This is a genomic window from Pseudoxanthomonas sp. Root630, assembly GCF_001427585.1.
GTDB lineage: Bacteria > Pseudomonadota > Gammaproteobacteria > Xanthomonadales > Xanthomonadaceae > Pseudoxanthomonas_A.
In genome coordinates this window covers 285,005-341,085 of the sequence record NZ_LMGY01000017.1, presented here as the reverse complement: position 1 = coordinate 341,085, position 56,081 = coordinate 285,005, and the positions used below count along the sequence as shown (strand labels likewise).

The 56,081-nt window shown below is 64.5% G+C and carries 51 protein-coding genes and 5 tRNA genes (2 of these 56 running past the window's edge); 11 read left to right on the top strand and 45 right to left on the bottom strand.

Annotation, left to right across the window (positions count from 1 at the left end; all coding sequences use genetic code 11):
- Positions 1 to 805: the start of an amidohydrolase family protein gene (locus ASD72_RS16300; RefSeq protein ID WP_235578037.1), read on the bottom strand. 1,229 nt of this gene lie to the left of the window's left edge; the window shows 805 of its 2,034 coding nt (coding positions 1-805); the start codon lies at positions 803 to 805; its stop codon lies off the left edge, out of view.
- A 143-nt stretch (positions 806 to 948) separates the two neighbouring features.
- On the opposite strand from ASD72_RS16300, the gene ASD72_RS16295 reads away from it, so the two are divergent.
- Positions 949 to 3,135 (top strand): M3 family metallopeptidase, encoded by a 2,187-nt coding sequence (locus ASD72_RS16295; protein WP_056880987.1) that lies wholly within the window; start codon positions 949 to 951, stop codon positions 3,133 to 3,135.
- 187 nt (positions 3,136 to 3,322) lie between these two features.
- Here the strand turns inward: ASD72_RS16295 and ASD72_RS16290 are convergent, their stop codons facing one another.
- A complete protein-coding gene (locus ASD72_RS16290) occupies positions 3,323 to 4,213 on the bottom strand; it encodes a DnaJ C-terminal domain-containing protein (RefSeq protein WP_056880986.1) in 891 nt (296 codons plus the stop codon).
- Between the two features lie 153 nt (positions 4,214 to 4,366).
- Here ASD72_RS16290 and ASD72_RS16285 point away from each other — a divergent pair, with 153 nt between their 5' ends.
- Positions 4,367 to 4,846, top strand: a complete 480-nt coding sequence (locus tag ASD72_RS16285) for a peroxiredoxin (protein ID WP_056880985.1) — start codon at positions 4,367 to 4,369, stop codon at positions 4,844 to 4,846.
- A 3-nt stretch (positions 4,847 to 4,849) separates the two neighbouring features.
- The gene (locus tag ASD72_RS16280) at positions 4,850 to 5,599 is read left to right on the top strand and encodes a hypothetical protein (protein WP_056880984.1); all 750 of its coding nucleotides are present in this window, start codon (positions 4,850 to 4,852) and stop codon (positions 5,597 to 5,599) included.
- Between the two features lie 4 nt (positions 5,600 to 5,603).
- On the opposite strand, the gene pbpC is transcribed toward ASD72_RS16280, so the two are convergent.
- The 5 genes from pbpC to ASD72_RS16255 all read right to left on the bottom strand — a co-directional run bounded on the left by pbpC (position 5,604) and on the right by ASD72_RS16255 (position 17,839).
- Positions 5,604 to 7,976, bottom strand: coding sequence for a penicillin-binding protein 1C (gene pbpC, locus ASD72_RS16275; RefSeq protein WP_056880983.1), 2,373 nt, complete (start codon positions 7,974 to 7,976; stop codon positions 5,604 to 5,606).
- 92 nt (positions 7,977 to 8,068) lie between these two features.
- On the bottom strand, positions 8,069 to 13,009 hold the full coding sequence (locus ASD72_RS16270; RefSeq protein ID WP_056880982.1) for an alpha-2-macroglobulin: 4,941 nt from the start codon (positions 13,007 to 13,009) through the stop codon (positions 8,069 to 8,071).
- Between the two features lie 93 nt (positions 13,010 to 13,102).
- Entirely contained in the window at positions 13,103 to 15,793 is a 2,691-nt protein-coding gene (gene gyrA, locus ASD72_RS16265) for a DNA gyrase subunit A (RefSeq protein WP_056880981.1), read from the bottom strand.
- Between the two features lie 290 nt (positions 15,794 to 16,083).
- Positions 16,084 to 16,158: transfer RNA gene (locus ASD72_RS16260), tRNA-Val, on the bottom strand.
- 58 nt (positions 16,159 to 16,216) lie between these two features.
- Positions 16,217 to 17,839, bottom strand: coding sequence for a glutamate synthase-related protein (locus ASD72_RS16255; protein WP_056880980.1), 1,623 nt, complete (start codon positions 17,837 to 17,839; stop codon positions 16,217 to 16,219).
- Between the two features lie 155 nt (positions 17,840 to 17,994).
- On the opposite strand from ASD72_RS16255, the gene ASD72_RS21080 reads away from it, so the two are divergent.
- Positions 17,995 to 18,141: a hypothetical protein gene (locus tag ASD72_RS21080; protein WP_155944702.1), complete on the top strand. Its 147-nt coding sequence runs from the start codon at positions 17,995 to 17,997 to the stop codon at positions 18,139 to 18,141.
- Positions 18,142 to 18,392: 251 nt separating this feature from the next.
- Positions 18,393 to 18,938 carry a hypothetical protein gene (locus ASD72_RS16250; protein ID WP_056880979.1) on the top strand — a complete coding sequence of 182 codons (546 nt, stop codon included), beginning with the start codon at positions 18,393 to 18,395 and terminating at the stop codon, positions 18,936 to 18,938.
- 32 nt (positions 18,939 to 18,970) lie between these two features.
- Here the strand turns inward: ASD72_RS16250 and ASD72_RS16245 are convergent, their stop codons facing one another.
- Positions 18,971 to 19,960 carry an inovirus-type Gp2 protein gene (locus ASD72_RS16245; protein ID WP_081420393.1) on the bottom strand — a complete coding sequence of 330 codons (990 nt, stop codon included), beginning with the start codon at positions 19,958 to 19,960 and terminating at the stop codon, positions 18,971 to 18,973.
- A gap of 877 nt (positions 19,961 to 20,837) precedes the next feature.
- On the opposite strand from ASD72_RS16245, the gene ASD72_RS21075 reads away from it, so the two are divergent.
- The gene (locus ASD72_RS21075; protein WP_155944701.1) at positions 20,838 to 21,353 is read left to right on the top strand and encodes a hypothetical protein; all 516 of its coding nucleotides are present in this window, start codon (positions 20,838 to 20,840) and stop codon (positions 21,351 to 21,353) included.
- A 20-nt stretch (positions 21,354 to 21,373) separates the two neighbouring features.
- Here the strand turns inward: ASD72_RS21075 and ASD72_RS21570 are convergent, their stop codons facing one another.
- Entirely contained in the window at positions 21,374 to 21,910 is a 537-nt protein-coding gene (locus ASD72_RS21570) for a hypothetical protein (protein WP_235578036.1), read from the bottom strand.
- Between the two features lie 55 nt (positions 21,911 to 21,965).
- Positions 21,966 to 22,811 (bottom strand): hypothetical protein, encoded by an 846-nt coding sequence (locus ASD72_RS16240; protein ID WP_056880977.1) that lies wholly within the window; start codon positions 22,809 to 22,811, stop codon positions 21,966 to 21,968.
- Positions 22,812 to 23,333: 522 nt separating this feature from the next.
- Here ASD72_RS16240 and ASD72_RS16230 point away from each other — a divergent pair.
- Positions 23,334 to 23,945, top strand: a complete 612-nt coding sequence (locus ASD72_RS16230; protein WP_056880975.1) for a DNA-3-methyladenine glycosylase — start codon at positions 23,334 to 23,336, stop codon at positions 23,943 to 23,945.
- A gap of 27 nt (positions 23,946 to 23,972) precedes the next feature.
- The gene (locus ASD72_RS16225) at positions 23,973 to 24,401 is read left to right on the top strand and encodes a hypothetical protein (RefSeq protein WP_056880974.1); all 429 of its coding nucleotides are present in this window, start codon (positions 23,973 to 23,975) and stop codon (positions 24,399 to 24,401) included.
- Positions 24,402 to 25,069: 668 nt separating this feature from the next.
- Here the strand turns inward: ASD72_RS16225 and ASD72_RS16220 are convergent.
- Positions 25,070 to 25,534, bottom strand: coding sequence for a hypothetical protein (locus ASD72_RS16220; RefSeq protein WP_056880973.1), 465 nt, complete (start codon positions 25,532 to 25,534; stop codon positions 25,070 to 25,072).
- 224 nt (positions 25,535 to 25,758) lie between these two features.
- On the opposite strand from ASD72_RS16220, the gene ASD72_RS16215 reads away from it, so the two are divergent.
- Complete coding sequence (locus ASD72_RS16215; RefSeq protein ID WP_235578035.1) at positions 25,759 to 26,709, top strand: SOS response-associated peptidase family protein; 951 nt, start codon at positions 25,759 to 25,761, stop codon at positions 26,707 to 26,709.
- 13 nt (positions 26,710 to 26,722) lie between these two features.
- Here the strand turns inward: ASD72_RS16215 and ASD72_RS21070 are convergent, their stop codons facing one another.
- Both ASD72_RS21070 and ASD72_RS16200 read right to left on the bottom strand, forming a co-directional pair.
- Complete coding sequence (locus ASD72_RS21070; RefSeq protein WP_155944700.1) at positions 26,723 to 27,394, bottom strand: hypothetical protein; 672 nt, start codon at positions 27,392 to 27,394, stop codon at positions 26,723 to 26,725.
- A 400-nt stretch (positions 27,395 to 27,794) separates the two neighbouring features.
- Entirely contained in the window at positions 27,795 to 28,445 is a 651-nt protein-coding gene (locus ASD72_RS16200; protein ID WP_056880969.1) for a hypothetical protein, read from the bottom strand.
- 970 nt (positions 28,446 to 29,415) lie between these two features.
- On the opposite strand from ASD72_RS16200, the gene ASD72_RS21060 reads away from it, so the two are divergent.
- Positions 29,416 to 29,916, top strand: coding sequence for a hypothetical protein (locus ASD72_RS21060; protein ID WP_155944699.1), 501 nt, complete (start codon positions 29,416 to 29,418; stop codon positions 29,914 to 29,916).
- 208 nt (positions 29,917 to 30,124) lie between these two features.
- A complete protein-coding gene (locus tag ASD72_RS16190; protein WP_056880967.1) occupies positions 30,125 to 31,555 on the top strand; it encodes an SEFIR domain-containing protein in 1,431 nt (476 codons plus the stop codon).
- Positions 31,556 to 31,565: 10 nt separating this feature from the next.
- Here the strand turns inward: ASD72_RS16190 and ASD72_RS16185 are convergent, their stop codons facing one another.
- The 32 genes from ASD72_RS16185 to lpxK all read right to left on the bottom strand — a co-directional run.
- On the bottom strand, positions 31,566 to 32,018 hold the full coding sequence (locus ASD72_RS16185) for a GNAT family N-acetyltransferase (protein ID WP_056880966.1): 453 nt from the start codon (positions 32,016 to 32,018) through the stop codon (positions 31,566 to 31,568).
- The gene (locus tag ASD72_RS16180) at positions 31,994 to 32,566 is read right to left on the bottom strand and encodes a DUF6445 family protein (RefSeq protein ID WP_056880965.1); all 573 of its coding nucleotides are present in this window, start codon (positions 32,564 to 32,566) and stop codon (positions 31,994 to 31,996) included. Before ASD72_RS16180 ends, ASD72_RS16185 begins: the two co-directional genes overlap by 25 nt.
- Before the next feature lie 189 nt (positions 32,567 to 32,755).
- On the bottom strand, positions 32,756 to 33,436 hold the full coding sequence (locus ASD72_RS21055; RefSeq protein ID WP_056880964.1) for a hypothetical protein: 681 nt from the start codon (positions 33,434 to 33,436) through the stop codon (positions 32,756 to 32,758).
- A gap of 165 nt (positions 33,437 to 33,601) precedes the next feature.
- Complete coding sequence (locus ASD72_RS16170; protein ID WP_056880963.1) at positions 33,602 to 36,145, bottom strand: hypothetical protein; 2,544 nt, start codon at positions 36,143 to 36,145, stop codon at positions 33,602 to 33,604.
- Positions 36,146 to 37,672 carry a hypothetical protein gene (locus ASD72_RS16165; RefSeq protein ID WP_056880962.1) on the bottom strand — a complete coding sequence of 509 codons (1,527 nt, stop codon included), beginning with the start codon at positions 37,670 to 37,672 and terminating at the stop codon, positions 36,146 to 36,148. It lies immediately after the preceding gene.
- Positions 37,672 to 38,448 carry a hypothetical protein gene (locus ASD72_RS16160; protein WP_155944698.1) on the bottom strand — a complete coding sequence of 259 codons (777 nt, stop codon included), beginning with the start codon at positions 38,446 to 38,448 and terminating at the stop codon, positions 37,672 to 37,674. The genes ASD72_RS16165 and ASD72_RS16160 overlap by 1 nt, the downstream gene beginning before the upstream one ends.
- Entirely contained in the window at positions 38,436 to 38,672 is a 237-nt protein-coding gene (locus ASD72_RS16155; protein WP_056880960.1) for a hypothetical protein, read from the bottom strand. The genes ASD72_RS16160 and ASD72_RS16155 overlap by 13 nt, the downstream gene beginning before the upstream one ends.
- Positions 38,673 to 38,719: 47 nt before the next feature.
- A complete protein-coding gene (locus ASD72_RS16150; RefSeq protein ID WP_056880959.1) occupies positions 38,720 to 39,538 on the bottom strand; it encodes a hypothetical protein in 819 nt (272 codons plus the stop codon).
- Between the two features lie 481 nt (positions 39,539 to 40,019).
- Positions 40,020 to 40,577 carry a hypothetical protein gene (locus ASD72_RS16145; protein ID WP_155944697.1) on the bottom strand — a complete coding sequence of 186 codons (558 nt, stop codon included), beginning with the start codon at positions 40,575 to 40,577 and terminating at the stop codon, positions 40,020 to 40,022.
- Positions 40,578 to 40,802: 225 nt separating this feature from the next.
- The gene (locus ASD72_RS16140; protein WP_056880957.1) at positions 40,803 to 41,192 is read right to left on the bottom strand and encodes a hypothetical protein; all 390 of its coding nucleotides are present in this window, start codon (positions 41,190 to 41,192) and stop codon (positions 40,803 to 40,805) included.
- Positions 41,193 to 41,294: 102 nt separating this feature from the next.
- Positions 41,295 to 41,690, bottom strand: coding sequence for a hypothetical protein (locus tag ASD72_RS21050; protein WP_155944696.1), 396 nt, complete (start codon positions 41,688 to 41,690; stop codon positions 41,295 to 41,297).
- Positions 41,691 to 41,906: 216 nt separating this feature from the next.
- Entirely contained in the window at positions 41,907 to 43,013 is a 1,107-nt protein-coding gene (locus tag ASD72_RS16130; protein WP_056880955.1) for a DNA-primase RepB domain-containing protein, read from the bottom strand.
- A 704-nt stretch (positions 43,014 to 43,717) separates the two neighbouring features.
- Positions 43,718 to 43,975 carry a hypothetical protein gene (locus tag ASD72_RS16125; RefSeq protein WP_056880954.1) on the bottom strand — a complete coding sequence of 86 codons (258 nt, stop codon included), beginning with the start codon at positions 43,973 to 43,975 and terminating at the stop codon, positions 43,718 to 43,720.
- Positions 43,972 to 44,199 carry a hypothetical protein gene (locus ASD72_RS20690; RefSeq protein WP_081420390.1) on the bottom strand — a complete coding sequence of 76 codons (228 nt, stop codon included), beginning with the start codon at positions 44,197 to 44,199 and terminating at the stop codon, positions 43,972 to 43,974. The genes ASD72_RS16125 and ASD72_RS20690 overlap by 4 nt, the downstream gene beginning before the upstream one ends.
- A gap of 347 nt (positions 44,200 to 44,546) precedes the next feature.
- Positions 44,547 to 45,425 (bottom strand): hypothetical protein, encoded by an 879-nt coding sequence (locus ASD72_RS16120; RefSeq protein WP_155944695.1) that lies wholly within the window; start codon positions 45,423 to 45,425, stop codon positions 44,547 to 44,549.
- A gap of 473 nt (positions 45,426 to 45,898) precedes the next feature.
- A complete protein-coding gene (locus ASD72_RS16110; RefSeq protein WP_056880951.1) occupies positions 45,899 to 46,249 on the bottom strand; it encodes a hypothetical protein in 351 nt (116 codons plus the stop codon).
- The gene (locus tag ASD72_RS21045; RefSeq protein WP_155944694.1) at positions 46,236 to 46,466 is read right to left on the bottom strand and encodes a helix-turn-helix domain-containing protein; all 231 of its coding nucleotides are present in this window, start codon (positions 46,464 to 46,466) and stop codon (positions 46,236 to 46,238) included. Before ASD72_RS21045 ends, ASD72_RS16110 begins: the two co-directional genes overlap by 14 nt.
- Positions 46,459 to 47,088 carry a hypothetical protein gene (locus tag ASD72_RS16105; RefSeq protein ID WP_056880950.1) on the bottom strand — a complete coding sequence of 210 codons (630 nt, stop codon included), beginning with the start codon at positions 47,086 to 47,088 and terminating at the stop codon, positions 46,459 to 46,461. The genes ASD72_RS21045 and ASD72_RS16105 overlap by 8 nt, the downstream gene beginning before the upstream one ends.
- On the bottom strand, positions 47,081 to 47,407 hold the full coding sequence (locus tag ASD72_RS16100; protein WP_056880949.1) for a hypothetical protein: 327 nt from the start codon (positions 47,405 to 47,407) through the stop codon (positions 47,081 to 47,083). Before ASD72_RS16100 ends, ASD72_RS16105 begins: the two co-directional genes overlap by 8 nt.
- Entirely contained in the window at positions 47,400 to 47,633 is a 234-nt protein-coding gene (locus ASD72_RS16095; RefSeq protein ID WP_056880948.1) for a hypothetical protein, read from the bottom strand. The genes ASD72_RS16100 and ASD72_RS16095 overlap by 8 nt, the downstream gene beginning before the upstream one ends.
- On the bottom strand, positions 47,626 to 47,883 hold the full coding sequence (locus ASD72_RS16090; protein ID WP_155944693.1) for a hypothetical protein: 258 nt from the start codon (positions 47,881 to 47,883) through the stop codon (positions 47,626 to 47,628). Before ASD72_RS16090 ends, ASD72_RS16095 begins: the two co-directional genes overlap by 8 nt.
- Positions 47,884 to 48,029: 146 nt before the next feature.
- A complete protein-coding gene (locus ASD72_RS16085; protein ID WP_056880946.1) occupies positions 48,030 to 49,256 on the bottom strand; it encodes an integrase arm-type DNA-binding domain-containing protein in 1,227 nt (408 codons plus the stop codon).
- 177 nt (positions 49,257 to 49,433) lie between these two features.
- A tRNA-Leu gene (locus ASD72_RS16080) sits at positions 49,434 to 49,520 on the bottom strand.
- Positions 49,521 to 49,634: 114 nt separating this feature from the next.
- Positions 49,635 to 49,710 (bottom strand) — tRNA-Gly (locus ASD72_RS16075).
- A 31-nt stretch (positions 49,711 to 49,741) separates the two neighbouring features.
- Positions 49,742 to 49,815, bottom strand: a tRNA-Cys gene (locus ASD72_RS16070).
- A gap of 173 nt (positions 49,816 to 49,988) precedes the next feature.
- A tRNA-Gly gene (locus ASD72_RS16065) sits at positions 49,989 to 50,064 on the bottom strand.
- Complete coding sequence (gene pgsA, locus ASD72_RS20680) at positions 50,055 to 50,702, bottom strand: CDP-diacylglycerol--glycerol-3-phosphate 3-phosphatidyltransferase (protein WP_081420388.1); 648 nt, start codon at positions 50,700 to 50,702, stop codon at positions 50,055 to 50,057. The genes ASD72_RS16065 and pgsA overlap by 10 nt, the downstream gene beginning before the upstream one ends.
- A gap of 5 nt (positions 50,703 to 50,707) precedes the next feature.
- The gene (uvrC, locus tag ASD72_RS16055; RefSeq protein ID WP_056880944.1) at positions 50,708 to 52,555 is read right to left on the bottom strand and encodes an excinuclease ABC subunit UvrC; all 1,848 of its coding nucleotides are present in this window, start codon (positions 52,553 to 52,555) and stop codon (positions 50,708 to 50,710) included.
- The gene (locus ASD72_RS16050; RefSeq protein ID WP_056881089.1) at positions 52,552 to 53,967 is read right to left on the bottom strand and encodes a hypothetical protein; all 1,416 of its coding nucleotides are present in this window, start codon (positions 53,965 to 53,967) and stop codon (positions 52,552 to 52,554) included. The genes uvrC and ASD72_RS16050 overlap by 4 nt, the downstream gene beginning before the upstream one ends.
- A 31-nt stretch (positions 53,968 to 53,998) precedes the next feature.
- Positions 53,999 to 54,463 carry a low molecular weight protein-tyrosine-phosphatase gene (locus tag ASD72_RS16045; RefSeq protein ID WP_056880943.1) on the bottom strand — a complete coding sequence of 155 codons (465 nt, stop codon included), beginning with the start codon at positions 54,461 to 54,463 and terminating at the stop codon, positions 53,999 to 54,001.
- A complete protein-coding gene (kdsB, locus tag ASD72_RS16040) occupies positions 54,460 to 55,221 on the bottom strand; it encodes a 3-deoxy-manno-octulosonate cytidylyltransferase (protein WP_056880942.1) in 762 nt (253 codons plus the stop codon). Before kdsB ends, ASD72_RS16045 begins: the two co-directional genes overlap by 4 nt.
- Positions 55,222 to 55,244: 23 nt before the next feature.
- Positions 55,245 to 56,081 carry the 3' portion of a tetraacyldisaccharide 4'-kinase gene (gene lpxK, locus ASD72_RS16035; RefSeq protein WP_056880941.1) on the bottom strand. 174 nt of this gene lie beyond the right edge of the window, so the window shows 837 of its 1,011 coding nt (coding positions 175-1,011); the start codon falls outside the window, past its right edge; the stop codon is at positions 55,245 to 55,247.

The following is a 56,081-nucleotide window of genomic DNA, read 5'->3' as shown; positions in this document are numbered from 1 at the left end:
CGACGTCCGCCGCGGCACCGAGGACGGCCTTCTCGCTGTCGAATATGCGCGCGTTGCGGATCAGCGTGGTGCCCGGCAGGGGATGCGCCAGGCGCTGCTGCATCGCGACCAGCGCTTCGCGTTCGGCGACCTTCTGACGCGCTTCCAGCGTGTTGGCGGTGCCCTGCCAACCGTCTTCGATCAGTTGCAGGAAACCGGGATAGATGTAGGCGAACATGCGCGGCTCGGCGTCCCGCGTCACCCACACGAACGACGGCGTGAACCCGATGCCGGTCAACGCCAGCAGATCGACGGTGCGCGATCGATCGCCGCTGCGGATGTCCAGCGACGCGATCTTGCGCTGCGTCAGCGTGCCACTCGGCACCAGCGGCAGCCTGCCGTCCGGTCGCTTTGCGAGGGCCGCCAGGGTGACGGACATGGTCGCGGGCGTGCCGCCCAGCGGCGCATAGAGGGCAGTCCCGGTGAAGGTGTGGGTGCCGGCATCCGAGGTGCTCTTCCATTGTCCGCGGTCGCCGTCGCGGATGAAGGTTTCATCGACCGGTGCGCCGAACGTCGATACCCCCTTCACCTGGTAGCGCTGGAACGTGCCGTCCGCCGCGAGGCGGTACTCCTCCTTCAGTTCCGGCCCGCGTCCGTTGTCCTTGAAGATGAAGTCCACCCGCGTGACGCCGTCGTCGCCGGTGGTGACCGTCTGTTCGCCCGCCTTCTTGCCGCCATCCACCAGCGCGACGTACTTCAGGGTCTCGGCGGCCATCGCCGAAGGCGCGAGCAGCAGCGCGCAGCAGAATGCAAGGACAGGCTTCACAGGACTCTCCGTCAAGGGGCGCTCGGCGCATTCTGCCGCAGATTGAAGGGCTTTCCGGGGGCACGCCCATGCCTTTCGTCATGGGTCCGGCCTGCACCCCTGGGTTACCCTTGGATATCTACCCTGTCAGGACGTCGTGCTTCATGACCACCCGCCTCGCTATCGCGCTCGCCGCGACCCTCGGACTCGCCATGCCCGCCTACAGCCAGGCCGCCACGCCGGCCACCCAGACCGCCCAGGCCGCCAATCCCTTCTTCGCGGAAAGCACGCTGCCGCTGCACTATCCGCAGTTCGACAAGATCAAGGACAGCGACTTCGCGCCCGCCTTCGACGCCGGCATGGCCGAGCAGCTGAAGGAAATGGACGCCATCGCCAACAACCCGGCCGCGCCCACGTTCGAAAACACCATCATCGCGATGGAGAAGAGCGGCCAGGTGCTGGACCGCGCCACCACCGTGTTCTTCAACCTGGTGGGCACCGACACCAATGACGCGCGCAACAAGCTGCGCGCCGACTACTCGGCCAAGTTCGCCGCCCACGGCGATGCCATCAGCCTGAATCCGAAGCTGTTCACCCGCATCAAGGCGCTGTTCGACAAGCGCAACGACCTGGGCCTGGACGCGGAAGGCGTGCGCCTGATCGAGCGCTACCACACCAGCTTCGTGCGCTCGGGCGCCAACCTCAACGACGCCGACAAGGCGACGCTGAAGACGATGAACGGCGAACTGGCCTCGCTGGCCACCACCTTCAGCGACAACGTGCTGAAGGACGTGAACGCCTCGGCCGTGGTCGTGGATGACGTGAAGCAGCTCGACGGCCTGACCGAAGCGCAGATCGCCACCGCCGCCGAAGTCGCCAAGAAGCGCGGCCTGGAAGGCAAGTACGTCCTGACCCTGCTGAACACCACCGGCCAACCGCCGGAATCGCAGCTGACCAACCGCGCCCTGCGCCAGCGCCTGCACGAGGCCTCGGTCGCGCGCGGCAGCCATGGCGGCGAGTTCGACACCACCGCGCTGGTCTCGCGCATCATGAAGCTGCGCGCCAACCGCGCGAAGCTGCTTGGCTACCCCAACCATGCCGCCTACGGCCTGGAAGACCAGACCGCGCGCACGCCGGAAGCCGTCAACGCGATGCTGGGCAAGCTGGCACCGGCCGCCGTGGCCAATGCCAAGCGCGAAGCCGCCGACCTGCAGGCGATGATCGACCAGGAACAGAAGGCCAAGGGCCAGCCGACCTTCGCGCTCGAGCCGTGGGACTGGGCGTTCTATTCCGAGAAGGTCCGCGCCGCGAAGTACAACTTCGACGAATCGCAGCTCAAGCCGTACTTCGAGATGAAGAACGTGCTGGAGAACGGCGTGTTCTTCGCCGCCAACCAGCTGTACGGCCTGACGTTCAAGGAACGCACCGACCTGCCGAAGTACCACGCCGACACCTGGACCTACGACGTGTTCAACGCCGACGGCTCGCAGCTGGCGATCTTCATCTTCGACCCGTATGCGCGCGACTCCAAGCGCGGCGGTGCGTGGATGAACTCGTACGTGTCGCAGTCCGGCCTGAGCGGCGACAAGCCGGTCGTCGCCAACCACCTCAACGTGCCCAAGCCGCCGGCCGGCGAGCCGACGTTGATGACGTGGGACGAAGTGACCACCACGTTCCACGAGTTCGGCCACGCGCTGCACGGCATGTTCTCCGACGTGAAGTACCCGTACTTCAGCGGCACCAGCGTGCCGCGGGACTTCGTGGAGTACCCGTCGCAGGTCAACGAGATGTGGGCCGACTGGCCGTCGATCCTGGCCAACTACGCCAAGCACTACAAGACCGGCGAGCCGCTGCCGCAGGCGCTGCTGGACAAGGTGATCGCCGCTTCCAGGTTCAACGAAGGCTTCAAGACCACCGAATACCTGGGCGCGGCCATGCTGGACCAGCGCTGGCACCAGATCACCGCCGACCAGGTGCCTGACGCGGCCGGCGTGATGAAGTTCGAAGCCAACGCGCTGACCACCGACGGCATCAACTACAAGCCCGTGCCGCCGCGCTACAAGACGCCCTACTTCAGCCACATCATGGGCGGCTACTCGGCCGGTTACTACGCCTACATCTGGTCGGAAGTGCTCGACGCCAACAGCGTGGAATGGTTCAAGAGCCATGGCGGACTGAAGCGCGAGAACGGCGACCACTTCCGCAAGACCCTGCTCTCGCAGGGCGGCAGCCAGGATGCGATGAAGCTGTTCCGCGACTTCGCCGGCCACGATCCGAAGATCGAGCCGCTGCTGGAGAAGCGCGGCCTGACGGCACCGGCCGCTGCGCCGGCCGCCAAGCAGGTCAAGTAAGCGACTTCCTCGTCGCCCGCCACGCCACCTTCGGGTGGCGTGGTTTTTTTTGGGTTACGCGGCAGTCCGGTTGTCCACATCGCGTGTGGATGAGTGCTGCACGAATCTGTGGATAACCGTCGTGCGGCCTTGCAGGCCGGGGCTGTCAAGCGGGGTGGCGATTATTTCGCCACGCCAACGCGTCGCATCACTCGTCGAAGGCCTGGGCCAGTGCGGCGTACGCCTTGCGTTGCTCGTCGGTCTCCGCGCGCGGCGCGGTGATCTCCAGTTCGACGATCTGGTCGCCCGGCGGGGTTCCCGGCAGACCGCGGCCGCGCAGGCGCAGCTTGCGGCCGGAATCCGAATCCGGCGGGATCTTCAACTCGACCGCGCCTCCCAGCGTCGGCACGCTGACCGAAGCGCCGAGCGCGGCCTGCCACGGCGTCAGCGACAGCACGTGGATGATGTTGCGGCCGTCCACCTCGAACTGCGGATGCGGCGCGTACTCCACCTCCAGCAGCAGGTTGCCGCCCTGGCTGCCCTGCCCGGCCAGCCGGATCACCTGCCCCGGCTTCACGCCGGTGGGCACCCTGACATCGAGCTGGCGCCCGTTGACGTTCACCCGCACGCTGCCGCCGTCGTGGACCGCCTGCAACGGCACCGCGAGCTTGGCGCGCGAATCGCGCGGCCCCTGCGGCCCGCGCGGCGCAGCCTGCTCCGCGCGCCCGCGACGACCGAACAGGCCTTCGAAGAAATCGCTGAATCCGGCACCGCCACCGCCGCCGCCCGCACCGCCGAAGATCTCTTCGAAATCGAAATCCTGCGCGCCCGGTCCACCGCGCCCGAAGTCCGGGGGCGGACGGAATTCTTCGCCGGGACGGTAGCCGCGCGCGCGCAACTGGTCGTAGGCGGCGCGCTTCTGCGGATCGCGCAGCGCCTCGTAGGCCTCGTTCACGGCCTTGAACTGGTCCTCGGCACCGGCTTCCTTGCTGACGTCCGGGTGGTACTTGCGGGCCAGCCGCCGGTAGGCGGTCTTGATCTCGGCGTCGCCGGCCGAAGGTTCCACGCCCAGTACCGCGTAATAGTCTTTGAACTGCATGCGAACTCCGCCGTTGCCGTAAGCGGCCCGCACCGGGGCGCCACGCCGCAATTCTAATCGCCCGCAGTGCCGGCCGCGCGGAGGCCGTGGAGTCACGGCGGCATGACGCCGGCGCGCTACACTGGCCCGCATATTCCCCTACAAGGCAGTCCGATGAGCATCCAGGTTGGCGAGCGCATTCCCGAAGTGACCCTCAAGCGCATCCGCGAGGGCGTGGAGACCGTGGACACCATCGCCCTGTTCGACGGCCGCAAGGCGGTGCTGTTCGCCGTGCCCGGCGCATTCACCCCGACCTGCTCCGAGAAGCACCTGCCCAGCTACGTGCAGCACTTCGACGAGTTCCGCAAGCGCGGCATCGAGGTGTTCTGCGTATCGGTGAACGATCCCTTCGTCATGCAGGCCTGGGGCAAGACCCAGCATGTGCCCGATGGCCTGCAGATGCTCGCCGACGGCAATGCCGACCTGGCGAAGGCCCTGGGCCTGGAGATGGACGCCAGCGCATACGGCATGGGCGTCCGCGCCAAGCGCTTTGCGCTGTACGCGGAGGACGGCGTGGTGAAGCACGTCTTCGTCGAAGCTCCCGGCGAGTACAAGGTATCCGGCGCCGAGCACATGCTGGAACAGCTCGGCTGACGCATGCGCCGTCGCGACCGGTCGCATGATGCCTTCAGGACGCTGGTCGCGGCACAGGTCAGCGTACCGCGGCTTCAGATGAGCCTGCTGGTGCTGCTGACCGCGGCCACCGGCTTCCTCGCGTCCGTGGCGTTGTCCGCGATCGGCATGGACGCGCTCTGGCTGCGTTACCCGTTGTGCGTGATGTTCGCCTATGGCGCGTTTCTCTGCCTGGTCTGGGCATGGCGCCGACATCGGGAATGGGATCTGAGCGACTTGCCGGCCGGCAGCGATGGTTCTTCACCCGCCTCCACGGGACGTAGCGATTGGCAAGGGCACGGCGGCGGTTCCGGCGGCGGCGGTGCGAGCGCATCGTTCGATGCACCGGCGACGCATGCATCGCTGGCATCCTTCGATCCAATGCCGGTTCCGGTGGAATTGCCGTCGCTGGACCACGCCCTCGATGCCGACGAGTCGCTGCCCGTCATCCTGGTGATGGTGGTGCTGGGGGGCGCGCTTTTCGCGGTGGGCTGGGTGATCTGGATCGCACCCGCCCTGCTGGCGGAGCTTGCCCTGGACGCGGTTCTGTCGGCGGGACTCTACCGGCGCCTGAAACGTCCCGCCCCCGGCGCCCATTGGCTTTCCACCACGCTGCGACACACGGGAAAGCCGTTCGTCGTGGCTACGCTCTCCCTGCTTGTCGCAGGCGCCGTGATGGGCCTGCTGGTGCCGGACGCCACCTCGTTGAGCGAGTTCCTCGCCCACTACCGCTGATTTCTCAGCGCAACACCTCGAACCGTACCCGCGTCCACGCGCCGCTTCCGGCCAGCGCGGTGAGCTGGTGTTCGCCGGCTTCGTCGAACTCCCGCTGGAATGGCTGATTCCCCTGCGTTTCGGCGATCCATCGGCCATCCAGCAACCACTGGATGCGCGATTCCGTTCCCAGCGCACGCAGCTGCAAACGAACACCGTGCGGACTGCCCGGCGCGCGGGCCAGCGTGGCGCGATCGTTGAGTCCTTCGATGCGCAGTTCCTCGCTGGCATCGCGGCCGTCGGGTTGGCAATCCGGCGACAGCGCCGGCAGGCGCGACGCCGCGCGCGTCTGCGCCGGCAGCCAGGGCGAGGCGAGCGCCGGCCAGCGCGCGACTTCGGCGCTGCGCACGTCGTGCGGTCGCAAACAGTCGGCGGACAGACGCAGCCCGCTACGCGCATCGATGTCGAAACGCTCGCGACCGACACTCCACAACCGCGCATCGCGCTCGGCGAACGTGGGCGGCACGTTGCCGCCCAGCGTCCACGCTTCGCGCCTGCGCTGGCACAGCGACGGCGCATCGGCTTCCGGCGGCAGGCCCAACGGCCAGCAGATGTCGATCGCGGCGACGTCGGCGGGACGGGGCCGGGGTTCTGCGTCGCCACGCGCGCGGGGCAGGCTGTCGATCACTTCGAACATCAGCGGCAACGCGGTGACCGCCCCGTATTGCCCGGGCAACGGCGTGCCATCGGGTCGCCCCACCCACACCCCGACGGTATAGCGGCGCGTGCCGCCCAGTGCCCAGGCATCGCGGAAGCCATAGCTGGTGCCGGTCTTCCACGCGACTCGGGGACGATTGCCGGTATCCAGCACGCCGATGCCATAGCCCGGTCGCGGGTGCGCTTCCAGGATTTCACGGATGATCCATGCCGCACCGGGCGACAGCAGCCGGCGATCCGAAGACGGATCCTGTGCCGTGTAGCGCACGCGGCCCGACAGCCCTTCGCGGTTCAGCGCCGCATGCGCGCCCACCAGGTCCTCCAGGCGCGCGCCGGTGCCGCCCAGGATCAGCGACAGGTTGGGCTTCGCGCCACGCGGATAGCGCAACGCAAGGCCGTTGTTCGCCAGCCGTGCCGAGAAGCGATCCGGACCCACGCGGTCCAGCAGATCCACCGCGGGCACGTTGAGCGACAACCTCAGCGCATCCGCGGCGCTGACCGGCCCGTTGAACGCGGCATCGAAGTTGCCGGGACGATAGCCGTGGAACGATTGCGGCGCGTCCACCAGCAAGCTTTCGGAATGGATCAGGCCGTCATCCAGGGCGAGCCCGTAGAGGAAAGGCTTCAACGTCGAGCCCGGCGAACGCCACGCCTGGACCATGTCGACGTGGCCCAGCCGCTCGCGGTCGCCGAACGCGACCGATCCCACGTAAGCGCGCGCTTCCATCGTCGCGTTGTCGACCACCAGCAGCGCGGCCGATGTGCGCGGCGGCAGCGTGGAAAAGTAGCCCTGCACGCGCTCTTCCAGCGTCCGTTGCAGGCCGGCGTCGAGCGTGGACACGATCCGTGCCGCGCGCGGCTGCTGCCGCCGCAGCCGCTCCGCGAGCAGTGCTGCCTGCAAGGGGGGCTGCAACGCTCGCGCGACGACCGGCTCTATCCGTGCGTCTTCCACCTCCGCGGGCGACCAAACGCCGAGATCGGCCATGCGTTGCAGCACTTTGTCGCGCGCCGCCTGCGCCGCTTCGGGATGGCGATCGGGCCGCAACCGGCTGGGCGACTGGGGCAGCACCGCCAGCAGTGAGGCTTCGGCATGCGACAGCCGTGAGGCCGGCTTGCCGAGATAGGCCCAACTGGCGGCCTCGACGCCCTCGATGGTGCCACCGAACGGTGCACGCTCCAGGTAGAGCGTGAGGATTTCGCGCTTGGACAGGTGCGCTTCCAGCTGCACCGCCCGCAGCATCTGCTTGGCCTTGCCCCACGGCGTTCGGGAATGGCGATCCAGCATGCGCGCCACCTGCATGGTCAGCGTCGAGCCGCCGGAGACCACCCGCCCATGGCGAACGAACTGCCCGGCCGCACGCACCAGTGCCCAGGGATTGACGCCGGGATGCCGCCAGAACCAGCGGTCTTCGTAGTTCAGCAGTGCCTGCAAGTAGAGCGGCGACACCGTCTCGGGTGTCGCGGGATAGCGCCAGACGCCGTCGCGGTCGGCGAACGCACGCAGTGGCGTGCCATCGCGCGCAACGACCAGCGTGCTGGTGTCGCGCGTCTTCGGCAGCGGCGGTGGAAACGCCAAGTCCAGGGCCAGCAAGGACAACAGCACCCCCACCGTCGTCCAACGCAGCCAGGAAAGCCAGCGCAGCTGCCGACCGCCGTCATTCCAGCGCACGCTGGAATCCATTTTGCTCCTGCCCAACACCTTCATGACTGAGGATTCGCAGGATCAGGATGGGTCCCGGCGTCCGCCGGGATGACGGCCATGGATCGAACGCGTTATGGCTGCACCACCGTGATCGTCGCCGGCGAAGCCTTGCCCACGCCGCGGATATCCGGACGGTACATGTCCTCCACCAGCGACGGCGGCACGGTATAGGTGCCGGGCGTGACCGCACGCACGAGGTAGAACAGCTTCGCGGTGTCGCCACGGTCCAGCTTCAGTGCCGCCACGTAGCGGTCGTCGCGGAACTCCTCATGCTTGACGTCGGCGGCGCTGCCCCGATCACTGATCGCGATGCCGTCCACCACCACCTCGGCCCACTGCTTGGCATCGCCCAGGTTGAAGTTCTCGATCTCCAGGCCGGCCGGCAACAGGTCGGTGAACAAGGCATCGGGCATCGCTACGTTGGCGGTGATGCCCACGCGGACGATCAACGCTTCGCCTTCCTTCAGCGTGCCGCCCTTCCACTCCTGCCCGTCGGTCGTGTAGTACCGGCGCTCGACACCGATCTGGCGGCTGTCCGGCGCCGGTGCGCTGCGCGGGATGCCGGCCACGTCCAGCGAGGCGTACAGCGGTGGCGAGCCTTCGGGCACGAAGCGCACGCCACGGGCGAGCGCGGCGTGATCGACGCTCCGGCCGAACAGGCGCACTGGCGCGACGGTCTCCGCCTCGCCGCCGATGCTCCACCGGCCGGAGACCAGCTTCGCCTGGTCCACCATCAACGCCTTGCCCAGTCGGGCCAATGCCACCTGCTCCTGCGTGCTCAGCCACAGCCAGCCGCTGTTGCGGCGCGTATCCAGTTCGCGCCCCAGCGAGATCGCGCGGCGATCGTACTCGGGCTTGGCCAGCTTGCGTTCGTGCACCAGCGCGATCATCAACGCATCGTCGCGCAGCGTCGTGCCGTAGTCGCCCAGGTAGTCCGGCCGGTCGCCGGTCTTGGCGAAGCCTTCGGCGATCGCCTTGGCACCGCGGTTGCGGTCGCCCTGCAGCGTCAATGCGATGCCCAGGTGCACCAGCGGCAGGCCGGTCAGGGTCTTGCCGCGTTCGTTGTCGTACAGCGCGCGCAGGGTGCCGAGCGGTGCGCGGTTCACCCGCGCCAGCACATACCCCGCATAGGCCTGGTTGGCGAATTTCAGATGGTCGCGACGGTCGTAGCCGTAGAACTGCGCGCCACCGGCCAGCAGGTCCTCGTTGAGGCGGGTCAGCGCCTTCTGCAGCACGGCGTCCGGCACGGCGAACCCGCCTTCGCGCGCATCCAGCAGGAACTCGGCGATGTAGGGCGTCAGGCCGGGATTGACGTAGTCGTCATTGCCCCACATCGAGAAGTGGCCGTTCGCCACCTGCATCGAAGCCAGGCGGCCGAACGCGCCTTCCATGCGTTCGCGGCGCTTCTTGGCATCGAGGCCGTCGATGCCCAGCAGCTTGGCCGTCGCGTCGTCCAGCTCCAGCGCCGCATAGCCCTTGCTGGTCGTCTGTTCCGCGCAGCCGTACGGGTACTCCAGCGCGCCCTTCAACGCGCTGGCGAACGGTATCGGCGGCAATGCGCTGACCGTCATGCGCGCCGTCACCGAACCCGGCATCAACCCGTCGGCGAAGCCCGCGCCCATCTCCACCGGCGCCAGGCTGTCCAGCACCTGCGTGCGCGAGCGCAGCACGGCCGGCCAGCCCGCGCGCACGGGAACGTCGTAGCGACGGTCGACCTTGAAGCCGTTGCCCTCCACGCGCACGCGGACCTGTGCGGTGGTGTAGCCCTCGCCCGCCGTGACCGGGAACGTCAGCGTGCGCTTGGCATCGATGGCGAGATCGGTGCTGCGGTTGCCTTCGCCGATGTTGAGCGGCCCTTCGCCGTTGACCAGCACCTTGAACGCACCCGTCTTGCCGGTGAAGTTCTGCACGTCCAGGGTCACCGTGCTCTTGTCGCCGGGTGCGAGCACGCGCGGCAAACTGGCTTCGGCCACGATCGGCGCACGCACCACGGTCTCGCGGTCGCGGTTGCCGTAGCGCGTGTCGGAATAGACCAGCGCCGATACGCGCAGCGTGCCGTTGAAGTCGGGCACCTTCAGCGCGACGCGGGCATTGCCCTTGCCATCGAGCTTCACCGGCCCGGAGAACAGATCCACCGTCTGCACGCGCGCCGTGGGACGCTTGGCCTGCGGCAACGCTGCCAGCGCCATGTCGCCACCGAAGCGGATCTTGGCGCTGCCGCCTTCGAAGCTCTCGATCACGCGGCCGTAGATGTCGTACGCGTCCACGCCGAGGCGACGCTGGGCGAAGAACTGCGCGTTGGCGTCCGGCACCGGGAAGCGGGTGATGTTGAGGATGCCCACGTCCACCGCGGACACGGTGACATGCGCGGTCTGGCCCGCCAGTTCCGGCACGCTGACGCTCGCCCGCAGGTCCTGCTCCGGCCGCATCTGCTTGGGCACGGAGAGGCCGACGGCGACGCGACGGTCGCGACGGTCCATCGGCACATGCGCCACGCCCACGGCGCGGGCCGGGGTGATCTTGCTGGGCGCGGAACCGCCGCGGAACACCAGCGCGGTCACGTAGACGTCATGGCGCTCCCACTCCTTGGTCACCGGGATCGAGAAACTGCTGCCCGGCTTGGCGTCGATCGCCTGCACGTACAGCATGCGATCGGCTTCCACCATCAGCAGGCCCTTGCCTGCATGCGGCGGCGTGATGGTCACCTTCAGCGTGTCGCCAGCCTTGTAGCCGGTCTTGTCCAGCGCCAGCTTGACCTTGTCGGGACGCGCATCCAGGCCACGGTTCTGGTCGTCCCAGCTCCAGCCCGCGCGGAACGGATAGCGCGTGGTCAGGCCGGTGGCCGGATCGAACACCTCCAGCCGGTACTCGCCCCACTCCACGGGGAAATCCACCTTCGATGCACCGCTGCCGACATCCAGCGTGCGCGTGTCCTTGTTCTCGAACCGGCTCGTGAAATCGTAGTCCCAGCCGCCGTCCTCGTCGTAGTTCCAGTGGTAGTCGCGCAGTTCGCGCACCAGCGTGGCCTTCAGGCCCTTCGCGGGCTGCGGCTTGCCGGCGGCATCCACGCGCACCAGTTCGAAGGCGGCATTGGCGTTGGCGTCCGCGCCGTCCTTGTCGTCGAACAACGGACGGATGCCGACCAGCGCACCCGCCGGCCACAACACGCGCTTGAGCGTGCGGTTCACCGTGCGGCCGCCGGTTTCGTACACGCTGCCCGACACGATCGCGGCGATGGTGCTGCGTGGCTTGGCTTCAGCGGGCAGCGCGATGTCTTCCTGCAGCACGCCGTTCTCGGGCAGCGTGGCGTCGATGACGTCCTTGGCTTCCTTCGGCAGCTCCAACGTGGGATCGCCGAAGAAGTAGCCCGGCAACTGCGCCAGCGGATGCTGTTCCACCGCGACCGCCAGCTTTGCAGTGAAGCGGTTGCCGCTGGCCGGCGCGCCGTACAGGTACGCCGCAGTGGCCTTGAGCTTCAGCGGCTCGCCCGGCTTCAGCACAGGCTGCACCGCATCCAGGTCGAGCTTCATCCGTTCGGGCAGGAACTCTTCGATGCGCAGCGTCATGCCCTGCACGGCGTCCTTGCTCGCCGGGTCCGTGCGGAACTCCACCTGCCAACGACCGGTCGGCGCTTCCACCGGGATCGTCTGCTCGAAACTGAAATAGCCTTGCGCACCGGGTTGCAGGCGGGTCTCGCGGAACACCTTCCCGTCCGGTTGCTTGAGGCGCAGGAACACGGGCTGCCCACCCTGTTTCGGTGCAGGCACGGGCTTGCCGTCGTTGTCGCGCAGCAGCGCGGAGATACGCACCGTCTCACCGGGGCGATACAGATCACGACCCGACCAGGCGAACACGTCGAACCAGGCCTGCTCGCGTCCGGCCACGGCGAACTCGGACAGGTCGAGCGCCGGCTGGTTGAACGGCAGCATGGACACATCCTTGCCGCGCGTGGCGACCAGCACGTGGGCGGCGTCCAGCGTGTACTTCAGCAGCGCATTGCCGTTGCCGTCGGTCTTGCCGGCCAGCACGGCTTCACCACGCGCATCCAGCACCTTCAGCTCGACGCCGCCGATGGCCGAACCATCCTGCAGCGAAGCGGTGTGCACGAACAGCGTGTCCTTGTAGGCGCGTGTGTGCAGGCCGATGTCGCTGACGGTGAAGAAGGCGGTCTCGAACTCGCCGGCGAACTTGCCGGTGCGCTTCATCACCGCGAAGTACAGGCCCGGATCCTGGAGCTCGCGGATGTCCTGGATCGGCAGGTAGGTCAACACGCGCTCATTGGGCTTGCCGCCGAGCACGAAGCGATTGAGGTAGACGGGTTCGGCCAGGTCGCCGATCGGCGTGCTGTCGCCGTAGTCGCTGTCCAGGTCCCAGCTGCCGCGACGGCCGCCGCGCTGGTACTCGGCGAAGAACTTCGGCAGCTGCTTCCCGCTGACGCGCAGGAATTCCACGTCCACTTCCGGCACGTTGATCGACACCACCGGCAGGCCGCGGCTCTCGCGCGCCGGCAGCACGCTGCCCTGCGAGGCGAAGCCCACGGCCGGGTCCAGTTCGCCCGTATGCACCTTGCGCGTGTCGTCCTTGCCCAGGCGGGTGCCATCGGCAGCGGACAGGCCGGCTTTCAGGGTGACGTCGTAGTCCTTCGCCGCCTCGACCGACGGGAATCGCAGGATGAGGCCCTTGTCGTCCAGCACCCAGCTGCCCTTCACCGCCGCGCCGTTGGCGTCCTTCACCACCAGCAGGTCGTCGAAAGCCTGTGAGCTCACCAGCGGACGGCTGAACTCCAGGGCGATGGCGAGGTCGCCGTCGTGCTGGTCGGGATAGGCGCCGACCAGTGCGAAGCCTTCGACCTTGGCCGCCTCGGCCTTGATCGGTTCGCCGCTGGCTTCGGGCAGCTGTCCGGTTTCATTGCGCTTGCAACCGGCGACGGCCGTGGCGGCCAGCAAGGCAATAAAAAACGCGCGCACCCAGCGGCTGCGCGCGTTGTTCGTGTTCCGACGTACCGATCCCATGTGACATTCCCTGCCGTGGTCGTATCGGCAGTATAGAACGCAGGGATGAAAGCGGCGGGGTCACGCTCCGCGCGCTTTCATGCGGATCGGCGGTCAGGCCTCCGGCGGTGCCTCGGTGGCCTCCGGCGATGCCGGAACCGTCCCCGCGACGCCCTCCCCGGCCTCCTCCTCGTCCAGCGAGGCATCCAGGCGTTCCACCGCCTGCAAGGTCTCGCCGTCGGACAGGCGGATCAGGGTGACGCCCTGGGTGTTGCGACCCACCTGCGAGATTTCCGCCGCACGGGTACGCACCAGCGTGCCGCCATCGGAGATCAGCAGGACCTCATGGTGGTCGGACAACTGGATGGCGCCCACCAGGCGGCCGTTGCGCTCGGTGGTCTTCAGCGCGATCACGCCGCGCGTGCCGCGACCCTTGCGCGGATAGTCGCCCACGGGGGTGCGCTTGCCATAGCCACGTTCGCTGGCGGTCAGGATGTCGCCTTCGCCATCGACCACGACCAGGCTGACGACTTCGGAGCCCGCTTCGGGGATCGACGGCACGCCGTCCGTATCGCCGGCCTCGCCCTCGTCCTGCTCGCTCTCGACGTCCGCATCCACACCCTCGGCCAGGCGCATGCCACGCACGCCGGTCGCGGTACGGCCCATGGCGCGCACCAGCGCTTCGGAGAAGCGCACCGCGCGACCGTTGGACGCGAACAGCATGACGTCGCGCTCACCGTCGGTCAGGGCCACGCCGACCAGCGCATCGCCCTCGTCCAGGTTGATCGCGATCTTGCCGCGGGCCAGCTTGAACGCGAACTCGGTGAGCGGGGTTTTCTTGACCGTGCCGTTCCGGGTGGCGAAGAAGACGAACTTGCCTTCCTCGTAATCGCGCACGGGCACCACGGCCTGCACCTTCTCGCCGGGTTCCAGCGGGATCCAGTTGATGATCGGGCGGCCACGCGCGTTGGAACCGGCTTCCGGCAGCTGGTACACGGGCAGCCAGAACACCTTGCCGCTGCTGGTGAAGGTCAGCAGCGTGTCGTGCGTGTTGACCAGCCACAGCTGGTCGATGAAATCCTCTTCCTTGGTCGCCGCCGCGCTGCGGCCACGGCCACCGCGCTTCTGCGCGCGGTAGGCGCTGGCGGGCTGGCGCTTGGCGTAGCCGGCGTGCGACAGCGTGACCACCATGTCTTCCGGCGCGATCAGGTCGAGGATGTCGAGATCCTCTTCGCTGTGGCGGATCTCGCTGCGACGCTCGTCGCCGAACTCGGTCTTGACGTTCAGCAGCTCGTCGCGGATCACCTGCAGCAGCACGTCCGGGTTCTCGAGGATGCGGATCAGGCCGGAGATGACCTCCAGCAGCTGCCGGTATTCCTCGGTCAGCTTTTCCTGCTCCAGGCCGGTCAGGCGGTGCAGGCGCATTTCCAGGATCTGCGTGGCCTGCGCCTCGCTGAGCTGGTAGCGGCCATCGACGAAACCGATGGCGGCGGGCAGGTCTTCCGGACGCGACGCCTCGGCGCCGGCGGCGGCGAGCAGCGAACCCACCAGGCCCGGCTCCCAGGTCTTGGCGAGCATGCGCTCGCGCGCTTCCTGCGGATTGGCCGACGTCTTGATCAGCTCGATCATCTCGTCGATGTTCGCGAGCGCGACCGTCAGGCCTTCCAGGATGTGGGCGCGGTTGCGCGCCTTGCGCAGTTCGAAGATGGTCCGGCGGGTCACCACTTCGCGGCGGTGGCGGACGAAGGCTTCCAGCATCTGCTTCAGGTTGAGCAGCTGCGGACGGCCGTCGACCAAGGCGACCATGTTGATGCCGAACACCGATTCCATCGGCGTCTGCAGGTACAGGTTGTTGAGGACGACCTCGGCCGATTCGCCGCGCTTGACCTCGATGTAGATGCGCATGCCGTCCTTGTCGGACTCATCGCGCAGCTCGCTGATGCCTTCGAGCCTCTTTTCCTTCACCAGCTCGGCGATCTTCTCGATCAACCGCGCCTTGTTCACCTGGTACGGGATCTCGGTGACGATGATCGACTCGCGGCCGTTGTCGTCGTTGACCTCGATGTCGGCCTTGGCGCGCATGCGCACGCGGCCGCGGCCGGTGCGGTAGCCGGCGATGATGCCGGCGGTGCCGTTGATGATGCCGCCGGTGGGGAAATCCGGACCGGGGATGTACTGCATCAAGCCATCGACATCGAGCTCGGGATTGTCGATCAGCGCGATCAGGCCGTTGACCACTTCCGACAGGTTGTGCGGCGGGATGTTGGTGGCCATGCCCACCGCGATGCCGGCCGAACCGTTGACCAGCAGGTTCGGGAAGCGCGTCGGCAGGACCGTCGGCTCCTGTTCCTTCTCGTCGTAGTTGGGCTGGAAGTCGACGGTTTCCTTGTCGATGTCCGCCAGCAGCTCGTGGGTGAGCTTGGCCATGCGGGCTTCGGTGTAACGCATGGCGGCGGCGGAGTCGCCGTCGACCGAACCGAAGTTGCCCTGGCCATCGACCAGCATGTAGCGCAGCGAGAACGGCTGCGCCATGCGCACCAGTGTGTCGTAGACCGACTGGTCGCCGTGCGGGTGGTACTTACCGATCACGTCACCGACGATACGGGCGGACTTCACGTGCGGCTTGTTGGCGTGGTTGCCCAGTTCGTTCATCGCGAACAGGACGCGCCGGTGGACAGGCTTGAGGCCGTCGCGGACATCCGGAAGCGCGCGCCCCACGATCACGCTCATCGCGTAATCGAGATAGCTGCGACGCATCTCGTCTTCGAGGTTGACGGGGATGATTTCCTTGGCGGTATCGGCCATTCGGGTTCCGTGTTTCTCTGATTGTCTCGGGCCTGAATCCGGGCCAAAGCAGGCCTAGCCGACGAGGGTCGGCGAGGCAGCGACAGGCGGGGATTCCGGCGGGTTCTGCAACCTGCGGAGTGTATCACAACGGGCGTGCCAGACCGACCTTTTCAGCCCCAGAAACAAGCACTTATGGCGCTACGGACAGCGCATTCCAACGAATCGCCAGCAGTCGGACCGCCCGCATGCCCCGATGGCCGGGGCCGGACACGAAAAAGCCCGGCCGGGGCCGGGCTTTTCGCTGGAACTGGTGGGCGGTACAAGTTTCGAACTTGTGACCCCTGCCGTGTGAAAGCAGTGCTCTACCGCTGAGCTAACCGCCCGAATTCGTCGGGGCGCGCATGATAAACGGGGACCGGGGAGCGGGTCAACGCACCGGCCTCAGCGGTCCTTGGTGTCGCACAGGGCGCTGACCCGCCGCGGCGGCGCGAACGCGTCGCTGCGGGCATCGGCCCAGAAGTCCCGGAACACCGCATGCGCCGGCACCCGGTCCAGCAGTTCGCCCGGTTCCAGGAACCGATACAGCGACGCCAGCGACCGCACTTCGATCGGCGACACCCGGCGCAGGATGTGCTCCGGCCCCAGTTGCTGTGGGTGGTCCAGGCCCGCCGCGCACAGCATGTCGCGCAGCGCCTTCAGTGTGTTGTCGTGGAACTGCTGCACGCGCACCGACTTGTCGCCCACGTCCAGGTGCTTCCAGCGCTTCGGATCCTGGGTGGCGACGCCGGTCGGACAACGGTCGTTGTGGCAGCTCTGCGATTGGATGCAGCCCAGCGCGAACATGAACCCGCGGGCGGCGTTGCACCAGTCGGCACCCATGGCCATCGTGCGGGCGATGTCGAAGGCGCTGATGATCTTGCCGGCGGCGCCGATCCGGATACGGTCGCGCAGATTCAGGCCGACCAGCGTGTTGTGGACCAGCAACAGGGCCTCGTGCATCGGCACGCCCACATGGTCGATGAACTCCGCAGGCGCCGCGCCTGTGCCACCTTCCGCACCGTCCACCACGATGAAATCAGGCAGCAGGCCGGTCTCCTGCATGGCCTTGGCAATGCCGAACCATTCCCAGGGGTGGCCAATGGCCAGCTTGAAACCCGTCGGCTTGCCCCCCGACAGCTCGCGCAGGCGGGCGACGAACTGCAGCAACTCGATCGGCGTGGAGAAAGCGGAATGCTTCGCCGGCGACACACAGTCGTGCCCCATCGGTACGCCGCGGGTCGCGGAGATTTCGGCGCTGACCTTGGCCGCCGGCAGTACGCCGCCATGGCCAGGCTTGGCGCCCTGCGACAGCTTGAGTTCGATCATCTTCACCTGCGCCGAACCGGCGTTCTCGATGAAGCGCTCCTCGCTGAAGCGGCCCTGCTCGTCGCGGCAACCGAAGTAACCCGAGCCGATCTCCCAGACCAGGTCGCCGCCTTTCTCGCGATGGTAAGGCGAGATCGAGCCCTCCCCGGTGTCGTGGTAGAAACCACCGCGGCGCGCACCCTCGTTCAGCGCGCGCACCGCGTTCGCCGACAACGCGCCGAAGCTCATGGCGGAGATGTTGAACACGCTGGCCGAATACGGCTGCGCCGAACCCGCGCCGATCACCACGCGGAAATCATGCGAATCGACGTGGGTCGGCGCCATCGAATGGTTGATCCATTCGTAGTCCACGCTGTACACGTCCTGCTGGCTGCCGAACGGCACCACGTCCATCACGCCCTTGGCGCGCTGGTACACCAGCGAACGTTGCTGTCGCGAGAACGGCACTTCGGCCGTATCGCCTTCGATGAAGTACTGGCGGATCTCGGGACCGACGGACTCAAGCCCGTAACGGAAGTGCGCGAGCACGGGATAGTTGCGGCGCAGGGTGCTGCGTGTCTGCAGCACGTCCCACGTACCCAGCAGCGCCAGCGCACCGAAGAGCGCAACGCCCCACCAGGCCACCGGCCAGGACAACGCCAGCACCAACATGCAGGCCGTCAGCAGCACGACGACGGCATAGGCGAGGTAACGCTGCATCGGCAGTCTCCCGTGGGCCAGTGGCGATTCTAAGCCATGCCCTGCGACTGCACGCCGCAGGGGCCGCATGGCGCCACGCGCGGGTTGATCCGGATCAATGCCGGCGCCCGGATGCAGTGAGAGCGTGGCGGCACCACAACCAAGGGGAGACCGACATGCATCCGATCCTTCGCGAAATCCTGCTCGAGCCGGTGGGCTGGCTGGCCATCGGCGGCAGCATCGTCATGGTGGGCATCGCCTTCGCAGTGGCGATGTTCGTGCGCAAGAAAGTGCGCGAGGAAGAGAAGCGCCGGGGACGCTGACCGCATCGGCGAACTGGTGCCGGAGCCTCAACCGAAAGTAGCTTATATCCCATTGATTCAACTGGCATATCGTTGATTTCATGGCGGTTTTGACTCACTTTCTGACACACTTTCCGCAATGTATCCCGCCCCAGCAAGGGGCGGTCTTTCTCCACTCCTTATATATGCCTCGGCGATGGCTTCCCGGGGGCGGTTGCCAGGTTGCCCCTCTGCTGGGCATCGTTGGGCACCCGACAAGCGAGGCTCAAACGATGGATGACAAGGACAAGGACGACCAGGTCCCAGACATCGAGGAACTCTTCGAGGTTGTGCCGATTCAACCGATCGACCTCGACACCATGTTCCAGCACGTAGAGTCCAGCGTGGACTTTAGCGAGGATGAAGCTGACGAGTCGCAAATCGTCCTCGGTGAGTCGAACCTTGTAGTTTTCAAGGACTACATTAAACGGGCTCACGAGTATCGCCTTGCCTACGACAATGAGGCCGCGTGGTACTTCCTCTTACGAGCCGAAGCGATGATTCGCTTTCAGTGCGGCGTTCGCGAGGGCATCTTCAGGGCTAGCCAGCGGAAAAAGGCATCTGAGGAAGAGCTTGCTGCGAAGAAGGCAGAGGAACAGAAGAAGTTAGATGCACTTGTTGCCCACATGGAAGGCATCAAAGGAAAGTGGCACAACCGCGATGATTTCGACTTCGAACTGAAGAAACATGCTCGGTCGATCGACTTCACGCTAGGCCAGAAGAGAGAGAAGGCTGTCTACGCCGACGCTCGGATTACAGCGCTGCTGTCCAAGATATAGCCCGGGGCTTTACGGGCCCCGGGCCGATCAACCTAGTAGACACCACCCACACCGAAGGTGCGGGCTTTCGGAGGAGCCTTCATTCGGATGAAGAGATCCTCTTTGGTTAGGTAGCGAAGAGACTCTTCCAGGTACAACCACTTTTCATCGTCATCACGGGCCAGGTTGCCAAGGCCACAGCGTTCGTACGCTTCCTTCTTCTGGTTGCAGCTAAAGTATCCACCGCGACCCGCTGTGATCACCTTTTTCCAATGCTCACCAATGGCCGCAGCGATGGTGATGTCCTTGCACACCTTCTGCCCGTCCATAAGAACGGCGATGTGGATGTGGAAGCCCTTCTCCAGGCCGTACTCCATCTTCCAGACGTACCCGGTCAGTACCTTCTTGAAAGGTCCGTAACGGAGGAAGGACAACAGCTGGGCTCGATGGCCAACCGCCTCCGCGTAGGTGACATCGAGCGCATGGAACGAGCCGTCAGTGTGCGTGGACACGTAACCAACATCCAGGCGAATCGACAGGCTCTTGGACTTTGCCGATCGATGATCGCGCAGCAACTTACGCACCTGACTCCAGTTCGCCCGTTCCGTGCGGCGCATGTTGTCTAGGCGGCGCTTGAAGCCCTTGCTACGAGCCCATGCACGAACCTTGTCGACCGCTTTGTTCAACTCCTCCACGGTCTCGGAGTCCGGCCAGCCTACCCAGCCATAGAAGCGAGCAAAGTAGCGCTTGTAGAGAACGTACAGTGGATGAAAGCGATGCTTCGGGAAATGACGTTCGATCTCCCGTATGTCGTACTTCATGCACCAGCGAAGCTCCTGCCCGACTTTCGTTTCGTACGACCAGCAGAATGCCCTGTTGCCGCGGCGATAGAACAGCTTTTTGCGCGATCTGATTACTCCTCCCATCGCATGTACGATGGCTTTTTGGCAGTCCGCATACGTCTTAGCGTGCGTCACGGCCAGCTTGTTGTGACCCACAAAGATTGCTTCTAGATGATCTTGAGTTGTTACACGATTCTTCATGCTTACATTCGCTATATAACAACGTTCATTCCTAGGATCGACTGAGCAGTTGTCCCTAGCATTTGCGGGAGATCCTTGGGATTGAAGCGTTGAATTGAGGGGGTCTGGTGGGGATGGCTAGCCCCAGAATTAACACCGCCCGTCTTCACCTCCTTCCACCAAGAAGGACATGAAGAAGTCCCAACGCTCTTCGTCATAGAAGTTGCGTCCGCCCACCCGTACCACCGGGGGCATCTCCGGCTTGTAGTACTTGGAATCGGGGCGACGGTGCTCGCAGAAGGTGGAGCGCGAGACACCGTAGCGTTGCCGCGCTTCGCGCTCGGGGATGAGGCTGATTGGTCGTGTTCGTGGCCGGTCCATAGGCGGCTCCAAGTGAGTGGGAGCGCGACGCTATGGATCGATGTGCAGCCTGTCCGACGACTAATGCTTGAGTAATTCCTTACGTAAGGCAGGCTCAATAGGATCAAAGGGTTACCGAGCCCCGGAGCCAAAAATCAGCACCCCCGGAACCAAAAAAGTTGGTTCCGGGGGGGGCTTATGCAGCCCTGCTGGGCCTCAATCTGCGCCGGCCTAGCCGGGGTCGAAGGGGTTGCGGCCGCCCTTGGAGACGAGAAGGCCGAGGAGGAAGGTCACTGCGAACGCGGCCAGGTGTTCGAGTACGGATTGCTTGGGGAGGTTCACAACAGCTCCTGTTCTAGGGGCCGGATTGCCCGGCCTGGAGTCGAGAGCGGGACTGCTCTCACTGTCGTGGTATGGGTTTGAAACTCGATTGGTTCGGTACTGGGCTGCCTGGAAGTAGACATCAGGACAGGAACAACTTGATTGACTGAGGGTCGGACCCCAAAACTGCGTGAACCTACCGTCTCAGGGACTCAGAATGTCCATCCCAGTTTCCGTTTTTTCCGTCGGTACGTTTAGTGCCATGCCTGCAGGCTCACTGTTTCAGCACCACGACCAGTGGTACTTGAAGAGCAAGGTTACGGCCGCAGACATGCCCCGCACGCAGACGGCTATTGCGGTGGCCCTTACGGGCCCGAAAGCAGGCCGATGGCTACGGGAGGAATCGATTCCTAAGTTTGAGTTCCTGACAATCGAGCCGGATCGATGGCAAACCGAGATTGAGCCGAGCAGCTTCAAGCGCGGTCACCAAGCACCCCTGCTAGCCTTGGGCTTCAACAAGTCTGCTGAACCAGCAGTGCGCTGCCGCAAGGAGAGCGATTGGGGATGGGCCGGCCTCAATGGCGAAAACCACGATTCAACGATGACTGATACTGACCAAGTGCCATGGGCAGTAGAATGGAGCGTCGTTGTCGTCGACAATCAAGGAGCCGCATGGCACCTCTTTTTCGTCACCGACTCCGTGTCCGAAGTCACTAGTAGGAGTGGTTTGTGACGCGCAATCGTAGCAGCGAACTAACGTCCAAGTGCCCGTCGCCCCTGCTCGAGGGGCGCATGACGCGGCTGAGCGACCGTACTGGTCCCGCGCTGGGCGAGGGGAGCATGTGGCGCTTTGGCTGTCACATTCAAGCCAGAGGACTTCGCGAAGCGCTGTAGGGGTTGTCCTACATCGGCAATCGATTCGAAGTCGTCAGGCACCGTGTCCACTTTAATCACACGAGTGCTGAGACCCGAGGCGCTGGGCTGCAAGAGCTTGTTGTAGTCGAGCGCACTCCCCTGGCGCCTAGCAGACGGCGGCGCAGCAGCCTTGCCGTAGCGACTGCGCCATCGTGCGCACTCGTATGCTCGTGGACTATTCCTGGCATTGATCCACCGCTCGATGAACCGCTTCGCCTGGGCGACGCTTGCGGCCTTCGAGTGGAACTCCTTCTGCCACCACTTCAGCTTCGTGGTGCCGTCAGCCTTGATGGCCGCTACGCACGCGTAGTTCTGATAGAGGTTGGCTCCGCCGTCTGCGTTGTCTGACCAGCGATAGGATTGGGGAAGCGCCATGGGAGGATGTTCGGCCCATTGTTTCCCACAAGCTGAGACAGCTCGAACCGTCCGCCTAGAGCTCCCGCACCCTCAGCTCGCCCGAGAGGATGGGCCGCGCCACAATGTAATAGTCGTCCCGGTCGAATTGCCCCGAGTCGCCCTTGATCCGCCTGGCCTCGCGCAAGGATCCGGCGCTCCCTAGGTAGTTCCAATGGTCAATTACGTGGAGCTGCCTGAGCTTCCCGTCTCGCTCCTCAATCGCCACCCTGCCCTTGTAGGGCCACTTGGCGACTTCGATCCCCCTGAGCGCCGTTAGCAGGCGTTCGTCGTGGTCCCGCCCAGGCTCCTTCCCGGCGCAAGCTCCGCGGCAACGGCCGATTGAATGGCGGAAGCAGGGGCGGCCGCCCGGCGTCCGTTCTAGGCCAATGCGCGCACAACAGAGCTCGTGTTCGTCCGCCAGAGCTCTAAGCTTGTCCATGGCGGCCATCTTGCTGCCGAAAAGGCCATAGAGGTTCGTCCGGAGACGAAAGTTGGGCTCGTTGGAGAACGCGTAACGCACCCCTCCCAGATCCAGCGCTATCGAGCAAATCCGATGAGTCCGCCGCAGCTTCTTGTTGTAGAGCGGCTGCAGCGTCTTGATCTGGTGGGCCTCCAGCAGCTGGGCGCCCAGGTCACCGGCTGTTCGGACATGGGTGATACGGCGGGTCTGGGACAGCATGCGCGCCTCGCCGGGCTCTCGTAGGTGGCTGAGCACCCGTGTCCGGAGATCGACGCTCTTGCCGACGTAGAGGGGGACGGACTGCTCTTCCCCGTGGAACTGGTACACGCCAGCGGCCCTGGGCAGCTCGGCCGCCAATTCCCGCAGATGGCTGGGGTACTCGTAGGGGAACTTCTCGCGTTCTTGGCGACGAAACAACATGACGTGCGTAGCGTGTGGGGCACCGGCCAGCTGCGATCGTCTGGCGAGAACGTCGCAGCAATTGCGACGGTAGCGAAGCCTAGCCGCTCAGTGCGTCCCTCGCTATTAGTATTTCGCTGAACGGCAAGCGATCGATAGTCCGACCTTGACGGCCCATCCACGGCCGCTGAGTAACGTGTGGCTATCCACCACCACGGATCGTGACTATGGCCGCCCCCATTGACCTCCCTCCTGCATACGTCTGGCACGCTGATGAGGACGGCCAGCACACGCTTCTGCTCAAAGACTGCCCCATCGTGACGGTGGGCCCCATGGGCGCTGGCTGGCTCATCCGGGTCGTGCTGAAGGGGCACGGGATCGAACCTCTGGAATACGCCGTGCGCTCGCTGGACCGCGGGAAGGGCTGGGCACAACGCTGGGTGAAGCAGCGGGAGCGTATGGTCGCGAGGGCCTGCGGGCGGCCCGTGGAGCCGTCCCGTCCCCTCTCGTCGACTTTGGGCGGAAGACGAAAGGCGGCCTGAGATGGGACCTCCTCTCCCCCGTTCGTTCTATGCTCGCGACCCGCGAATCGTCGCCCCCGAACTGCTCAATAAGTTGATCGTAGTGGCTGACGGCCGGGCGGGACGGATCGTCGAGGTCGAGGCCTACTGCGGCTCAGAGGATCCAGCTGCCCACACCTACCGCGGCAAGACGGTCCGCAATGCCACCATGTTCGGAGAGGCAGGCCACCTGTATGTCTATTTCAGCTACGGGATCCACTGGTGTGCCAACACCGTCTGTGGCGAAGTCGGCCAAGGCTTCGGCGTGCTCTTGCGCGCCATCGAGCCTGTCAAGCGCCTGGAGGCGATTCAAGAGGCCCGCGGGCTCCCAAGACGCGCGGTCGACCTAGGAAATGGGCCAGGCAAGCTGGCGCAAGCATTGGGTATCACAGGTGAGCTCAACGGCGCGGACCTCGTCACGGTTGATCGCGGGGTATGGGTGGCGGATGACGGGGTCCCACCGCCGGCCAAGCCTGCAACGACCCCCCGGGTCGGGATATCCAAAGGCCGGGATCACCCGTGGCGCTGGCATGTGCTGGGGAACCCGTTCGTTTCCCGCGCCCCGAGGCTCCCCCCGGCGAATCTCACGCCGTGACTACGAACTGAGGTGCACAGTCAGCCCATGCTAACCGTCGAGCAAATCCGCGAACGTTTGGATGAAGCCGAGGCCGCCATTCGGGATGGTCAGGTCGGCAGCAATCCGCACGACTTCATCGAGACCCTATGGGCCCAAGTCCAGGAGGAGGCTCCACCAGAGCTGAAGGTGGAGGTATACGACCGCCTCCTTGAGCTGAGCGGCTTGCTCGGCATTCGGGATACGACTCTCGCCCAGGAGCGTCTGGGCGGCCCGCTCTGGGACATGTTCCTGGCTGCGCTGGAAGACCTTCCAGACGCAACCCAGGACGAGGCCGCCTTCTGGCGAGCCGTGGACTCAGCGAAAGCACCGTTGTTCGACGGATGCACCGAGGAGTGCGGAGCGGAGATTGAGGAAGCCGTCCAAGCCGAACTGATTCGCAGCGGGCTCGCGACCCCAGGAGAGTTTTCGCCCTAGTCGGCGCTTCGCCATGAGCCACCGGGGCCAGGAGTGCCAAAATGCCATCTCCCTCTCTTCCGAGAGCCCGATTGAACTACTCCATCGCCTCGGGACATGTTCTGTGTCTGTGACGACTCAACCAACAGATCGCCTGGACGCGGTCGCGAAACTAAACGGCGCCGGATCGGCGCATATGTAGCGCGGCATCCTACATCCTCGAGCGGTGTTTCGGACAGGAAGACAGATCATTTGCCAGAACTCGAGTAAGTTCACGTGCCCGGTCGTGGGCCTGGCTCAAATGACAGCCTAGATCGTCACAAGCAGTGGCCACCTGCTGTGCAAGGTCAGGGCGCCGGTAGAAGACGATGTAATCAATCCCGCATTCGCCCAAGCGGCAGCGCGCGCATGCTGCGGCCAGCAGTTGCAATTCGTCCATCCTACCTCGAGCCTGATTTAAGCTTCGCAGAAGGCATTCGCTTCTATGAACAGTTAGGTAGCTGATCGGCTACCGAGGGTACAGCGCACCCTCAAAATCCACGTCGTCATTGAGCACTTTGATATCTTCCTAGCGCGCATGCTCGAGAATCAATACCTCCGGTTGGGAAGAGTAGGATTAGTTGTACTCCCTCCCAACATCACTATTGAGCCGACTCGAGATCAGGCTCTACGCGGACATGTTTCTCAGCCTACAACTCACCGAAATGAATATAGCTGCAGGGACCACGCATGACACCGGCTTTCGCGATCGGAACTTCGTCCCCGGCTCTACTCGTGACGTGCAGAAACTCGAGGCCTCCTGACGTGGTCCGGAGGAACGTAAAGACTTCCGCCGTCTTTCCCGGATAGACCACCAATACCGAGAACGCACTCTCCCCAACGTTAAGGGGGAGGATGGTCGCACCGTCTCCGCGCGCCGAAATGATGTCCTTTGTTGCATCCACAAATAGCACGTCGTATTCGCCATCGGAAAGCTTTACGAGCTTGACGATACCGCCAGAGATTCGATCGGCCGACCAGCCGCTGCCCTCCTTACCGACGAGGCCAGTTTCTGGGAAATATGCATAACCCTCGGGGTCCGAGCAGGATGCAATGTCTGCAGCAAATCCGCTGGTGTTCATAAGAAGGGTAATAGCAAGTAGTGCGAGGCGCATCGAAGACCCCCACGAGCAGCCAACTTTCCTAAACCGACGCCCCCCCCCCAGTCCAAATGCCGCGACTCAGCCACGACACTCCGCCCCACCATGGGTTGGCCCCTAACGCCGTCGATCTTAGGCTCGCCGGGGCGGGTCAACAAGCGCGCGGACAAAAAAATAGCCGGAGGTCTTGGTACGATCGGCCCATCCGGGACTAGAGACGGGCCATGTGCTACTCCGCGATGATCCAGGCCGACTACGACAAATACGTGCGGCTCTATGGCGCGACGATGAGTTTGGAGGATTTCGCCGAGAACGTCTGGGCAGCGCCAGACCGGGCGAAGAAGAGACGCCGCCCTAAGGCGGTGGACGACTGGTTCCGGGGACTGAGCGACCCGAAAGCACGGGAGATCTGGCGCGAGATACAGCGCCAGCGGGCGGAACGGGAAACTGAGCTCCAGCAGGAGCTATTCAAGCAGAAGAAGCGCCAGGCGGACGCAGCGCGGGCCCTGCAGACCAAGGTCACCAAGAAGGCGCAGGAGGATCTCCGGATCTCGAGCGAGAAGATCAGCAAGCTGAAGCTGGATCTAGACGACTTGCTGCGCGCGGAACCGTTGCCCAGGGATGCTCGGTTCTTCCCTGGGAACTACGCCCCTGTGATCGCCATGGAGGGCGGCCGGAAGTTGATCAAGCCTATGCGCTACCAGTGCCGGCTGCCAGGCTGGAACGAGTACATAGAGCGCAAGTACCCCGGGACCTACAACGCCCGGCGCGACAGCATCCCCAAGACCTGGGATGCCTTATTCGGCCACAAGCATGGGATCATCATTGTCAACGCCTTCTATGAGAACGTCGAGCGCCACCTGATGGAGCATCGGGAGCTTGCCGAGGGCGAATCCACGGAGAACGTCGTCCTGGAGTTCCGGCCCAAGCCTGAGCAGGACATGATCATCGCTTGCCTGTGGAACGAGTCCCCGGACGGCGATGGACATCTCCTATCGTTCGCAGCAATCACAGACGACCCGGCTCCAGAAGTGGCAGCGGCTGGCCATGATCGAACCATCATCCAGATCAAGCCCGAGAACGTGGACCGCTGGCTGACACCTGAGGGGCGCTCAATCGAAGAACTGCAGGCCATCTTGGACGATCGGCCGGAGGCGTACTACGAGCACCAAGTAGCAAGGGCGGCTTAGATAGGTCGAGTGGCTAGGAATCTGGAATGTCGTCGAAGATTTTAGGAATGTAGGCGTTCTCCCAACCCTCTTGGCCAAGCCCCTCCGCTAGACGCTCAATCTTCGCGATTTCCTCCCGCACTTGATCCAGATAGCGGACGTAAGCCTTATGCTCTGGAGAGAGATATTGCAGATCAGGTAGAAGTGGGTGTTCCAAGTAGTGTCGAGCGTGCCACTTGATATCCGCAACCAGATGCATTAACGCCCTAATTTTGTCCTTGTATCTGTCCAGGTCTGCGAGATCAAATGAGCCTTGAGACGCATGCTTCGCTCTGATCTCTTGGTTGTGGGCAGTCAATCTCCCAAGCGCCTGCTCGACTTGTTCCACGTACTGATACAGCATCTCTAGCGACTGTCGCTGATACTTGTTGATTGCGAGCAGCGCATCCTTGTAGTGGTGTCGATAGACTTCACCTTTCAGAGGTAACGGAACACCGTTGTCCAAACCACGATTCGTCGCAATCTGCAGCGATCTGGCGAGACTGAGCCAGATACGAACTGCGCCCTGATTGAGGCCTTCAACCTCTTCTGCAAGAGTGCGACGCAGGGTTCGCCGCTGGTAAAGGAGCTTTGCAATTGCCGTAATTTGGCCTAGCAACCAGCCTGCAATTACAGATACGAGGATAGTGACCCAGGACTTTTCCACATCATATTCCCGCCTACTTGATTGCATCCACTTTAGACCATTGCGCCCTTGGGCTTGACGTCTATCCGGAATGCCCTGGAAGTCGCAAACTCTGCGACAAGGATCCGCGATGATTGGTCCGTGGACACCGACTCGACTAACGCAGACCAACGCCTGTTGGAACTTATCGCCGCCCTGGTCAACGGGGACCGCTGGCTGTGTGCGGGGGCTGGGGCGGCCTACCTCGGCCAGATGCCCAAGAAGACGTTCCTGGCCTTCGCCTGCCAGCCGGGGTTCCCGGTGGCCCTGAGGGTGGGCAAGCGGCGGATGTGGCGGAAGTCCGAGCTGGACGAGTGGGCGGAGCGGCAAAGGGCCGCCCAGAGGCGCCAGAGAGCTTAGAGCGCCACGGCGGCCACCCCGCTTAAACGGGCCAGAACATCCCCTGCCCCTCTGGGGTGAAGTAGCGCGCTCCGGCAATCCAGCGCCGCCGCCATGGGTGGAAGTCCTCAGGGATCTGCTCTACCCCGTCGAAACAGGATGGCTGAACGGCGACCAGCCCTGCCGCGCGACCTAACCGGCGCCTGGCAGTGTCTCGTCCCACCCAGATCAGATCGGCCAAGTCTCCCAGGTCCCAGTCCACCCTGGACAACAGGATTACGTAAGCGGCCGCCTGTGAGTAGCTGGCCCGCACCATCTCCATCAGCTCAGACGCTTGATCTTCGATCAGCCCGCGGACCAATGGATCATCCGACTCGGGCCCGGATAGAACCTTGGATAGCGTGGCACCAACCGTCTCCTCGGCCGGCTCATCCCAACCACGATCCAGCTTCACTGCGAACCGAACAGTTTTGTCCGCGTACTTCACGAAGCGCACGTACATGCGCGCGAGAAGACGTTCTTGGTGATCTACGTTGGAGAAGTCGAACGGCTCCTCCATTTCACCACTGATCTCAACAGCAATGACCCAAGCCTCTTGGATCAGATCATCGATCTCGAACTCGCCCTGTGTCGCGTATGCAATTCTGCGCAGGTCACCCTTACGCGCGGCGACAAAACCATCGAAACGATGCATCCAGCGCTGTCCAATCGGAGTCGCGGCAGTATGCCTTCTACGCGTTACAGAATGCTGTATTCCTTGTTCGCTCAACGCAGCGCGCTACGAATATTCCTTTAGGAATGAAAGATCATCCGGTTCGGGATAGGAGACCGTAACGCACCGTCACGAACTGATCTCACCACGCGCGACGGATGACGTACACCATCCACTCCTCACGAAGGAGGTGCTTCTATGTCAGACGAATCAATCATCCCTTGGGAACTGCGCGCGATTGGCGCTGAAGATGTAGGACTGCTCCTCGGGCTTTCGCCCAGGACCGTTCTGGAGAAGGCGGCATGTCGCCCTGACTTCCCGATGCGCCTGACGATGCGACCGGCAACGTGGGTCGCCGGTGAGGTGCTGGCCTGGCGGGACGCCAATCGGGCGGGTTTGCCCAAGGGGAGGCGCCGTGGACCGCGCTCGCCGAAGTGATCCGACTGCCTCCTCTACACGCTCCAGCCGGCTGGAGGATCTGCTAGCGCTCGCCGTGGCCCTCCTCGCCGAGGAAAGGGGCGTATCGCTGGACGACGTGCGTCAGGAGCTTTGGCCCGCCTTGCCGGCAGCGGCTGACGAAATGGCGACTGCCCTACTCCCGATAAGGGCTGTGAAGGCGCGCGTCGGCCTGAGCACGGCGACGGTCTACCGCCTCATGCAGCGGGGCACGTTCCCGCGGCCGCGCAAGGTCGGCCAGAAATCGCTCTGGCGATCGGATGAGGTCGAGGCTTGGATCCTCAGCCGAGAGCGCAGAGGCGCCGACACTGGACGCCTGCTTTGACTTCTTTATGGCAGCGACTCGCACCTCGACCCGCCCTTCAAATCCGGCATCTACGCGGTGGCGAAGCGTATGTACATACACTTACCTGCGTCCGATGGCCGAACAGGTTCGAAGCGCCCGTTGGCGGAGTTGTGCGCCCCATTCCGGGACGCAGATCCCAGGAGATGTCACATGCGAAATGTTGCCCTTGGACTTGCCGCGATCTGCTTAGGAGCTGGATGCAGCTCCAAGATCGAAACTGTGAGGCTGCAGCCGGGTACGAACAAAGCGATCGACGGCACTAGCATTCCCGGAGTCATCTACTACGACCCAATGCTCGTCAAGGTTACGTATGAATTGACGCAGCTCACCGACAAAGACAAGGGATTTCTTGGTTCATCTGACGACAATTCCTGCAAGCGTGTCGTTCAGAAGCAAGAAGTAGTGACTCTCCCTGACTACGCGAATCCCAGGGCGATTCTCCACAAGCCATCGTGGTTCTCATCCTCCGAGTTTGGGGTCACGCTCAACAACGGTCTACTGACTTCCGTGACCTCAAAGTCGACACCCCAGACTGCGCCAATTCTTGAACAGCTTGTCGCCGTGCGAGAGGCCGGTGTTCTCAACAACGGCATCCCTCCGTGCAATTCCGGCCCAGTCATTAGCCGCACCGAGCGCTACTCTATTCCCTAGCTGAACTAGCGTCGCGACTGGCGTCCCTTTGCACCACGGACTAATCGTGTATCTAGCAAACAACTCGCAACCTAAGCTCCTGACGCAGAGACAGATGTTTAGAGGCCAATGGCACGCGGGCGAGATGCTGGCGGCACGCCTGCCTCTCCAAATCGAAGGGCCAGGGGAGTAACCTTTCCAAACTAAACGAAGCAACGCCGGACCTAGGATGACCAAGGACGACCATAAGACCCCCAAGCTATTCGTCTCCTATAGCTGGACCACTCCAGAGCACGAGGAGTGGGTTATCGAACTTGCCAGCCAACTGGTCGAGAACGGGGTGGATGTCGTACTCGATAAGTGGGACCTGCGAGAAGGCGACAACGCATACTCCTTTATGGAGCGCATGGTCACTGACCCATCCATCGACAAGGTGCTGATCATCTCGGATGAGGCTTACGCGGCGAAGGCAAACAATCGAGCGGGCGGCGTCGGCACCGAGACAACAATCATCTCGGCGGAGGTTTACGGCAGCCAGAAGCAATCAAGATTCGTGGTCGTTATCCCACCAGGCTCCTCCGATGGAGCTCACCATGTTCCAACCTACTACAAGGGCCGGATTCACATCGATCTGAGTAACCCGGACATCAGGGGTACTCAATTTGAACAGTTAGTTCGCTGGATCTTCGGCAAGCCGACTCATGTTCGCCCAGAGCTTGGTGCGCCCCCCGCCTATCTAACGGAACGCCCTGAGACATCTCTAGGGACGGGTGGCCGGCTAGCTAGCGCTTTAGAGTCCCTCAAAGGAGGCCGCACGAATGCCGCGGCCATGGTTGCTGACTATCTAGATACTTTTGTTTCTGGCCTGACGCGATTTCACGTTCCTCAGGACTCAACCGGCCAAGATGCCGTCCAAGAGATTCTTGATGGAATCGAAAGGTTGGAGCCCGCGCGGAATGAGTATCTTCGGATCGCCCAGACCGCTGCTCGGTCTTTGCCGCCCGACGCATTCGGTCCAGTGTTCAGAAGGTTCTTGGAGAAGCTTCTACCTCTGACGGATGCCCAAGGCAATCGCCCTTCCTGGATGGTCGATCACCTCCGATTCTTCATTTCAGAAGTCTTTCTGATCACGATCTCATCTCTCGTGGACGAAGAGCGGTTCTCAGCCGCGAAGAGTATCGTCAACAGCCGCTACTTCCTTCCTCACAAGTCAGATCGAGGCGAGTCAAGTGGCGGATTTCTGGAGTTCCGTGGCTATCTAGACTCGACGGATGCACTCAACCGAAAGCTGAATAAGGCTAGTGCTAGGGCGCTTCTTCTCAAAGATCGTGCCGAACGAGCGGGTCAGCGTGTCGAGTCAATCGCGCAAACCGAGCTGATCCTCTTTTTGAAGGCGGCATTCACAGAGCCCTATTACACCTGGTGGCCCGACTCAATGATCTACACCAATCGCTACCGCGCGCTGGAAGTATTCTCCCGGTGCGAATCCAAGGACTACTGTGAGAGCCTGCTCCCTATCATGGGGTGCAACACGGTTGAGGGCTTCAGATTGAAGATGGAGGAAGTGCTTCAGAACCCCGACCTTCAACTGCGATTCGGATTTGAGCGACCGGACTTGCGTGTCAGCTGCGGATTGAGTGCCTTAGCTTCGTTGCCATAGCCCTGACGGCCTAGGGGCCGAGAACCCTCGTAAAGCTAGATTCGGTGTGCCGGTAGCCGACACGCTCGTAGATCGATGCGGCCTGGGGGGGCGATGTAGACAGGTGCACCATCTGGATCGCCTTGCAACCCTTCGCGCGGCAGGCTGGCTCAATGGCGGCCAGAAGCGCCTTTCCTGCGCCCTGCCCCTGCTCGTCCGGGTCGACCCACCATACGACCTCGTAGGCCGCGGTCACGTCGCCGTTGAACATGAAGGGGGCCACGAACAGACCGACCATACCGATCAGCTTATCGCCGTCGTCGGCCACCAGCATCAGGTGGTTCTCCGTCAGGTTCGATGCTAGGTCGTGCACGGTGTCGGGGTTGAAGTCTGCCCAGCCGGAGTACGTGGTGGTCGCGTAGAACTTCCGGCTCATCTCCACGATGGCCGGGACATCACTCAGGGTTGCGTTTCTGACCTGCATTTCCCGTCCTTGGGAGTAAAGAAGGCGACCGCGATCAGGCGGCCATCGTTGGCATCCACGCCAAAAGCGGCGAAGGGCCACCGGGAGTGAAACAGGGCTGACTCGTAGATCACGGCGCGGCCCATCTTCATCTCGGCAAGCGCCACTTGATCCCACCGTTCCGCTTCGTCCCAGTCGTGGCGAACGATTTCGAACAGGCCGGTATCGCCGGGATCGATGCGGCCCGCCCCGGTCGCTTTGTGCCGCCAGAACGCCGTGCCCCCCTCGCCTTCGCTCAGGTACAGCACTAGAGCGTGAGTTCCCCAGCCCAAGTCTGAGTGAATCGCCGCGTTCGGCAGCTCACCGCCGAAGTTGAGCCGGTAGCCCATACCCAGCATCTCGACCGGCCCCATGACCTGCTCGATGCGCTCCAGCAGGCCCGGAACCTCAGTCAGGCACACGCGGCGGTAGACCTCACCGTCGTAGCCTGGCCAGTCCACGAACTCGGATGCCAAGGCGTGCGCGCGAATCGCCGCAGCGTCAGGCAAAAAGTTGTCGATGATCTGCATCCGCCCTCCATGGCGTTGCTTGAATATCAAATACGGCATCTAACCCACTGATGGAGCTCGCCTGCACACATGCTGGCGGCATACCAGCGGGATGCCGGCGGTATGACTGCCTAACCGACCTCCGTTTCAATCTCCCTGAGGAGCCGACCAAGCTCGCGCAGGAATGGTCGCGTACCACCCTTCCAGGCGTTACGCGACGCCACTGCCTTTCCCTCGTCCGTTCGCGGTCCCGTGGACTGCTCCCACGGTTTCCATCGCCGGATCGCTTCTGCCTGCTTTGCCCGGCGCTCGGGCGTCCAATCGCGCGACGTTGCCACTCTTATCCTCCAAAAGTTCGACCGGCGTAATCTTGGTTTCTTCGCGCGTACTTGTCGGCATGGGCTCGCCTGCAGGCACGCCGTTGTTTACCTGCTGGTGACCATTGGCGATGTTCGCCTGTTTCACAAACGCTACTGCGCGAGGGTTCTTGATCTCAGCGAGGCTTTCGAGGGTCGTCCTGCACTGCGCCTGGGCCTTCAGGGCAAGCCTGAGGTACGTTTCCACGGTGTCCGGGTAGTGGCCGATGTTCACTGCGGCACGTCGGGCACACTCGACGTATATGGCGTTCAGTGAGGTGGCCTGGGCCGTCAGTAGCTCCTCTGCCTGGCCGATGCTCCCCGATTTGGTCCGATCAATCGACGCCTGTAGTTGCCCGCAAAGGGCGCCAAGCTCGTCTCCCTGCGACAACCCCGCCCCGGTCGAGTACATCATGGTCAGAAAGGCATTGCCGGCGATCCCGTCAGTGGCACATTTCGCCAGCAACTCCTCCTGGGTCTTGCCCTCCTCCAGCTTGATCGGCAGCACGGCAGCCTTCTTATGCGTGTCTGTCATCTATTCCTCCTTGGCCCGAGGCCAGAAACTCCTGTGCACCAGTGCTAGGATCTAGGGGCGTCCAGTGGAGAACGCCCCATGTCCCAGCAGCAGCGTTACGACGTTTCGCCCAAGTGGGCGATCATCTTCTGGCTTAGCGTCATCGGAATGGTCGGCGGGTTCGGCCTAGCGATTGCCAGCATCTTCTAGCGCGCGGGCGATCTCCCGCAGTTCCGGGTCGTCCTCTCGGTCGGCAATCGTCTTCAGGGCCTGCAGCTGAGCCGGCAGCGCACCGCGCGGCATGGCCGTCGTGTTCGCCAGCCACTTCACGAAGCGGGGATTGGTCATTGCCCGGGCGGTGAAGTTTGAAGCGATGCCGCCAACCGCAATTGCCCCTGCAGCGCCAAAATTACCCGTGACGGCTGATCCAAGCAGGCTCAGCCAGTAACCCACCGCAGTGCCAAGCCGAGCGGTTCCGGACGGGTTCGCCAGCACGCCCTTTCCGTCCTTGATCGTCTCCGCGACGCGGGCAATCCGATCCATATCCCTGCGGAACCCGGAGCCGTAGGAGTCGAACAGCGCGTTCTTCGCCTGGGGACTCACGTTGCCCCAGTTGGTCAGGAACGTGTCCACGCTGAAACGGTCACCCGCGGCGTTCTGCCTGCCAGGCTTTGCAAGGCCCATGCGACGAATCACTGCAGCCGTCAGTGCGCGCCTCCCCTCCTGGGGAAGCGAACGCATCACGGTGCGCAGGATCGTTCCGCCGTCGTAACTGCCCTGCATCACAGAGCGGTAGACCTTTTCGGGTCCGCCATTCTTGCGGATGACCGAATCCAGCAGTTTCAGCCGCTCAATGCGGGCCTTGTAGTAGGCATTCGCACGGTTCAGCGCCCGGCGTTGCTCCGGCGTGGTGGCCGCGGCTTCCATGTCCTTCGTCAGGGCGTTGTAGACCTGGGACCACTTGGAACGCGGAACGTCGCTCAGCAGGGACGACCCATCCAACTCGTTACCCACGAGGGTGCGCAGCTTCTGCACCGCCTCGTATGGCAGCTTTCCGTCCGCACGACCCGCCAGGTAGTCGTCCACCTGCTGGTCGACGTAGCTCTGTCCGAACTTCGGATCCCGATAAACAGACTCCGGCGTAACCCGGCGCGTGATCTCGTCCTCCTGCATGACCTGCCGCTCGATCTGCTGGACGGTGGGCACTTGGGCGTCGATCTCGGCCTGTGTCGGAACCTTGCGGAAGTCACGGAGGCCCAACAGCCGCATGCGCTCGTTCTCTCGGGCGATCGCCTGGGCCTCACTGGTCAGACGCTGGCGCAAGGCGTCTGCCTCTTGCGTCAGCTGCTGGCGGCGGCCATCGGCATCGGCGAGAAGCTGCTGCCGGTACTGCTGCGACTCCTGGGCGAGCTCCGCCCGGCGGTAGTTCGCTGTGTCAGTCAGGTCTCCGCGTAGGGCCTCGGCGCCGGCTCGCACATCGGGCCGCGACATTGCACCCTCGACGCCCAGTGTGTCCCGCTGCAATGCATCCTCGATGCCGGCCAACTTGCCGTTGCGGAACAGCTGGGAGAGCGTCGGGGCGCCGGGAATGCCGGCATTCAACGCCTCGAGCTCTGCCCGCACGTTGTCCACGCCGATGCGCGTGTCCTGCGGGATCTGCTCATCGAGTTTCCGATACAGGTCGTCTACACGCTTTTTCGTCTCTTCTTTGAACGACCGCACGCCCTGCACGATGCGCGTACCGGCGCGCTGTCCGCTGGCGTTGCGGTAAAGCTCCTCGGCACGGTTGCGCATTCCGGCGCCTATGTCTTCGCCCTGCTTTGCCGCGAAGCGCTCCACGACACCGGAGCTCGGCGAGAAGTTGCCAAGCAGTGCTTCGGCCTCCTGGGCCGCACGTGAACCCGATGCCTGCCCCACGCTGGGCGTTGCCCCTACCGATGCGAAGTCATCGATGGTCTGCCCCATCGCCTCACGGCGCGCAGCGATGGCAGGCCCCAAGCCCTGCGCCCGAACCTCGGCAATGCTCGGGGCGCGCACTGCTGCACGAGTCGTGGCAGCAGCAAGAGCCGGCGCAGTGGGAGCCATGCCACCCGCCAAGCCCGCCAGGACTTGCAGGCCCGTACCGCCGCCCGCCTCCCTGGTCCCGCTGGCAGCGCCCACACCGGTAACCGTTGAGGCTGTCTGCAAAGCGGGCTGCGCCGTCAGGAAGTCGCCCAACTTGCTGCGAACCGCGTTTCCAACCGTCTGCGCACCCTGGGCGCCGCGGGCCACAAGTCCACCAATGCCCATGGTCAAGCCGGTACCGGCCAGACCTTCGCCAATGTCCGCGACGACGCGCTGCGTGGCCGTCTGGGGTCGACGCATACCCCACTCGTCCGCCTGGGCTGCTGCTGCGTCACGGTAGGTTTGGTTACCGATGCCCAATTGGTCACCCCAGCCGATGGCGCGGTCCAACGGGCTCAACACGTACTCGTTCAGCGCGTCACCGCCCAGCATGCCGTACAGGCCATAAGCCGCCTGCATGGTCTCGCGTCCGCCAATCTCGCCAAGGAAACGCCCAACAGCATTCCCTTCCTTGACTTGGGGTTGTGCGGGCTGGGATCGCTTGCGCACGTCGGCCAGCGTCATGCGCTTGGGCTGCACGATGGTCTCCGTGGAATCCACCCGAGCCGTCACGCCTGAGAAGTCGGCCCGCTTGTTCCTCGCCCTAATCTCGTTCAAGGTGGGCATTTAGCGGACCTCCTCAACTTCAGGGTTGCCGTTCAAGTCGCCGCCGGTCACGCGATAGCGTCGGCCACCCTCGGTGATGATCTGGCCGACCTTGTAACGGGATGCGCCCTGCTGGGCTGCTGCCTTGCGCTGCCGGTACACGTCACCGTTGAACAGCTGCGGGTAGCTCTCCACCTGGGTGTCGATGTTCCGCTCGATCACGCGGTAAAGCTCGTCAAGCTGGGCATCGATCTGGGCACGGGTTCGCGGGTCGGTGACCGCGCTGAAACTGGTCGGGTCACGCAGTGCGTTTTCCAGCATCGGAAGCTCGCCCGGCTGCAATACGCCAGTGTTGTACAGAATGCGCAGGCTGGCACGGGCGTTGTTGTAGGCAGTGCCGAGTCGGCCCTTGGCGGCACCGTCCAACAGCAGGCGCGGGTCGTTCGGAACCTCGGCCAGCGCCGTATCGAACGCCTTGAACATGTTGAAGGCGTCTTTGGTTTCCTTGAACTGCTTACGCACCGCAGCTGCTTCACCGGCGGACAGCGGAACCACGCCACCCGTGCCCGGGCGCGCATCCGGCTTGTTCACAACGTCGATTGCACCCGTGGACAGATTGCGTTGCGCGACCGTATCCCTTGGCAATCCCGCGCGCTGCACCTCGTCCGGGGTAAGTTGCACGAACTGGTCGCGATTGTCCTGCTTACGGGGTCCGCGCACGCCCGGGATGATCGTGCTGCCGCCAGCGCCGGCCGAAGGGGCGCCGTAATACTCGGCGGGCGTGCGATCCACGCTCGGCAAGGTTGCGGATCCACCATCCGGCACCGCGTTCCACTCGCCCGGGTTCTGCAGGATGGACTCGCGCGTCTGCGGATCCAAGTCGTCGCCTATGGTGATCGGCATTCCGTCCGGGCCCTTGAACAGGGTAGATCCGCTCGGCGCTGTGACCTTCGGTTGGCCTGGTGCGGGTGCACCGTTGCTGTTGAACGTCGGCGGGGTCAGCCAATGCACGTTCCCCTCAGCGTCGGTGTATATCTGCGGCCGCGGCGGCGCGAACGGCACTTCCGCGATCACCTCGCCGTTGGGGCCGAAACGCTTGGAGCCCGGGCCGAGCGTGAACTGCTCGCCTGCTCCGCCCTCGCCGTCGTACTGCGTCAGCGCGTTGACGGTCTTTAGGATCGTGTCCTGCGTGTCCTGCGTCCAATCTGGCGCCTGCATGCCTCGTGCGCGGAGCTTGGGCAAGACGTAGTTGGTATACGCGGCCTGCTGCTGCTCGGGAGGCGCCTGCTTGATAAACCGCGCGTAGCCGATTAGCTCCTGCTGGTCCCGGTCATCCTCGGCGTTCCAGTTCTTCTGTTGCGCCTGGGCGAACTCGGGCGACAGCTTCGCAAGCTCCGACAGATGCCCCTGCCGCTGGTCCCTCGGCATGCCGTAGGCCAGTGCGGCCAATCCCTTTAGCTGCGTCTGGTCGCGCTGCTGCTTGATCTGCTGGCCGAAGTTGTAGCCGCCCTGAAGGGCGCGCAGAAAATTGCCCTGATAGTCGTCCATTACCAGCCTCCCCCTTTGCTCCAGTCCACGATGCCCGGGCGCGGCGTGCTCCACAGGTTGTCTTGGTTGTTGCCGAAGTTGTAGATGGAGCCCGGACCAGTCGCCGCCTGCTTGCCCCACAGCGTGCTTCCACCACTCCCAAGGTTTCCGAAGCTCGAAAGCCCACCTCCACCGCCACCACCCATGCCGGCGTAGGTGCTGAAGGCCGAAGCGATGGCGTTGCCGTAACCGGCCTGCGTCATCGGACCCGCTGCGGCTCGCTGGGCGTCAGCCGCGCCCTTGATACCTCGAGCCTGCGCCCAGTTCTGGGCGTAGTTCTGCCCAAGCTGTCCAAGGTACTGCGCCGTTCCCAGACCCTGATTGCTGAGGGCCATGTTCCGGTCGAAGAACTTGCCGTATTCCTGCGAAGCAAGGCCCTGATTGAAGCGCAGGATGTCCGCATCGGTTGCGCCGCCGCGGTAGTTGCCACGGGCCGCCGCCATGCGGGACAAGCCCTGCAAGCCCTGGTCCTGCTGCCACTGGTAGGAGGGGTCTTCCTGGAAGCTCGAGAAGTCGCCATTCATCAGCGCTTGGAGACGACTATTGGCCTGCTGCCCTGTCGTCAGCCAGCCAGATGCATCCTGCCGGCCCTGGTTGTAGACATCGTCGTACTTCGCCATGGCATCGGACGCGGCGTTCCCCTGCGCCCTGCCTGCCGCCTTGGCTGCGGCGCCTTGGCGGTTGGCGCTGTATGCCATGCCGGCGCCGACTGCGACGGCTGCGGTTACAGCGGCCATTGGGCCACCTCCGCCAGCAGGGACACGACAGCAGCAGCCAGGGCACCACAGAGGGCGTACAGGCGCGTGCGAATCGGTTTCGTCTCGTCACTCAGGGCACCCCAAGCGCCTACGGGGTCCGTCTCGTCGTGCGTGTCTGCGGTCGCCGCGGTGCGTGCCTTTCGGCGCGCGACGGCGTAGCCAATGCCGGCGCCAATGACGACGGCTAGGGTGGTCAGAATCATCGGGTTTCGCTTCCTTGCGTTGGGGAGTGGTCGGCGCTTCCTGCGCCTCAGTGGTGCGCGGCGATTGAAACCTCGCCGCCCGGTTGTACGGTGGCCGTGGTGTGGCCGTTGGTGAATCCGACCGTGGGCTCGCAGCTGCATTCAGCAGCGCCGGCAGGTACGCCACAGCCGGGGGCGTGCTCGATCCAGTGCGCGGCGTTGTGGCCCCACTGGAACCCGGCACGTGCAGCCCGCACCTGAGCGATGTCGACGCGCCAATATGCGGGGTCCAGCTCCTGCAGGTAGGAGAAGTCCAGGGCGGTTGCATCGCCCGTGTGGCGCGTCCAGCGCTGAAGAACTCGCAGGGCCTTGTCCTCGTTCCCGAAGCGGCGAGCCTCTGCAAAGAACACCGGGTGCCCCACGAAAGCCGCCCATTCGTCCAGGTCGCCGGCTACGTGGTACAGGGAGCGCGGACCGTCCGGCGTGCTCTCGGTACGCACGCCGTACTGGTAGAGACCGAAGTTGCGGGCCACCTGCACACCGCTGGGGTGGTCTGTCATCAGCAGAAGTCGACGGCAATCTGTCGCACAGAAGGCGAACATCACGAGGGCCTGAAACTTCAGCGCCAGGTCTACGTCGTTGGATGCGAAGGAATCGGCGATCTGGTAAACGCCATCGCCCAGCGATTCAAGCGCGGCAGCGCCGCCCGTGTCGAAGGCAAGACCGATAGACGACGGCCAAGCGTCGGTGATCGCCTCCAGGTCATCAGCGGGCCAGTGCGGCGGGGTATTCCATACGCCGGTCCCGGCAGCTACTAGGGCCTCCGGTGATTCGGCAATGCGGAAGCCCATGCCGGCCAGGTACAGGGTGGCGTTACGCTCGTCCATGTCGCGTCCTTGCGAGTGAGTGAATAGCTAGCCGCCCTACAACCCGGGGCGGCGCGGTGTCGGCGCCGAAGCGCCCACGTCGACCCGGTGCGCATGCATTCGCAGGCGGGACGCAGTGAAGGTGCCGCCCATATACCGGGACGGCTCGGTCGGCCGTTGACGAGACGGCCTGCTCGCGAGCCAGGAGGGGCAGTCGCGAGTGTTCGGGATAGCTGCCACCCATTCACCGGGATGGCGCGGCCGGCCATGCTGGAGGTGGGCATGGCCGCTACGTCAGCGGTACCGACTGACGCATGGGAAGGTCGAAGCAGGCAAAGAAAAGGGGGCGGATCGCCCGCCCCCATCTCAACCGCTCCCCAGCGTGTCCAACAAAAAGCCCCGGTGGTTGCCGGGGCTAGATGGTGGCGCGATACCTGCGCTCACCGTAGCTGAATTTTCGCTTCCCGGGTCCGGACTAAGGCAGTGCGCCGGGGTCGCTGGTTCAGAAAGGATCCTGTGCGATGCCGAACTCTCGGAAGTCGGCCAAGGGATCACCCGTATCACAAGGCAATTCCCTAGCGTTCAACCAATTATGGGTTCCCACCCCATCGGCAAAGCCCCCGGAACCCCTGTTTTCGGGGTCAAAGTGGGGTCTTTCGTAAACACTCGCTGAATCGTCCCTCTCGATGCCGTGCCACGCTGCAACTGCGGCCCGCACCAGACGCCCAAGCGTTTGTTTCCGCATGCCCAACTGCGCCGCTAGATCCTGCTGGGGCATCGCCACCGGATCGCCAGCAGCCGCCCAGTAACCGCACCGGAACGCGATCACCAGTTGCACGGCCGTGGCCCGTAGGTTGCCGCGTGCACACAGGGCCAGGAAGTGGCGCATGCGTGCCTCGTAGCTCGTGCGGTACGGCTTGCCTTCGGCGATGTGCCGCTCCCATCGTTTCGCCTCCTCGATGATGGGGGTTGTTATGACGGCCCAGCCCGTGGGGTTGTGGTCGTAGTCTTCCGGGATCTGCTCCCACGGCCGCAAGTCGTCGTTGTTGTTGTCGTCCATCTTTCCTCCCGCCCTTTCCATGGGCATTGGTGCTGCCATTGCCACACCACAGCGCCGGGGCAGCGGCCGGCATCCGTGTTCTGTCTCTGTGCATGCGTTCGCATTGCGTCCGGCTCCCGGACCGGTACGTCTGCCGTACTGGTGCGGTCACCCTTGTCTAGTAACCCCAATCCAGTAACCCCCGGCCTATCTAGTGAGTCCGGAGCGCCGCGTCGGCAGCCGCACTCACGGCCGCCATGCGTCGCCCTCCTCCACGTTCGGATAGGCCGCAGTCACGCCCGCAATGATGGTTCCCCACCCGAACGGTGCATCCTCGGCGGCGCTGTTCTCCGCATCCATCTGTTCGACCGTCAGCGGATCCACGAGGCGCCAGCGGGGCGACGTGAGCCCGTCGTGGTACTCCGGCAGCGGATGCAGCCCCAAGTGCGGGCAATCCACGTACAGGCCAGCGCGGACGCCGATGTGCTCGCCCGACCATTGCGCACCCTGCCGGCGCTGCAGCGATAGCCAGGTGTCGACCCGCACCAGCTCCCATGCGTCGTCGGTCTCGTCGCACGCGAAGTGGTACAGGCCCGGCGCCGTGGGCGCTGTTGTTGTCCAGGTTGGCGAATCCATTTGCGTATCCATTCGGCCTCCTAAGCCATTGTTTCGGTTGCGCCTGATAGGCACGAACCGTCGACGAACCGTTCCGAAACCGTTGCGACGACAGGCCGAGCTCTACTCCTCAATGCCCTGTCCGCGTGCATGACGGATCGCGGCAACTAGCTCCGGCACGACGAAGCAGGCGAGATAAGCGGCATCTGTCAGATCAGTTCGCATTACGTGCTCCGGTACGACCCCACCCCGGGACATTTGGTCGCGGTACGATTTCGACATCGCCTCGCACCGCGCGAGGTAATGGGGAGTTACCTCTATGGCGTACTCAGACGACTTGAAGCGGATGTCCATGGAGCAGATCGCACAGGCGACGTCTGGCTGGGCGGTCGGCACACGTGACCACTGGCTATGCCTGTTTGAGATCGAAAGGCGACGCAACAGGGGGCCGACAATTCGGTCATGGATCGCCATTGCGATCAGCGTCTTGGCCTTGGTCGTTTCAGTTGTGGGGGCCATCTAGATCCTCCTCGGAGTCGGTAGTACCTTTTGCCTTGAGACCTAAGACCAGAAATTGGCTTTTGGTGTCTTGAGAGTGGGTCTCGCGGCAGTGTCGTTCTTGGTTTCCGAGGGGTCTTCCCATAGAGGAGGTCTTAAGAGCCCCTATCTGAAGAGCTTTATTAAGTAGCCAGATTCTGGTTTCTGGTTCGGACAGAAATTGGTTCTTGGTCTGCATCAGCGCACGCCTCCTCGCGTCGTCACTTGGTATCGATCGACCGTGTTTCCGAGCTGACCAAATCGACCCTGCTCGACCTTCATCAGGAAGCCGGCAGCCGCAGCCAGCTTCACGTTTGCTCGGAACGTGCCCACCGACATGGTTGGCGCGAGATCCGAAGGGCTCAGGCAGACGGTTCCATCTCCGCCCTCTGCCAGTCGGCGGTAAGCCATGTTCACGATGGCTTGCGCATTGCCAGGCAGTGACCTGTAGTCGGGTGAATCGAAAACCGACAGCGGCAGCGGAAGATCGCCCTTTGGAGCCACTGAGAAGGCGTTTCGGACGATCCCGTCCACCTCCGTAGCGCAAAGGGGCGGATCGCACCGTTCCGCGTTGATTCGCTGGATCCGCTGGCATGCCTCCGGGAGCGCAAAGCCCTTGTTGACGAACCCGCGCGCCAGTTGCAGTAGCGACGTGTTGCGCTCCCCTTTCGGGATCACTTCCGCGATCCCTTCCCGCCGCTTCGTCGCATGCTGTTGAGACAGAGCCACCGGAAAGGCGGTCGTCACTTGTTCAAAGGTGTACCGAGGCAAGTCGACTAGTTCGACGATGCGGGACAGGAAAGGGGCGCCGCCGTGCTTGCGATGGAAGAAGCCTGGGAGCCTCGCCACGCGACACAGGTCATTGACGCTAGGGTCGGACCGGAAGCGCGCCGCGATGGCCTTCTGGAGCGGCTTGAATGCGTCCAGCGGGACGCCCTCAACGCACCAATAGGCGTGGTACTTCCCAGGCGACGTCTCCACTACCGCATGCGGCTGCAGGGGACCGTTTTGGACGGGCTTGAGCGGCGCACCGTCCAGGTCGGCAAACAGCGCCCTGACGTCCAGCACATCTTTGGCCTTGCGTCCCTTCCCGTTGCCCTTGTTGACCATGAAGAAGATGCCCGCCCCGTCAGCATTCAAGCTGTCGAGCCTCGCGCCGTACTGGGCCAAGCTGCCGTGTCGCTGGCATGCCAGGCGCTTCCGCTTTAGCCCCTGGTCATCGTCGAAGGTCTGGAACGTCACCGGCCCATCGCCTGCAATCAGGCGAAGGAGCCGAGTGGCTTCCATGTGGTCCGTGGTGACCATCCTTGGTCGCTCTCCTCAACCCTTCGCCCGGGGGCGTCGAGTGGTTTTCAGCCGCGGACAGGGTTTGACGTGGCGCCAGGTGCGTCCCCGTCGAGCTCCTCCCACCGTCGAGGCGTCCAACCCCAGTTCGCCCGCCCAGTCGGCGCACGTTCGGGTTTTCGCCGTCGCGCGGATTTGGACCACCAAATCGTCGGTCAGCTTTGCCCCGCTCCACGCCTCGCCGTTCTTGCGCCGACGTTGAGCGGCGCGGCGCACGTTTTGCCCCGGCGTCAGCAGCTGCAGGTTGGACGCTCGGTTGTCGCTACGCTGGTGGTTCTTGTGGTCAATCTGGCGTCCGAACGGGATAGCCCCATGGATCGACTCCCAAACGATCCTGTGTGCGTACTGCTCGCTGCCGCTCCTGTGCGACCGGCGTCCAATCCGCACGTACCCATCAGCGCAGACGCCGCCGATGGGGACTAGGCGAGCGTTGTAGACCTGGCCCGTGCGGGGGTCCGCGTAGGTGGCCGACCCGAAGTGCGGCCGCAGACGCCGGATGGTCGCCGATGTCAGGCCGGAAGCCTTACGCAGATCCGCATGGAGAGCCGCAGGATCAGCGACGACGCCATTGGGCAGCCTCACACTCGCCCGGGGTCGCGCGCCGCTCCTGCGCGCTCCTGTGCGGCTTCCGTGGGGGTCGGCTGGAGTAGCGGTTGAGCGCCGGCTCATCGGGCACCTCCCGAACGGCCGTTCACCGCGTCGGAATCAGCCTGCAGACGCTCCACCAAGGCGGCGATGTCCGAGCCCAGCCAGACCTTCAGTCCGCCCATCTGGACGGGCTTCGGGTAGATACCAGCGGCCATGCCCTTGTAGAGAGCAGCGTGCCCAATGGGGAGGATTCCGCGCGTTGCCGGCTTGTCACCCTTGGCCGGGTGATTCACCAGTTCGCGGAAGCGGATGATGGCGGGAATGGGGGCGATCACTTCGCACCCGCCTTGCTGGCGATCGCCTGCACCTCATCCCGGCGCCACACGGTGACGCCACGCGAGAGCTTCACGCCCGCTGGATAGCGCTTCGCCTTGACCCCCAGCCACCAGGTAGATGCCGAGATCGGCAGGATCCCCGGCTCTGCAGGGCGATCACCCTTTGCCGGTCGACCTACGATCTGAGCAACCCGCACAAACTCGCTCGCTGCCAGGGCCGTCATGCGGCACCTCCAGCCTTCCGCACAGCCTGCTCTGCCACCCAGGCCTTCAGCTGGTCTTCGTCAATCAGGACGCGGCTACCAACGCGCTCGATCGCATGGGCGAGCCCATTCGTCGCTGCGTTCTTTACCCACCATCTACATTGCGTTTCGGTCCACGGATGGCGCTTGGCCAGTTGACCGATCGTATGAAGATTCCTTCCCATCTTTTCTCCTCTAGCGCCGCGAGAGTCGTTAGCGGCGTGAGGGAATCGTGGAGTGGGGAAGTCATGCGAAATAGACCTTATGCGAGCATTGGCGCCCCTTGAGCCGGCATGCATACCCCGTGTGCATGCATGCCGGGTATCAGGTCACTTGATCCCTGCTTTGACGAACCAGCCCTCGATGGTCTTGAAGGCCTGGATTGGGTCAGCGCTCAAGGTGACATTTCTGGCTTTACCCCTCTCGTCGTAGAGAGTTCGAACTGCATCCATCATCCCGAGGATGCTCTGTCGGCGGCTCTTGCTCGGATTCAACGCCAGGTCACTTGCTCTACGCTTGAAGGCTTCTTGTCGGACATCTTCAAGCCACTCCCACCCTGCGGCAGCTGCGGCTTTCGCTTCCTCACGACGTTTGCTTCGCGGGGAGGCCCTTAAGAGATTGGACGCAGCGCTTGTAAGGAGGTCGAGAGCATCCCTCCAGGCCATTCCTTCCATGACTCGCTGCCTAGCATCTACAGCCTCGACGTAGGCATCCACGAGGCCCTGATAGTCCATTGCCTCGGCAAGCGTCCCGAAGTCGTATTGGTTCTCGAAGGAGTAGAACTTGCTACGCATCTCCCGTGCACGCTCATAGCTCTCTGGAGAGTGTTCCCATTCGAGGGCATCGGCGATATCAAGAGCAAGGTTGTCCATGTGTGCAACTGTTCGCTGGAGCAGTCGCAGGTTCCCGTCTCCCATATCTGGGTAGATGGTGCGGAGCTGCTTCATCTCTTCTTCTTGGCGGCTCTTGATCGAGTCAAGGCGCACCCGCTCTTCGTCAGGCGACAATGTGCCCGCCTGCTCCGCCGCTTCCCACTCTGCAATCTCTTCGTCAGACAAGGCCAAGGCATACTCGGCCAACCTTGGATTCAATCCCGGCTGGAGGGTTAGTTTCGCTGCAATCTCCTCCTGAACTGCCCTTGCGTGAGCCAGCATTTCAGGTGTGATGGGGCCGTATGGGCCCAAGTCATCGTTGTTCTCGTCGGCCATCTCTTGCGCCCTCGCGCAGTACCTAGAGTGCGCCCGCCAGGCCGGTAGGTGGCCGGCTCTTCGCTCCGTCGAGCTAGGCGGGGTGGTCGGATTGTCACTTCCTGCCGTCGCAGGTCCTGCAACACTTTGCACCATGACACCCCCGGGGACGCCAAGATTGACATTGGCGCCCGGGAGGCCTTGTGCCGTCTACGTTTCGATGTGGAACAGAACTGTGTGAAACCCTCAGCCTGCGGCGGTAAACAGCCCCCGCTGCCCCTCCTGTTGCTTGGCCCTAGGGGCACGGATCCCGTGCTTCTGGCGCCACTCCCTCAGTGCATCGGCATAGCTTCCATGCCTCTTGGTCTGGCAACACCGGCACTCGACGAAATGCCCGCCTCCGGCGCTGGGCCGGCGCATGTCCAGCATGTGGCGGGCGTGGTGGCCCCGGGCGCATCGGGGGACGGGCTGGGCTTCGGTGACTTCGCGCTGTGTCATACGTGCGTCCTCCTCGCCATGGCACGCCAGTAGACCGTCGTCCTGCGCTTGCCTCCCAGTTTCTCCCGCATGTGGCGCAGGAATCGGCGGCGGTCCCAGCGGTACAGAGCCAGGAAGCCACGCCGAAAGTCCTCCATCTGCTCGTGCTTCTCCATGGTGATAGGGCCGTGCACCGGCGAGTGGAGCATCGCCAGCGAGCCCGCCGCCATCTTCCGGGCTGCGTCTACGTCGTCCTCGCACGCCGCCAGCTGCTTTGCCCACTGCTCGGGGTACAGGGTTGGGAAGTCCAGGGAGTCGAAGAACGCGAGCGGCTTATGCGTCCAGGGGTGTTGTTTAGGCGTGCGCATGGGTGCGTCCCTCCCTCGCTTGGATCAGTTCGGCGGCGCTACGCCAGGCGCGGCGCCAGCGGTAGGCGGTGGCCCGGCACATGCCGAAGCGGTGCATTAGCTGGGCCGGCGTGGGCTCGTGTCGGAACTCCTGGGCAATGACAGCCGCCAGGAACATGCAGCCGTTCGCGTTGGGCGGGATGCTCAGCGATTCATTGCGGTAGGCGGGCTTAGGCATGGTCGCCGTCCCTCACTGCCTTACGCAGCGCGTCAAGACTCTCGTGTTTCGCTTGGCTTCTCGCCGCATCGCGTCGACGCTCGGCCGGGGTCTGGCGCGGCACCGTGCCGAATGCTTGTAGGCGGATCATGGTCGCGGCCAAGTCCGACACCACGCCACGTGCGCATTCCTCGTGGCGCATTTCCTCCTCACGGTTGCGGCTTGCCGTGCAACCGTGCGAACGCAGGCCACCGTAGCGAACCATGTAGGCCAGGGAATTGAGGGTGTCCACTGCCAGCGCAAGAGCGCCCACCATGTCGTCCGCTGCGATAGGTTCGCCAGCGTGCGCTAATGCTAGGCGGTAGTGGTCGGGCCCTTCGCCGAAGTGGTCCGTGGCGATCCCCGACATGCTCGTCTCACCGAACCATGCGAGGCTAGGACGCTCGCCGCGCGCCCAACGCTCCAGACCGCGGCTGCGCTCTGCGTCATCCTCACGCATGCGTGCGAAACAGGCCGCTAAGCCGGCGTCCAGGTCGTCCCCGACCGATTGGGTGGGCGACTTCGCGCGCGTCTTGCGGGCGCGCTTGGGTTTGGGCTCCGGTGTGCGGATGGCGAACCGGGGGAAGGCAATGACGTTACCCATGGCGCGCGCCCTCCAGGTCTTGGGCCAGCGGTGCAATGCCGGCCTCGCGGGCAGCCCACAGCAGACGGTCGAGCGCGTGGGCGTATTTGCTGGCCTCGCCCGTCACGTAGTCGTACAGGTCGGCCACGATCTGGCAGCGGATGGCGTGCTCCTCGGGGCCTGCTTTCGCCTGGGCGGTCAGCTCCTGGGGCGTCATCGTCAGGACGCGCAGGGCCGTGCGGCGCATCACGTCGCGGTTGGTGCAGGCAATCGGGCTTAGGTGGGCGCCGGCCTGCTCTTTCGTCAGCAGGGGCACGAAGGCGGGGGCGTTGTCAGTCATGGCGGACGCCCTCCAATTCCAGCGAACGGAGAACCGTTGCAGCCGCTTCGATCAAGCCTTGTGCGCGGCCAATGCGGTGCAGGCGGGAACTGGCCGGATCGTCAGCGCCGTAGTTGCACAGAATGTCCTCTGCGGCCCCAAGGCATGCGAATGCCTCTCGCGTGACATCGCTCAGGAATCGGCCCGTCTGCGGGGTTTCCGGGGCGGTTGCGTCGATGTCAGCCACGGATCACCCCCACGGCGGACAAGTCGCGGTTGATCGGGTGGCAGGGGTCGGCCTTGATCGCCGGCAGCGCCAGGACAAGGGCCAGGAGAGAAAGAACCGCGAACGTCGGGTAAAGCCTGCGCTCTGCGGACAGCCAGTGATTGGCCGATTTGATGGCGACCTGCGTTTGATACAGGGCCAAGATTGAACGATTTTTCAGGCGCGACACTGCCCGCGCCAAGCGATCACCGGTAGAATTCCGGGTTGCCATGGTCGTCTCCTAACAGACGGTTGTGGTAGGCGGGCCAGGTGTTACTAGCACCTGGTTCCGCCGCTTCTATAGCGGCTCTGCTGCGTTTTCTCTGACTCTCCTTCCCTCCTCTACGTTAGAGCCATTGGCGCGCCTCTGTGGCGCTCTCAGGCGGTTCTGGTTGCTTTCGTCTTGCGAATGGGAACGACCTTCTCCGGCGCAGTACGTAGGCCGTCGAGGTAGTCCGCCCACCCTTGCATCATCTTCTTGCGCTCCGGCAGGTGCGTGGTGCGGTTGTATGCCCTGCCCAGCGGATCCTTCACCGCGTGCGCGAGCTGGTGCTCGATGAAGTCGGGCCTGAAACCAAGCACCTCATCCAGCACAGTGCGGGCCATGGCGCGGAATCCGTGGCCGGTCATCGTGTCGCGGTCGTAGCCGAGGTAACGCAACGCTGCGTTGACTGTGTTCTCTGACATTGGGCGACCGGCCGAGCGCTCGCCTGGAAACACGTAGGGGCTGCGGCGGGTGTAAGGCTGCAGCTCCCGCAGGATCTCCACGGCCTGGGTCGATAGCGGCACGATGTGCTGAGAGTTCGTCTTGGTGACCATGTAGCGCCACTCGGCGCCATCCAGATCGATGTCGCCCCACTTCGCCTGGCGCAACTCACCAGGGCGGACGAATACCAGCGGGGCCAGCTTGAGCGCAGCGCGCACGACGACAGTGCCCTGGTAGCCATGAAGCGCCCGCAGGAGAGCCCCGATGTCGTCCGGGCTGGTGACGCTTGGGAAGTGCCTGGTCTGGACCTGCTCAAGAGCGCCCGTCAGATCCGGTGCCGGGTTGCTGATGGCGCGGCCCGTCGCGATCGCGTACTTGAAGATGCGCCCGGCCAAGGCTCGCACGCGGTGAGTCGTCTCGATGACCCCGCGGTTTTCCAATTTGCGAAGGGCGGCCAGCAGTAGGGGGGCGGTTACTTCGCTGATGGGCGTGTCGTAGATCGGCGCCAGATACTTCTCCAGCGCGCGGCGGTCCCGCTCGACCGAGTGCGGCGTCATCCCCTCGCGCTCCCGCTTGGCGATGTACTCCAAGCCAATCGCGCCGAACGTGTTGGAGTGCTTCTCGACGCTAGCGGCCCTAGCAGCGCGCTGGGCGTGCGCGGGATTCGTTCCCGCCTTGACCATCGCCCGAAGCCTGTCGCGCTCCTGACGCGCGTCCTGAAGCGTTACGGCTGGGTATTCGCCAATGGTGACCATGCTGGGCTTTTGGGCGAACCGATAGCGGTACCGCCAAACCTTCGCGCCAGTGGGCCTGATCTCGATGCAGAGGCCATTCGAATCCGCCACGCGGTAGGACGCGTCCTGCGCTTTCAGCGCTCGAAGCTTAGTGTCCGTAAGCATCCTGGCGACTCCCCTATGAGTCGGGGACGATGTGTCGCATCCCCTGACACACAGCCTGACTCACTTTTCCGTCGGATGCAATAGGATTGATTCGGACGGATTAAGACGGTCAGACAAGCGGTTTTCAGGGGTTTCGGGGTCTTGCCGGATTGCCTAGGACCCCGTCGGTCTACGTTTTGGTGCCCGGAGCCGGAATCGAACCGGCATGGCCTCGCGGCCGGCGGATTTTAAGTCCGATGCGTCTACCAATTTCGCCATCCGGGCACGGGGATAGCCTGCCTCAGTCGTGCCGCCTTGGAAAGCGGCACGCTTCCGATCGCCGGAAACAGCGAAGCCCCGCGAGCGGGGCTTCGGCGTGCTCCCCGAGGGGAGCGAATGTGGAGCGGGAAAAGGGACTCGAACCCTCGACCCCGACCTTGGCAAGGTCGTGCTCTACCAACTGAGCTATTCCCGCATGGACGATGCGCGCATCGCCGGTTCTACATTGGAGGCCTCGAGCGGAATCGAACCGCTGTAAACGGATTTGCAATCCGGTGCATCACCACTCTGCCACGAGGCCGAACTTCTTCAGCGGATCCATATTGCGCTGCAATCCACCGAATTACCACTCTGCCACCTGCCTGGCGGCGACCGCGCCAGACGGGCGCGATCAGGGCACGCCTTCCTGGCGCCCTACAACACAAAACCCCGCGAACGGGGTTTTGTGGGCCGACCCTCTCGGGACGATAAAACTGGAGCGGGAAAAGGGACTCGAACCCTCGACCCCGACCTTGGCAAGGTCGTGCTCTACCAACTGAGCTATTCCCGCGTCGTGAGAGGCGAAATTGTAGCGGGTTGTTCGGAACTGTCAACCGTCTTTTTCTCGCCCTCGCGCAGGATCGGCCACGCCGCGAGCAAATACTGGATGCCCGACCACAGGGTCAGCAGGGCCGCGATGGCCAGCAGCCAGTCGCCCAGCACGAACACCCACCGCCCCATCCAGATGTCGGACAGTTGCTGCGAACCCGGTGTGGATGCGTACAGCAGGCAGGACAGCGCCACCATCTGCACGATGGTCTTGATCTTGCCCAGCGCCGCGACTTTCACGGTGGCGCGCTGGCCCAGCTCCGCCATCCATTCGCGCAGCGCGGACACGGCGATCTCGCGCCCGACGATGACGGCCGCCCAGATCGCCATCCACATCGTGGGGGTGTCCTGCACGATGAGGAACAGCGACACGGCCACCATCAGCTTGTCGGCGACCGGGTCGAGGAAGGCCCCAAAGGCTGAATACAAGTGATACCGACGCGCGATCCAGCCATCCAGCCAATCGGTGACGGCCGCCAGGATGAAGATGAAAGCCGCCGCGAAGTTGGTCCACGTATAGGGCAGGTAGAACACCAGCACCAGCACCGGGATCAGCAAGATCCGCAGCAGCGTGAGCCAGGTGGGAACGGTCAACTTCATCGGACTTACTCGGTTCCGGCCTCGGGCGACGGCAGCCCGTGCAGGTTAGCGTAGATTCGCTCCGCGAGCGCGGCGTTCACGCCCTCGACGCGCGCGATCTCGTCCACGCCGGCCGCTTTCAACCCCGCCAGTCCACCGAAATGCTTCAGCAGGCTGGCGCGGCGGCGCGGCCCGATGCCGGGGATATCCTCCAGCTTGCTGGTCATCCGCGCTTTCTGGCGCTTGCCGCGATGCCCGGTGATCGCGAAGCGGTGGGCCTCGTCGCGCACCTGCTGGATCAGTTGCAGCGCGGGCGACGCCGCGCCCGGGCGCAGCTCGCGTCCGTCAGGCAACACCAGCGCTTCATGCCCCGCCCGGCGCTCGACCCCCTTGGCGACGCCCACCAGCGTGACGCCTGCGACGCCCAGGTCCGCCAAGGCGGCCTGCGCCTGCGCCAACTGGCCGGCACCGCCGTCGATCAGCAGCACATCGGGCATCACGCCCCCCTCCTCCACCGCGCGCCGGAAGCGCCGCTCGATGGCCTGGTGCATGGCCGCGAAATCGTCACCCGGGGTGATGCCGGTGATGTTGTAGCGGCGGTACTGCGAGCGAACCGCACCGTTGGCATCGAACACGACGCAGGACGCCACCGTCGCCTCGCCCATCGTATGGCTGATGTCGAAGCATTCGATCCGCTTGGCGACATCGGGCAGTCCCAGCAGGTCCTTCAGCGCCTCGCTGCGTGCGGTCTGCGCATTGCGGCTGGTGAGCTCGGTGGTCAGCGCGATTTCCGCATTGCGCTTGGCCAGTTCCAGGTAGCCGGCGCGCTCGGTCCGCACGTTCCACTTGAGCTGCACCTTGCGGTCGGCCGATGCGGCGAGCGCGTGTTCGATCAGTTCCGCGTCCGGAATCTCGCGATCCAGGACGATCTCCTGCGGCGCGGGCTGTTCGGCGTAGTACTGGGAAACGAAGGCGCCGAGGACTTCGTCGGCACTGTCCTCGCCATTGGTCTTCGGGAAGAACGTGCGGGTACCCAGGTTGCGGCCGTCACGGAAAGCGAGCAGCAGCACACAGGCCTGGCTGCCCTGCATCGCACAGGCCAGTACGTCGAGATCCGCGGCGTGTCCGTCCACGTACTGGCGCGCCTGCAGGGTGCGGATCGAGGCGACAAGGTCGCGCAGGCGCGCCGCGCGTTCGAACTCCAGCGCGCTACTCGCCTGCTCCATTCCCTGGGTGAGTTCCTTGGTCAGCTCATCGCTGCGGCCATCGAGGAACAGGCCGGCCTGCCGCACCGATTCCGCATAGTCCGCCTCCGCGACCAGACCGACGCAGGGTCCGCTGCAGCGCCCGATCTGGTACTGCAGGCAGGGCCGCGACCGGTTGCGGAACACGCTGTCCTCGCAGTTGCGGATGCGGAACAACTTCTGCATCAGGTTCAGCGTTTCGCGAACGGCGACCACGCTCGGATACGGCCCGAAATAGCGCCCCGGCGTTGCCCGCGCGCCGCGGTGGAACGCGATGCGCGGCCACTCCTCGCGCGTGAGCAGGACGTAGGGATAGCTCTTGTCGTCGCGCAGGAGCACGTTGTAGCGCGGCGTCAGCGACTTGATCAGCTGGTTCTCCAGCAGCAGCGCTTCGGCTTCGGTGCGGGTAACGGTCACGTCCATGCGCGCGACCTGGGTCAGCATCGACAGGATCCGCGGGGACTTGGGTGAATTGTTGAAGTAGCTCGTGACGCGCTTGCGCAGCGCGCCCGCCTTGCCGACGTACAGCAGCGCGTCGTCGGCCGCATACATGCGGTACACGCCGGGGGCCGTGCTCAGGCCGGCCGCGAAGACCTTGCCGTCGAAGGCCGGCTGGGGACTACCACTCATTCGTCGATCGGAACGTGGCTCAATTCGCCGGTGGCGATATCGTAGCGCAGGACCGCATGGGCGTCGGTCTCGGCGATCCAGACCGCACCGGCCGCGATGGAAAGGCCCGCAGGCCCGTGCAGGCTGCGTGGCAGCGCGACGGTGGTCAGCTCGCCGCCACCGAGCCTCAGCGTGCGCAGGCTGCCGTTGCCGCTGTCGGCGATCCACATGACCGGCGCGTCGGGACTCAGCGCGATCGCCTGGGGATGCTGCAGGCGCGCGCCTTCGCGCGGGCCATCCTCCGCACCGAACGTCCACGCGTTCTGCCCCACGAGCGTCTGCACGGTATCGCCGCGCAACTGCATGGAGCGCAGCGACGAACCCACGGCATCGCAGACGTACAGCGTCTGCAGCACCGCCGTCAGTCCTGCCGGCTGCGCGAACGCCGCCATGGGGCCGCTGCCGTCGCGGACATCGAGTTGCCCGGAACCCGCGCGTGCGCGGAGTTCGCGCGTGCCCAGGTCATAGCTCCAGACCCGGTTGTCCCCGGCCATGGCCAGGAATATCTGGTTGTTGTTCACCACCAGCGCCTGCGGCTGGTTCAGCGCCACGTTCCGCGCCACGTCGACCACGCCGTCGGTCGGCTCGCCGGCGCGACCGTTGCCGCACAGCGTGTCCACCGTGCTGGTGGGCAGGTTGATGCGACGCAGCGCATGGTTGCCCGTATCCGCGACGTAGAGCGACTCGCGCACCAGCGCCAGCCCCTGCGGCCGACGGAAGGCCGCGTGGTTGAGCTCGCCATCGGCGAAGTCCGCCGTGCCCATGCCGAACTGCCGGATCACCCGCCCCTGGTGATTGCACTCCAGCACGCGGTGGTGGCCGCTGTCCGCCACGAACAGGCGATCCGGCGTGGCCACCAGGCCGGTGGGGAAACACAACGGCATGCGCGGCTCGGGGTGGGACTCCCGGAAGCTCCGCAGGTCGTCGTCCGGCGGCGCGTGCAGGCCATCGCACAGGCGGGCGATCTGCCGCTCGAGATCCTGCAGGCCGTCGGCGCCGATGGCCCGGTGCCGGACCTGGCCTTCGCCATCGATCAGGAGCACCGTCGGCCAGGCGTCCACGCCGTAGCGCTGCCAGGCGACCCAGTCGGCGTCGTGCGCCAGCGGCAGCACATTGCCGTGCCGGCGCAGGCGCTTGAGGGCTTGCTGGGGGTCGCGCTCGCTGTCGAAGCGCGGCACATGGATGGCCAGTGCCTGCAGGCGGCCCAGGTACCTGGCCTGAAGCACGGCCAGGTCATTCAGGCGCTGTGCGCACCAGGCCGAGGCGCTGTTGACGAACACCAGCGCAACGATCCGGCCCCGCTGCTCGTGCAGCGTGGTCGCCGGCGCATTCAGCCACTGGAGGCCACGCGGCAGTTCGGGGGCCAAGGTCATGTCCGTCATCGTCCCTGATTATGCCCAAGTCTCAGGTGATGGAGAGCCGGGCCACGACCGCCTGTGCGGCGGAATCGACCAATTGCCAGACTCGGCGGAAGTCTTCCGGCCCGCCCGTATAAGGGTCGGGCACCTCGCCGCCGGGCTCGATCCCGGCCCAGTCCAGCAGCAGGACGGCCCGGTCGCGGCGCGCGGCCGGCGCCAGCTTGCGGACATCGCGCAGGTTGTCGGCATCGGCGCACAGGAGCCAGTCGTAGTCGTCGAAGTCGGCAGGCCGCAGTTGGCGGGCACGCTGGCCACCGATGTCCACGCCATGGCTGCGGGCGCAGGCGATGGCACGACGATCCGGGGCTTCGCCCGCGTGCCAGCCGCCGGTGCCGGCCGAATCGACCTCTACCCGCCCCGCCAATGGCGCTGCGTCCAGGCGCGCCCGCAGCGCACCCTCCGCCATCGGCGAGCGGCAGATGTTGCCCAGGCACACGACCAACAACTTCACGCGCCGCCCTGGAGCAGGACTTCGGCGCGGGCCAGGTCCTCGGGGGTGTCGACGCCGGGCGGGAACGGCGCCGGGGTCAGGGCCACGGCGATCCGATGACCCGCTTCCAGCACCCGAAGCTGTTCGAGCGATTCCACCTGTTCCAGGCGGCCTGGCGGAAGCGTGGAGAAGCGACGCAGGAAGCCCGCCCGATAGGCATAGATGCCGATGTGCCGCAGCCACTGCCCCGGCGGCAATACCTCGCGCGAATGCGCGAAGCCATCGCGGTGCCACGGAATCGGCGCCCGGCTGAAATACAGCGCGTCGCCATTGGCCGCGCGTACCAGCTTCACGGCATTCGGGTCGAACAGCGTGGCCGCGTCCTCGATGGGCACCGCCAGCGTCGCCATGGGGGCGCCGCTGCCCGCCAGCGCTTCGGCCACGGCGCGGATGCCGGCGGGCGGCGCGAAAGGCTCGTCGCCTTGCAGGTTCACCACCAGCGCTTCGTCGTCCCAGCCGGCGATGTCGGCGCATTCGGCCAAGCGATCGCTGCCCGAGGCATGGCGCTCGGATGTCATCGCCACCTGCACCTCGGTCCCGGCAAGCGCATCCCGGATGCGCGCATCGTCGGTAGCGACCCAGACCTGCTGCGCGCCGGCCGCCAGTGCCCGTCGCGCAACGTGCACCACCAGCGGCGTGCCGCCGAGCAGACGCAGCGGTTTGCCCGGCAGTCGCGAAGCGGCGTAACGGGCGGGAATGGCGACGACGAAAGGTGGCATGGCGATGGACACCGGCAACAAGGTCAGGGAGACGGACGCGGCGGTGCGCCCAGCTTGTCGAGCAGGGCGATCCAGAAGGCTTCCGGGAGCTGGGCGGCGACTGGCACGCTGTAGAACCAATCGTTGGCGAAGGCGGTGCACTTCACGGCGTCCTTCTCGGTCATCAGCACGGGGAGTTCGCTGCCGAACGCGAAATCCTCCGCGCGGTAGTCGTGGTGATCGGCGAAGGCATGCGGCACCACGCCCAGGCCCCACGCCCGCAACATGGCGAAGAAGCGCGCCGGGTGACCGATGCCCGCGACCGCATGCACCCGCTGGCCTGCGAACGAAGCGAGCGCGCGCGGGCGCCCGCCCCGCAGCGGTACCGCGACCTCGGACTGCAGTTGCATCGGCCATTCACCGAAGGCCGCCTCGGCCTCGGGAGAAGCCAGGTTGACCACGCGGAAATCGCAATCGGCCGAGCGCGCCACCGGCTCGCGCAACGGCCCCGCCGGCATCATCCGGCCGTTGCCGTATCGACGCGCGCCGTCGATGACCTCGATCTCGATGTCGCGCCGCAAACGGTAGTGCTGAAGGCCGTCGTCGCAGACGATCACGTTGCAGCCGGCCGTGGCGAGGGCGCGCGCCGCCGCCACGCGATCGCGGTCGACGCGGACGCGCGTACCGGTCTGGCGCGCGATCAGCAGGGGCTCGTCGCCCCCGTCTTCGGCGGCGGTCGCGGCATCGACCCAGCGCGGCGTCGCTTCATCGCGACGGCCATAGCCGCGGCTGGCGACGCCGGGCTTGAACCCCGCGGCGCGCAAGCGTTCCACCAGCGCGATGGTCAGCGGCGTCTTGCCGGTGCCGCCTGCGGTGATGTT

What these genes read in the sequence shown, in the direction of transcription:
- ASD72_RS16295 (WP_056880987.1), top strand. Translation starts at nt 949, where the DNA reads ATGACCACCCGCCTCGCTATCGCGCTCGCCGCGACCCTCGGACTCGCC.
- ASD72_RS16290 (WP_056880986.1), bottom strand. Translation starts at nt 4,213, where the DNA reads ATGCAGTTCAAAGACTATTACGCGGTACTGGGCGTGGAACCTTCGGCC.
- ASD72_RS16285 (WP_056880985.1), top strand. Translation starts at nt 4,367, where the DNA reads ATGAGCATCCAGGTTGGCGAGCGCATTCCCGAAGTGACCCTCAAGCGC.
- ASD72_RS16280 (WP_056880984.1), top strand. Translation starts at nt 4,850, where the DNA reads ATGCGCCGTCGCGACCGGTCGCATGATGCCTTCAGGACGCTGGTCGCG.
- pbpC (WP_056880983.1), bottom strand. Translation starts at nt 7,976, where the DNA reads ATGGATTCCAGCGTGCGCTGGAATGACGGCGGTCGGCAGCTGCGCTGG.
- ASD72_RS16270 (WP_056880982.1), bottom strand. Translation starts at nt 13,009, where the DNA reads ATGGGATCGGTACGTCGGAACACGAACAACGCGCGCAGCCGCTGGGTG.
- gyrA (WP_056880981.1), bottom strand. Translation starts at nt 15,793, where the DNA reads ATGGCCGATACCGCCAAGGAAATCATCCCCGTCAACCTCGAAGACGAG.
- ASD72_RS16255 (WP_056880980.1), bottom strand. Translation starts at nt 17,839, where the DNA reads ATGCAGCGTTACCTCGCCTATGCCGTCGTCGTGCTGCTGACGGCCTGC.
- ASD72_RS21080 (WP_155944702.1), top strand. Translation starts at nt 17,995, where the DNA reads ATGCATCCGATCCTTCGCGAAATCCTGCTCGAGCCGGTGGGCTGGCTG.
- ASD72_RS16250 (WP_056880979.1), top strand. Translation starts at nt 18,393, where the DNA reads ATGGATGACAAGGACAAGGACGACCAGGTCCCAGACATCGAGGAACTC.
- ASD72_RS16245 (WP_081420393.1), bottom strand. Translation starts at nt 19,960, where the DNA reads ATGAAGAATCGTGTAACAACTCAAGATCATCTAGAAGCAATCTTTGTG.
- ASD72_RS21075 (WP_155944701.1), top strand. Translation starts at nt 20,838, where the DNA reads ATGTCCATCCCAGTTTCCGTTTTTTCCGTCGGTACGTTTAGTGCCATG.
- ASD72_RS21570 (WP_235578036.1), bottom strand. Translation starts at nt 21,910, where the DNA reads ATGGCGCTTCCCCAATCCTATCGCTGGTCAGACAACGCAGACGGCGGA.
- ASD72_RS16240 (WP_056880977.1), bottom strand. Translation starts at nt 22,811, where the DNA reads ATGTTGTTTCGTCGCCAAGAACGCGAGAAGTTCCCCTACGAGTACCCC.
- ASD72_RS16230 (WP_056880975.1), top strand. Translation starts at nt 23,334, where the DNA reads ATGGGACCTCCTCTCCCCCGTTCGTTCTATGCTCGCGACCCGCGAATC.
- ASD72_RS16225 (WP_056880974.1), top strand. Translation starts at nt 23,973, where the DNA reads ATGCTAACCGTCGAGCAAATCCGCGAACGTTTGGATGAAGCCGAGGCC.
- ASD72_RS16220 (WP_056880973.1), bottom strand. Translation starts at nt 25,534, where the DNA reads ATGCGCCTCGCACTACTTGCTATTACCCTTCTTATGAACACCAGCGGA.
- ASD72_RS16215 (WP_235578035.1), top strand. Translation starts at nt 25,759, where the DNA reads ATGATCCAGGCCGACTACGACAAATACGTGCGGCTCTATGGCGCGACG.
- ASD72_RS16200 (WP_056880969.1), bottom strand. Translation starts at nt 28,445, where the DNA reads ATGCATCGTTTCGATGGTTTTGTCGCCGCGCGTAAGGGTGACCTGCGC.
- ASD72_RS21060 (WP_155944699.1), top strand. Translation starts at nt 29,416, where the DNA reads ATGCGAAATGTTGCCCTTGGACTTGCCGCGATCTGCTTAGGAGCTGGA.
- ASD72_RS16190 (WP_056880967.1), top strand. Translation starts at nt 30,125, where the DNA reads ATGACCAAGGACGACCATAAGACCCCCAAGCTATTCGTCTCCTATAGC.
- ASD72_RS16185 (WP_056880966.1), bottom strand. Translation starts at nt 32,018, where the DNA reads ATGCAGGTCAGAAACGCAACCCTGAGTGATGTCCCGGCCATCGTGGAG.
- ASD72_RS16180 (WP_056880965.1), bottom strand. Translation starts at nt 32,566, where the DNA reads ATGCAGATCATCGACAACTTTTTGCCTGACGCTGCGGCGATTCGCGCG.
- ASD72_RS21055 (WP_056880964.1), bottom strand. Translation starts at nt 33,436, where the DNA reads ATGACAGACACGCATAAGAAGGCTGCCGTGCTGCCGATCAAGCTGGAG.
- ASD72_RS16170 (WP_056880963.1), bottom strand. Translation starts at nt 36,145, where the DNA reads ATGCCCACCTTGAACGAGATTAGGGCGAGGAACAAGCGGGCCGACTTC.
- ASD72_RS16165 (WP_056880962.1), bottom strand. Translation starts at nt 37,672, where the DNA reads ATGGACGACTATCAGGGCAATTTTCTGCGCGCCCTTCAGGGCGGCTAC.
- ASD72_RS16160 (WP_155944698.1), bottom strand. Translation starts at nt 38,448, where the DNA reads ATGGCCGCTGTAACCGCAGCCGTCGCAGTCGGCGCCGGCATGGCATAC.
- ASD72_RS16155 (WP_056880960.1), bottom strand. Translation starts at nt 38,672, where the DNA reads ATGATTCTGACCACCCTAGCCGTCGTCATTGGCGCCGGCATTGGCTAC.
- ASD72_RS16150 (WP_056880959.1), bottom strand. Translation starts at nt 39,538, where the DNA reads ATGGACGAGCGTAACGCCACCCTGTACCTGGCCGGCATGGGCTTCCGC.
- ASD72_RS16145 (WP_155944697.1), bottom strand. Translation starts at nt 40,577, where the DNA reads ATGGACGACAACAACAACGACGACTTGCGGCCGTGGGAGCAGATCCCG.
- ASD72_RS16140 (WP_056880957.1), bottom strand. Translation starts at nt 41,192, where the DNA reads ATGGATTCGCCAACCTGGACAACAACAGCGCCCACGGCGCCGGGCCTG.
- ASD72_RS21050 (WP_155944696.1), bottom strand. Translation starts at nt 41,690, where the DNA reads ATGGCCCCCACAACTGAAACGACCAAGGCCAAGACGCTGATCGCAATG.
- ASD72_RS16130 (WP_056880955.1), bottom strand. Translation starts at nt 43,013, where the DNA reads ATGGTCACCACGGACCACATGGAAGCCACTCGGCTCCTTCGCCTGATT.
- ASD72_RS20690 (WP_081420390.1), bottom strand. Translation starts at nt 44,199, where the DNA reads ATGACGGCCCTGGCAGCGAGCGAGTTTGTGCGGGTTGCTCAGATCGTA.
- ASD72_RS16120 (WP_155944695.1), bottom strand. Translation starts at nt 45,425, where the DNA reads ATGGCCGACGAGAACAACGATGACTTGGGCCCATACGGCCCCATCACA.
- ASD72_RS16110 (WP_056880951.1), bottom strand. Translation starts at nt 46,249, where the DNA reads ATGCGCACGCCTAAACAACACCCCTGGACGCATAAGCCGCTCGCGTTC.
- ASD72_RS21045 (WP_155944694.1), bottom strand. Translation starts at nt 46,466, where the DNA reads ATGCCTAAGCCCGCCTACCGCAATGAATCGCTGAGCATCCCGCCCAAC.
- ASD72_RS16105 (WP_056880950.1), bottom strand. Translation starts at nt 47,088, where the DNA reads ATGGGTAACGTCATTGCCTTCCCCCGGTTCGCCATCCGCACACCGGAG.
- ASD72_RS16100 (WP_056880949.1), bottom strand. Translation starts at nt 47,407, where the DNA reads ATGACTGACAACGCCCCCGCCTTCGTGCCCCTGCTGACGAAAGAGCAG.
- ASD72_RS16090 (WP_155944693.1), bottom strand. Translation starts at nt 47,883, where the DNA reads ATGGCAACCCGGAATTCTACCGGTGATCGCTTGGCGCGGGCAGTGTCG.
- ASD72_RS16085 (WP_056880946.1), bottom strand. Translation starts at nt 49,256, where the DNA reads ATGCTTACGGACACTAAGCTTCGAGCGCTGAAAGCGCAGGACGCGTCC.
- pgsA (WP_081420388.1), bottom strand. Translation starts at nt 50,702, where the DNA reads ATGAAGTTGACCGTTCCCACCTGGCTCACGCTGCTGCGGATCTTGCTG.
- uvrC (WP_056880944.1), bottom strand. Translation starts at nt 52,555, where the DNA reads ATGAGTGGTAGTCCCCAGCCGGCCTTCGACGGCAAGGTCTTCGCGGCC.
- ASD72_RS16050 (WP_056881089.1), bottom strand. Translation starts at nt 53,967, where the DNA reads ATGACCTTGGCCCCCGAACTGCCGCGTGGCCTCCAGTGGCTGAATGCG.
- kdsB (WP_056880942.1), bottom strand. Translation starts at nt 55,221, where the DNA reads ATGCCACCTTTCGTCGTCGCCATTCCCGCCCGTTACGCCGCTTCGCGA.